The organism is Amycolatopsis sp. NPDC005003, from assembly GCF_053600695.1.
The window spans coordinates 1-41,616 of record NZ_JBSGAI010000049.1 but is presented as its reverse complement, the minus strand read 5'-3'; the positions used below and the strand labels follow the sequence as shown (position 1 = coordinate 41,616).

General features: G+C 72.5%; 31 protein-coding genes. 19 read left to right on the top strand and 12 right to left on the bottom strand.

What is annotated here, in order from left to right:
* Window positions 1-372: 372 nt before the first annotated feature.
* Window positions 373-1,608, bottom strand: coding sequence for an MFS transporter (locus tag ACWED2_RS39710; RefSeq protein WP_449695668.1), 1,236 nt, complete (start codon window positions 1,606-1,608; stop codon window positions 373-375).
* Window positions 1,609-1,670: 62 nt separating this feature from the next.
* On the opposite strand from ACWED2_RS39710, the gene ACWED2_RS39705 reads away from it, so the two are divergent.
* On the top strand, window positions 1,671-2,201 hold the full coding sequence (locus ACWED2_RS39705) for an ArsR/SmtB family transcription factor (RefSeq protein ID WP_449695667.1): 531 nt from the start codon (window positions 1,671-1,673) through the stop codon (window positions 2,199-2,201).
* A gap of 4 nt (window positions 2,202-2,205) precedes the next feature.
* On the opposite strand, the gene ACWED2_RS39700 is transcribed toward ACWED2_RS39705, so the two are convergent.
* Complete coding sequence (locus tag ACWED2_RS39700) at window positions 2,206-3,249, bottom strand: LysR family transcriptional regulator (protein ID WP_449695666.1); 1,044 nt, start codon at window positions 3,247-3,249, stop codon at window positions 2,206-2,208.
* Between the two features lie 20 nt (window positions 3,250-3,269).
* On the opposite strand from ACWED2_RS39700, the gene ACWED2_RS39695 reads away from it, so the two are divergent.
* The 6 genes from ACWED2_RS39695 (at window position 3,270) to ACWED2_RS39670 (ending at window position 9,032) form a co-directional block, all read left to right on the top strand.
* The gene (locus ACWED2_RS39695; RefSeq protein WP_449695665.1) at window positions 3,270-4,070 is read left to right on the top strand and encodes an alpha/beta hydrolase; all 801 of its coding nucleotides are present in this window, start codon (window positions 3,270-3,272) and stop codon (window positions 4,068-4,070) included.
* A 4-nt stretch (window positions 4,071-4,074) separates the two neighbouring features.
* Window positions 4,075-4,869: an SDR family NAD(P)-dependent oxidoreductase gene (locus ACWED2_RS39690; protein ID WP_449695664.1), complete on the top strand. Its 795-nt coding sequence runs from the start codon at window positions 4,075-4,077 to the stop codon at window positions 4,867-4,869.
* A gap of 315 nt (window positions 4,870-5,184) precedes the next feature.
* Entirely contained in the window at window positions 5,185-6,111 is a 927-nt protein-coding gene (locus tag ACWED2_RS39685; protein WP_449695663.1) for a 3-oxoacyl-[acyl-carrier-protein] synthase III C-terminal domain-containing protein, read from the top strand.
* Between the two features lie 11 nt (window positions 6,112-6,122).
* Window positions 6,123-7,418: a diaminopimelate decarboxylase gene (gene lysA / locus ACWED2_RS39680; RefSeq protein WP_449695662.1), complete on the top strand. Its 1,296-nt coding sequence runs from the start codon at window positions 6,123-6,125 to the stop codon at window positions 7,416-7,418.
* Window positions 7,419-7,421: 3 nt separating this feature from the next.
* On the top strand, window positions 7,422-8,234 hold the full coding sequence (locus ACWED2_RS39675) for a hypothetical protein (RefSeq protein WP_449695661.1): 813 nt from the start codon (window positions 7,422-7,424) through the stop codon (window positions 8,232-8,234).
* A 153-nt stretch (window positions 8,235-8,387) separates the two neighbouring features.
* Window positions 8,388-9,032, top strand: coding sequence for a LuxR C-terminal-related transcriptional regulator (locus tag ACWED2_RS39670; RefSeq protein WP_086839021.1), 645 nt, complete (start codon window positions 8,388-8,390; stop codon window positions 9,030-9,032).
* Here the strand turns inward: ACWED2_RS39670 and ACWED2_RS39665 are convergent, their stop codons facing one another.
* Window positions 9,033-10,310: a sensor histidine kinase gene (locus ACWED2_RS39665; RefSeq protein ID WP_449695660.1), complete on the bottom strand. Its 1,278-nt coding sequence runs from the start codon at window positions 10,308-10,310 to the stop codon at window positions 9,033-9,035.
* Between the two features lie 144 nt (window positions 10,311-10,454).
* On the opposite strand from ACWED2_RS39665, the gene ACWED2_RS39660 reads away from it, so the two are divergent.
* From ACWED2_RS39660 to ACWED2_RS39610, 11 genes are all read left to right on the top strand, one after another.
* Window positions 10,455-11,249, top strand: a complete 795-nt coding sequence (locus ACWED2_RS39660) for an ABC transporter ATP-binding protein (RefSeq protein ID WP_449695659.1) — start codon at window positions 10,455-10,457, stop codon at window positions 11,247-11,249.
* The gene (locus ACWED2_RS39655) at window positions 11,249-13,819 is read left to right on the top strand and encodes an FtsX-like permease family protein (RefSeq protein ID WP_449695658.1); all 2,571 of its coding nucleotides are present in this window, start codon (window positions 11,249-11,251) and stop codon (window positions 13,817-13,819) included. The genes ACWED2_RS39660 and ACWED2_RS39655 overlap by 1 nt, the downstream gene beginning before the upstream one ends.
* Before the next feature lie 105 nt (window positions 13,820-13,924).
* The gene (locus ACWED2_RS39650) at window positions 13,925-15,601 is read left to right on the top strand and encodes a phytoene desaturase family protein (protein ID WP_449695657.1); all 1,677 of its coding nucleotides are present in this window, start codon (window positions 13,925-13,927) and stop codon (window positions 15,599-15,601) included.
* A gap of 89 nt (window positions 15,602-15,690) precedes the next feature.
* Window positions 15,691-15,969: an acyl carrier protein gene (locus tag ACWED2_RS39645; protein ID WP_310969870.1), complete on the top strand. Its 279-nt coding sequence runs from the start codon at window positions 15,691-15,693 to the stop codon at window positions 15,967-15,969.
* Between the two features lie 3 nt (window positions 15,970-15,972).
* Window positions 15,973-16,596 (top strand): DUF2786 domain-containing protein, encoded by a 624-nt coding sequence (locus ACWED2_RS39640; protein WP_449695656.1) that lies wholly within the window; start codon window positions 15,973-15,975, stop codon window positions 16,594-16,596.
* A complete protein-coding gene (locus ACWED2_RS39635; protein ID WP_449695655.1) occupies window positions 16,593-17,813 on the top strand; it encodes an acyl-CoA dehydrogenase family protein in 1,221 nt (406 codons plus the stop codon). The genes ACWED2_RS39640 and ACWED2_RS39635 overlap by 4 nt, the downstream gene beginning before the upstream one ends.
* Complete coding sequence (locus ACWED2_RS39630) at window positions 17,804-18,769, top strand: pyridoxal-phosphate dependent enzyme (protein ID WP_449695654.1); 966 nt, start codon at window positions 17,804-17,806, stop codon at window positions 18,767-18,769. Before ACWED2_RS39635 ends, ACWED2_RS39630 begins: the two co-directional genes overlap by 10 nt.
* Complete coding sequence (locus tag ACWED2_RS39625; RefSeq protein WP_449695653.1) at window positions 18,769-28,650, top strand: amino acid adenylation domain-containing protein; 9,882 nt, start codon at window positions 18,769-18,771, stop codon at window positions 28,648-28,650. Before ACWED2_RS39630 ends, ACWED2_RS39625 begins: the two co-directional genes overlap by 1 nt.
* Window positions 28,647-29,459 (top strand): ABC transporter permease, encoded by an 813-nt coding sequence (locus ACWED2_RS39620; protein ID WP_449695652.1) that lies wholly within the window; start codon window positions 28,647-28,649, stop codon window positions 29,457-29,459. Before ACWED2_RS39625 ends, ACWED2_RS39620 begins: the two co-directional genes overlap by 4 nt.
* Before the next feature lie 75 nt (window positions 29,460-29,534).
* The gene (locus ACWED2_RS39615; protein WP_449695651.1) at window positions 29,535-29,738 is read left to right on the top strand and encodes an MbtH family protein; all 204 of its coding nucleotides are present in this window, start codon (window positions 29,535-29,537) and stop codon (window positions 29,736-29,738) included.
* The gene (locus ACWED2_RS39610) at window positions 29,738-30,703 is read left to right on the top strand and encodes an ATP-binding cassette domain-containing protein (RefSeq protein WP_449695650.1); all 966 of its coding nucleotides are present in this window, start codon (window positions 29,738-29,740) and stop codon (window positions 30,701-30,703) included. Before ACWED2_RS39615 ends, ACWED2_RS39610 begins: the two co-directional genes overlap by 1 nt.
* Window positions 30,704-30,971: 268 nt before the next feature.
* On the opposite strand, the gene ACWED2_RS39605 is transcribed toward ACWED2_RS39610, so the two are convergent.
* The 9 genes from ACWED2_RS39605 to ACWED2_RS39565 all read right to left on the bottom strand — a co-directional run bounded on the left by ACWED2_RS39605 (window position 30,972) and on the right by ACWED2_RS39565 (window position 40,208).
* Window positions 30,972-32,291, bottom strand: coding sequence for an MMPL family transporter (locus ACWED2_RS39605; protein ID WP_449695649.1), 1,320 nt, complete (start codon window positions 32,289-32,291; stop codon window positions 30,972-30,974).
* 142 nt (window positions 32,292-32,433) lie between these two features.
* Window positions 32,434-33,399: a 2,3-diaminopropionate biosynthesis protein SbnA gene (gene sbnA / locus ACWED2_RS39600; RefSeq protein ID WP_449695648.1), complete on the bottom strand. Its 966-nt coding sequence runs from the start codon at window positions 33,397-33,399 to the stop codon at window positions 32,434-32,436.
* Window positions 33,400-33,411: 12 nt separating this feature from the next.
* The gene (gene sbnB / locus ACWED2_RS39595; protein WP_449695647.1) at window positions 33,412-34,449 is read right to left on the bottom strand and encodes a 2,3-diaminopropionate biosynthesis protein SbnB; all 1,038 of its coding nucleotides are present in this window, start codon (window positions 34,447-34,449) and stop codon (window positions 33,412-33,414) included.
* Between the two features lie 23 nt (window positions 34,450-34,472).
* Window positions 34,473-35,849, bottom strand: a complete 1,377-nt coding sequence (locus tag ACWED2_RS39590; RefSeq protein ID WP_449695646.1) for a preATP grasp domain-containing protein — start codon at window positions 35,847-35,849, stop codon at window positions 34,473-34,475.
* Window positions 35,850-35,864: 15 nt separating this feature from the next.
* On the bottom strand, window positions 35,865-36,605 hold the full coding sequence (gene fabG / locus ACWED2_RS39585) for a 3-oxoacyl-[acyl-carrier-protein] reductase (protein WP_449695645.1): 741 nt from the start codon (window positions 36,603-36,605) through the stop codon (window positions 35,865-35,867).
* Window positions 36,602-37,708 carry a beta-ketoacyl synthase N-terminal-like domain-containing protein gene (locus ACWED2_RS39580; protein ID WP_449695644.1) on the bottom strand — a complete coding sequence of 369 codons (1,107 nt, stop codon included), beginning with the start codon at window positions 37,706-37,708 and terminating at the stop codon, window positions 36,602-36,604. Before ACWED2_RS39580 ends, fabG begins: the two co-directional genes overlap by 4 nt.
* Window positions 37,705-38,955 (bottom strand): beta-ketoacyl-[acyl-carrier-protein] synthase family protein, encoded by a 1,251-nt coding sequence (locus ACWED2_RS39575; protein ID WP_449695643.1) that lies wholly within the window; start codon window positions 38,953-38,955, stop codon window positions 37,705-37,707. The genes ACWED2_RS39580 and ACWED2_RS39575 overlap by 4 nt, the downstream gene beginning before the upstream one ends.
* 9 nt (window positions 38,956-38,964) lie before the next feature.
* On the bottom strand, window positions 38,965-39,216 hold the full coding sequence (locus tag ACWED2_RS39570; RefSeq protein ID WP_449659794.1) for an acyl carrier protein: 252 nt from the start codon (window positions 39,214-39,216) through the stop codon (window positions 38,965-38,967).
* Window positions 39,217-39,473: 257 nt separating this feature from the next.
* On the bottom strand, window positions 39,474-40,208 hold the full coding sequence (locus ACWED2_RS39565) for an AfsR/SARP family transcriptional regulator (protein ID WP_449695686.1): 735 nt from the start codon (window positions 40,206-40,208) through the stop codon (window positions 39,474-39,476).
* A gap of 1,027 nt (window positions 40,209-41,235) precedes the next feature.
* Here ACWED2_RS39565 and ACWED2_RS39560 point away from each other — a divergent pair.
* Window positions 41,236-41,481 carry an ATP synthase subunit c family protein gene (locus tag ACWED2_RS39560; RefSeq protein ID WP_086849931.1) on the top strand — a complete coding sequence of 82 codons (246 nt, stop codon included), beginning with the start codon at window positions 41,236-41,238 and terminating at the stop codon, window positions 41,479-41,481.
* The last annotated feature ends 135 nt before the right edge of the window (window positions 41,482-41,616 follow it).

Below are 41,616 nucleotides of genomic sequence, written 5' to 3'. Positions count from 1 at the left end.
GGCAACACGCGGACCGGCGGCCGGGAGCGCAAGGCGACCAGCGGCGCAAGCCCACCGGCAACACGCGGACCGGCGGCCGGGAGCGCAAGGCGACCAGCGGCGCAAGCCCACCGGCAACACGCGGACCGGCGGCCGGGAGCGCAAGGCGACCAACGACGTCACCAGACCTCCCCCGCCCCTCATCCCAGCCTTCTCTTCAGTCGGCGGTCGGGTTTGTCAAGGCACGCTTTCCCGCCTTGACGAACCCGGGCGGCGACTGAAACTCCCACCGGAGGGGCGGGGGAGGTCGGACCCGCTCTGCCGCGGGTTCACCCTGCCGCGGCAGAGCAGAGGACACTTCTACCGCGGCTTAGAGGAAAACGCACTACTCGTCTAGGCCGGACTCCGCAAGGCGCTGCGTTCCGCCCCGGCCACCGCGCGTTCGGTCACCTTCACCGCGCCGAAAGCGGTGGACGCGGCCAGCAGGCTCATCACGGCGAACACCGTGGGCAGGCCCGAGAACTGGGCGAGCAGGCCGCCCGCGAGCGCGCCGAGCGGCTTCGTCCCGTACGCCACCAGCCGGTGTGAGCTGTTGATCCGGCCGAGCAGCCGGTCCGGGGTGATCCGCTGGCGCAGGGAGACCGTCGTGACGTTGGAGACGATGAGGCCGACCCCGCCGGCGAAGAAGGCCGCGCCGATGAGCGCCGGGTCGGCCGTCAACGCCGGAACCCCCAGTGCGGCACCGCCGAGGAAGAACGCTACGCCGATGGCGCGGGCCGTGCCCAGCGCGCGCTCCACCCGCTCGGCGACGAACGAACCGGCCAGGCAGCCGGCGGCCAGCAGGCTCAGCAGCCAGCCGTAGGCCTCCTCCGAGAGCCCCATCGCCGAACCCGGGCCCACCGCGTACAGCACGAGAACCGCCTGGATCGCGCTGCTGGCGAAGTTGAAGACGCCCGTCATCACCGTGAACGTGCGCAGGATGCCGGTGCGCCACACGAAGCGCAGTCCCTCGGCGATCTCGGCGCGCAGCACGGGCCGCCGATCGGTGGCCGCCACCTTGAACGAGCCGCGCACGGACAGGAGGACGACGACCGCCGCCGCCCACAGGACGATCGGGGTGGCCAGCGACAGCGCCGCCGCGGTCGCGACGAGCAGCCCGGCCGCCGGGGGACCGGCGAGCTCCAGCGCCGTCGTCTCGGCCGCGTACAGCCGGCTGTTCGCTCTCGGCAGCTGCTCGCGCCCGACCAGCTGTGGCACGATCGCCTGGGACGCCGTGTCGTAGCACGTTTCCGCGATGCCGGTGCCGAGTGCGGCGGCGTACAGGAGCCAGATGGAGCCGGCGTCGAGCAGCACGGCCACGAGGAGCCCGGCGAGCAGGCCGGCGCGGGCGACGTTCGCCAGCAGCATCAGCGAGCGCCGGTCCCGGCGGTCCGCGATCGCGCCGGCCGGCAGGGCGAAGACCAGCCACGGCAGGGTGAACGCCAGCGTGAGCCCCGCGATCAGGGCAGGCGACCGGGTGTAGCCGATCGCCAGCAGCGGCAGCGCGAACTTGAGGATCCCGTCCGCGAGGTTGGACACCGCGGCCGACGTCCACAGCCGCCAGTACCCGCCGCCGAGGGATGTCCGCATCGATGGAGGATTTCACATCGATGGATAAAAGTCCATCGGTGGGGATGCACTAACCTGCGTCCATGGCTGATCACGACTCGTCGATGCCGCGGCGCGAGGCCACGGTCGGTGAGGCCAAGGCGCTGGCGCATCCGCTGCGGCTGCGCATCCTGCGGCTCTGCTGGCAGGGCGAGCTGACGAACAAGCAGCTGGCCGACCGGCTCGGGCGGGATCCCGGCACGATCCTGTACCACGTGCGGCAGCTGCTGGAGGCGGGCCTGCTCGAACCGGCGCCCGTCCGCACCGGGGAAAGCGGCGCGCTGGAGAAGCCCTACCGCGCCAAGGCGCGGTCGTGGTGGCTCGACGACCCGCCGAACACCGAAGCCGACGCGGCCTTCGCGCCCATCGAAGCGGTCCAGGACGAACTCCGCGCGGCCGGCCCCGGCTCGGTGCGCACCTTCCTCCGCTTCGCCGTCCACCTGTCCGCCGAGGACGCGGCGGAGCTGGAGCGCGGCATCCTCGCGCTCGTCGAGCAGTACGTGGCCACGGACGCCGGCCGGACCGCCGAGCCCGCGTACGGCGGGATGATCGTGGTGCACCGCCTGGCCGAGTAGCTCCTCACCCGACGGCGAGGTCCTCCGGGGGCGCCCACAGCGGCACGCCGTCGGCCCGCTCGGGGTGCAGCCAGTGCTGCCGCGCGGCGATCTCCTCGGCCACGGCCAGGAACGCCAGGACGCTCTCCGCCTGTTCGCCCTCGCGCCAGGCCAGCGACCACGGGTACACCGGCTGCAGCTCCTGCGGCCGGTACGCCGGGATGCCGAGTTCGCCGTACCGCCGGGCGTAGCTGTCGAACTCCAGCAGGTAAGCGCTGTCCGGCGCGCGCGTGAGGGCCGCGTGGCACGTGTCGAACGTGCCCGGGTTGCCCAGCCAGCGCAGGTCCAGCCCGGTGTGCTGCTCCAGCGAACTCAGGTAGCGGCCGTGGACGTTGTACAGCGCCGTGCCAGGTGCGTCCGCGAAGACCTCGAGCGGACGCTCGTGCACCGAGACCGACGGCCGCCGGGGGTCGCCCGGGCGGCCGACCAGGCGGAACGGCTCCAGCCGCAGCAGCTTGTGCTGCCAGCCCGCCGGGTTCGCCGCCTTCATCGCCCCCGTGACGCGGATGATCGCGACGTCGAGCTGGTCCTCGAGCAGCGCCGTGAGCTGGCGGGCACTGTCCATCTGGCTCTGGACGAGCCGGATGCCGGGGTGGGCGGTGTGGAAGGCGTCCGCGACCACCCGGCTGGTGTCCAGCTCGAAGATGTGGGCGATCCGCACGTGGTGCGGGGCGGGTTCGCGCAGCATCAGGTCCGCCGTCGCCAGGAGCTGCCGGGCCAGCTGCAGGAACCGTTCGCCGCGGGGTGTGAGGGCCACGTGGCGGCTGTCGCGGACCAGCAGGGCGCCGCCGACGTCGGTTTCGAGCCTGCGGATCTGCTTGGACAGCGCCGGCTGGCTGATGAAGAGCTTGGCCGCCGCCCGGCCGAAGTGCAGTTCGTCGGCGACGGTGACGAAGTACCGCACGAGCCGGAGGTCGAGGTCCACGCCGACGATGCCACCACGGCTATCGATCCGGGCGCAACAGGTCTTGGACGCGGGGTCGCCGATCGGGTTGGCTTCGGGGACCACCGGACGAACTGGAGGATCCGATGACCGAGCCGGGCACCCCCGTCGTGTTCATCCACGGGCTGTGGCTGCACGCCACCTCGTGGGACCCCTGGATCGAGCACTTCCGGGCGGCCGGGTACGCGCCCGTCGCGCCCGGCTGGCCGCACGAGCCCGAGACCGTCGAACTGGCCAGAGCGAACCCCGACGCCGTCGCGGACATCAGCATCGACGAGGCCACCGACCACTACGCGGCGATCATCGACGGCCTCGACCGGCCGCCGGTGCTCATCGGACACTCGTTCGGCGGCCTGATCACCGAGAAGCTGCTGGGACAGGGGATCGGCGCGGCCGGCGTCGCCATCGATCCCGCGCAGATCAAGGGCGTCCTGCCGCTGCCGCTGGCCCAGTTGCGCGCGGGCCTGCCGGCACTGGGGAACCCCGCGAACCTCCACCGCGCGGTGTCGCTGACCGAGAAGGAGTTCCGGTTCGGTTTCGGCAACGCCCTGACCGACGACGAATCGGCGGAGCTGTACCGGCGCTGGACGATCCCGTCCCCGGCCCGGCCGCTGTTCCAGGCCGCGGCCGCGAACTTCGTGCTGCACTCGCAGGCCGCCGTGGACACCGGCCGCGCGGACCGCGGCCCGCTCCTGCTGATCTCCGGGACCGCCGACCACACCGTCCCGGACGTCGTCACCCGCTCGACGTTCAAGCAGTACCGGGATTCCACCGCGGTGACCGAGCTGAAGCAGTTCGAGGGCCGCGGCCACTCGCTCACCATCGACGGCGGCTGGCGCGAAGTCGCCGACGCCGTGCTCGCCTGGCTGCGCGAGCACGGGATCTAGGCTGGTGGACCTGGGACTGGACGGCGCGGTCGCCGTCGTCACCGGAGCCAGCCGCGGCATCGGACTGGCCGTCACCGAAGCGCTCGTCGCGGAAGGCGCCCACGTCGTGGCCGGTGCGCGCGTCCCGGGGCCGGACCTGGAGGCGCTCGTCCAGGCGGGGAAAGCGCACGCGCTGGCCGTCGACCTCGGCACCGCCGACGGCCCGGGCCGGCTCGCCGAGCTGGCACTGGCCCGGTTCGGGCGCATCGACGTCCTGGTCAACAACGTCGGCGCGGTCACCCCGCGGCCGAACGGCTTCCTGCTGGTCACCGACGACGAGTGGACGCGGTCGGTGACGCTGAACCTGCTGAGCGCGGTCCGGGCCACGCGGGCGGTGCTGCCGACGATGGTGACGGCGGGCCGGGGGAGCGTCGTCACGGTCGCCTCGGTCAACGCGGTGCTGCCCGACCCCGGCGTCATCGACTACAGCGCGGCGAAGGCGGCGCTGGTCAACTTCACGAAGTCGCTGTCGAAGGAGTTCGGGCCCCGCGGCATCCGCGCCAACGCGATCAACCCGGGCCCGGTCGCGACCGACCTGTGGCTCGGCGCCGGCGGCGTCGCCGAAACGCTCGCGGCGACGACCGGCGCGAACCCGGACGCGGTCGCCGAGGAGGCGGCCGGGCACGCCGTCACCGGCCGGTTCACCCGGCCCGCGGAGGTGGCGAACCTGGTGGCCTTCCTGGCGAGCGACCGGGTGGCGGGCAACATCACCGGCGCGACGCTGGCCATCGACGGGGGTTATGCCACGGAGATCCACTGATCGTTTCCCTCGGCATGGTCTGCCCTCCTGTCGCGGAGGTGCCGTGCGCAGGACCGACCGGCCCGGTCGCTCCACAATGGATGGTCACGGCGGCCTGCCGCGGCGCCACCACGCGACCGGGCCGCGGAAGCGCCGGCTGCGCAGGAACCCCGGGCCTCGGGCATGGTCCGTCACGCCGAGGGCGAGATCCCGGAGGAGGTGAACTCCCTCGGCCGAGCCGTGGTCAGCCGGCCGTCAGTGCCCCGTCAGCGTGCGCCGCGATCCTTGACCGGTCCGAGAAACCGGTGGCGAACCCCGACGGGAGCTGACTGCGCGATGACTTCGCTCGTGGCGGTGTCCACTTACGTGCCGACGACCGTTCCGATCGACTCGCTGCAGGACGAGCTCGCTCTCTCCGCCGGGCAGCTGCGCCGGTTCCGGCGGATGTACGGGCTCGATCGGGTCTGCCGGTCGGAGGAATCCGAAGCGGACATGGTGCTCGGCGCCGTCAGCAAGCTCGATTCCCTCCGCGGGCGGGAAGACCGTGTCCGGTACGTCGTCCGGGCCAAGACGATGCCCGCCGCGAACCCGTACCCCGTCGATCCGATGGTCGACGTGCGGGAGGCGCTGGGGCTCGGCCACGCGACCCTGTTCACCCTCACCGACCACGCCTGCGCCTCCGGGCTGCTCGCCGTCGACCTGTGCGCCACGCTGCTGGCCGCCGACGGTGATCCCGACGCGCTCGCCCTCGTTCTCACGGGCGAAAAGGCGTTCACCCACTCGGCGCAGGTCATCCCCGACGTCGCGATCATGGGGGAGGCCACCGCCGCGGTGCTCGTCGGGCCGGGGGAGGACACCGACACCCTGCTCGGCTACGCCACCACCACGCTCGGCGGGCCCGGCGGCGAAGTCATCCTCGACGACGACCAGGCCGCCGAGTTCCGGCGGATCTACCCCGGCGCGGTCGCCGACATCGCCCGGGAAGCCGTCGCGGCCGCCGGGCTGACCGTCGACGACATCGACCTCGTCCTGCCGCACAACGTCAACAAGATCTCGTGGGTCCGGGCGAGCGCGGCGCTGGGCATCCCGCGCTCGAAGATCTTCCTGCAGAACGTCGGGGTGACCGGGCACTGCTTCTGCGCCGACCCCTTCCTCAACCACCACGCCGCGGACGGCCTGGGGCTGATCGCGCCCGGCGCCCGCTACCTGATGATTTCCGTCGGCCTGGGGTCGACGTTCTCCGCCATGGTCTTCCGGAAATGAGGAGCGCTGCAATGAGTGTCGAATTCGAGGTCTCCGGCGTCGGCATCGCCGAGCTCGCGGAGCGTTACGGCACCCCGCTCTTCGTCTACGACGGCGACGAACTGGGCGGCCGGCTGCTGGGCCTGCGCGAGCAACTGCACCCGCGGCTGGAGATCTTCTATTCGCTGAAGTCCAATCCGAACATCTCGGTGTGCGCGCTGCTGCACGCCCACGGTGCCCGGGCCGAGGTGTCGTCGATGGCCGAGCTGATCACCGCGCGGCGCGCCGGGGTGGCCGGCGAGGACATCATCTTCCTCGGCCCCGGCAAGAGCACCGCGGAACTGGCCGCCTGCCTGGACGAAGGCGTCTACACGGTCGTCTGCGAATCGTTCGGCGAGCTGGCGGTCCTCGACGACCTGGCGCGGGAACGCGGGATCGAAGCGCGGGTCGCCCTGCGGGTGAACCCGAGCTTCGCGGTCAAGGGCTCGGGCCTGACCATGGGCGGCAAGCCGCGCCAGTTCGGCATCGACGAAGAGCAGCTGCTCGCCGCGACCGACCTGGTGGACCGGCACCCGCACCTGCGGCTGATGGGCGTGCAGGTCTACATGGGCACCCGGATCCTCGACGAGGAGCCGATCGTCGAAAACACCCGGCGCATCTTCGAACTGGCCGAACGCGTTTCGCGTCAGCTGGGCTTCCCGCTCGAGATGGTCGACGTCGGCGGCGGCCTCGGCGTCGCCTACTTCGACGGCGAGAAGGACCTCGACCGCGATCTGCTCGCCGCGATGCTCAACCCGGTGATCGAGGAGTTCGCGCAGCGGCACCCGGCGACGCGGCTGGTCATGGAGCTCGGCCGGTACCTGGCCGCCACGGCCGGCACCTACGTCGTGCGCGTCCGCTACACCAAGACCTCGCTGGGCCAGAACTTCGCCGTCGCCGACGGCGGCACGAACCACCACATGGCCGCGGTCGGGATCGGCTCCTACGTCAAGCGCGACTTCCCCATCCGGCTGCTCAACCGCATCGACGAGCCCGCCACCGAAACCTGGCAGATCACCGGGCCGCTGTGCACGCCGAACGACGTGCTGGCCAAGAAGGCCGCGCTGCCGCCGCTGCGCCCCGGCGACCTGATCGGCGTCACGCGGTCCGGCGCGTACGGCCCGACGGCGTCCCCGGTGCTGTTCCTCAGCCACGGCTACCCGGCCGAGGTGATCGTCCACAACGGACAGCGCTACCTGGTCAGCGAGCGGGACGAGCCGGCGGACCTGCTGCGCCGCCAGCACCTGCACGAGTTCGCCGCGCCGGTCGCGGTGGGGGCGGAGCGCTAGACGATGTACCGCGCGTCCGCGACCACCCTGTCCTCCGCACCTCCGCCGGGCCTGCGGCCGTTGCCGCTGCGCCTGGCGCTGGCGACCCGGCGCGAATTCGGGCCGGGGATGCGCGAAATCGACGTCCCCGAGCTGCACCGGTACTTCGCCGACCTCAGCCGCGGGCACGAGATCGGGTTCCGGCCCGACCGGGTGACGCGGGCGCGCGGCAACCCCTTCCTCGCGATGGCCCGCGAACTGCTCGCCGGGCAGCTGTCCGGCGAGCGGATCGACCTCGCGATCGTCGCCCACGCGGCGCCCGAGTTCGACCCGCGGCTGTCGGCGCCGGTGAACCTCACCGCCGTGCTCCCCGGCAACCCGCTGGTGTTTTCCGTTTCGGGGCAGGGCAGCCTGGCCCCGTTCACCGCCCTGCGGATCGCCGGCTCCTACGTGCGGCGCCACGGCTACCGGCGCGTCCTGGTGCTGCTCATGGACCAGGGCGTCACGCCGTACGACACACCGGACCGGATCGGCGACGCCGCCACCGCCCTGCTGTTCGAAGCCGGCGGCGGCCGGACGGTCCGCGTCGGCTACGACCCCGAAGCCGACCCGGATGCCCTGCCGGAGTTCGAGCCGGCGGAGACGGTCGTCCTCGGCCGCGGGCTCGCCGGGCTGGGCTCCTGGCCGGACGCGATCGTCGCGCCGCCCGAGTTCCCGTGCACCGGGCTCTGGGCACCGCTCGCTGACGGTACGTCCACCGGTTCCGTGCTGCTGGCCGACTACGACCCGCGCCGCGGTGCGCTGGGGATCTGCGTGGTGGCCGGGTCCGATTACTGAGCCGATTGTTACCAATCCGACCACAGTCACGGCCGAATGGCTTCGTAGCAACGGTTGCGTGCCGCTCGGGGGTCGGCCTGCTTTTGGCCGGATTGGTAACGAGCCCTAAGATGGTCGTTGGTCGCAATCGGGCTCGAAGCGGGGGACGGACAAGTGCGCGTGGTCATCGGAGAAGACCAGTTCCTGCTCCGGGACGGCCTGGTGCGGCTGCTGGAAGCGCACGAATTCGAGGTCAGCGCCGCCGTGGACAACGGGCCGGACCTGCTGGAAGCCATGCTGCGCGAACGCCCGGACATCGCGATCGTCGACATCCGGCTGCCGCCGTCGTTCACCGACGAGGGCCTGCGCGCCGCGATCGAAGCGCGGCGCCGCATCCAGGGCTTCCCGGTGCTCGTGCTTTCGCAGTACGTGGAACGGCTGTACGCCGACGAACTCCTCGCCGACGGCGAGGGCTCGGTCGGCTACCTGCTCAAGGACCGCGTGTTCCACGGCGACCAGTTCGTGGACGCCGTCCGCCAGGTCGCCCTCGGGGGCACGGTGATGGACCCGGACGTGGTGACCCGCCTGCTGACGCACAACACCCGCGACGACCGCCTGGAGCGGCTCACCCCTCGGGAGCGCGAGGTGCTGAAGCTGATGGCCGAAGGCCGGTCCAACAGCAACATCGCGGGCGAGCTGGTCGTCTCCGAGAAGGCCGTTTCCAAGCACATCAACAACATCCTCGCGAAGCTGAACCTGCCCCAGTCGGAGGACGCCAACCGGCGGGTGCTGGCGGTGCTGGCGTATCTGAAGCACTGATCAGGCTGCGAGGCTGCAGGGGATCTCGATCGTCACCATGGTCGGGCCGCCGAGCGGGCTGAGGATGGTGATGAAGCCGTCGAGGGGAGCGAGGCGCTTCTCGATGCCGCGCAACCCCGAACCGCCGTCGATGTTCGCGCCGCCGCAGCCGTTGTCGCTGACGTTGATCACCAGCCGGCCGAACTCGTAGTGGACGTTGATCGCGCCGCTGTCCGCGCGCGCGTGCTTCATCGCGTTGTTCAGCAGTTCGGACACCGAGAAGTACGCGGCCGTCTCGACCGCCAGCGAAGGACGGCCGGGCAGGTCGATCGTCGTCTCGATGCGCAGCGGGTTTTCGATGGCCAGGGTGCGGATCGCGTCCGCGATGCCGCGGTCGACCAGCACCGGTGGCTGGATGCCGCGGACGAGGTCACGCAGCTGCTGCAACGCCTTGGCCGAGCTGTTCTTCGCCTCGTCCATCAAGGACCGGGCCGCTTCGGGATGGGAATCGAGCACGCGCATGGCGGCGTCGAGCGTCATCCCCATCGCGACGAGGTGCGTCTGGGCGCCGTCGTGCAGGTCGCGCTCGATGCGGCGCAGCTCGGTCGCCTGCGAACCCACGGCGTCGTCGCGGCTCTCCGCCAGGTGCTGCACGCGGTTGGTCAGCCGGGTCACCTCGGTCGGGGACAGCAGGGTGGCCGCGAGCCGCGCGTGCAGCTTCAGCAGGTGCGGCGCGCTCCACAGGGCGAGCGGGAAGTGCGCGAGGCCGAGGATGGCGGCGAACCAGGCCGTCGGCTGGTCGTCCACCGGGAGCACGACGTACCAGGTGCCGAGCCACTCGGCCGCTTCGGTCCCGACCAGGAACGGCATCGTGAGCCCGCGGATCCCGTGCAGGATCAGCAGCAGCGGGGTGAGGGTGAGCAGGATGCCGAGCGAGCTGTCCACCAGCAGCCACAGTGCGTCGCGCCAGTTCGCGCGGTCGCCGAGCAGGTGGTGGCAGCGGCGCACCGGCGTGCTCCCGGCCGGCTCCGGCAGGTACGGGGACGGGATCCGCACGCCGGACCACGCTTCGGCCGACGCGCGGACCCGGTCGGTCAGCGAGCGCATCAGCAGCACCGCCGGGGGCAGCACGAACAGCCCCACGCCCACGCCGATCAGCGAGCCGGCGGTGACCACGACGACGAACATCACGAGTTCGGTCACCGCCACCACGGCGAGCGCGCCGCCGCGCAAGGTCGCCAGGCCGCCGTCGCGCAGCAGCGACCGCGTCATCGTGGCGACCGGGCTTCCGCTAGTCATGGCGCCCATTATGCGCAGGCGGCGGCCTTCTCCGCGGTAGTGCTAACCCCCGCAAACTTCCGCTCCCTAGCACCCTCGGAAACCGGCCCGCGGCTTCGTAACGTGGTCGCGGTAAGGAACGAAGGACGCGCAGGGGAGCCGCAGATGTACCAGCAAGGCGACACGGCCGAAGTCGTGCGGCTTCTGTCCGTACGCAAGGCGTACGGCAAGAACGGGGCGCAGGTACTGGCCCTCGACAACGTGACGGCCGGCTTCGCCGCCGGCACGTTCACCGCGGTGATGGGACCGTCGGGGTCGGGGAAGAGCACGCTGCTGCACTGCGCGGCCGGCCTGGACAAGCCGACGTCCGGCTCGATCGTGCTGGGCGGCACCGACCTCAGCGTGATGCGCGAGGTCGAGCTGACCCGGTTGCGGCGTGACCGGATCGGGTTCGTGTTCCAGGCCTTCAACCTGCTGCCCGCGCTCGACGTCGAGCAGAACGTGACGCTGCCGCTGCGGCTGGCCGGCCGCCGGGCGGACCCGGCCCTCGTGCGCCGCGTCATCGAGCAGGTCGGCCTCGGCAAGCGGCGCCACCACCGGCCCGCCGAGCTCTCCGGCGGGCAGCAGCAGCGGGTGGCGATCGCGCGTGCCCTCGTCACCCACCCCGAGGTCATCTTCGCCGACGAGCCGACCGGCGCGCTGGACACGCGTTCGGCCCAGGAAGTGCTGAACCTCCTGCGGGAAGCGACGAGCGTGTCCCGGCAGACGATCGTGATGGTGACGCACGACCCGGTGGCCGCCTCCTACGCCGACCGCGTGCTCTTCCTCGCCGACGGCCGGGTCGTCGACGAGCTGCGGCAGCCGAACCCCGAAGAGGTGGCCCGCCGGATGACGAACCTCGTCGCCCGCACCGAGCAGCGGCCGCAGGAAGGCCCCTGGCTGAGCGAGCTGACGCGCTGATGCTGACCCTCGTCGTACGCACCCTGCGCTACCGCACCGGTGGTTTCATCGCCACCCTCGTCTCGGTGTTCGTCGGCACCGCCGTGATGCTCGCCTGCGGCGGCCTCATGGAGACCGGCATCCGGACCGTGATCCCGCCGCAGCGGCTGGCCGCCGCGCCGATCGTGGTGGCCGGCAACCAGTCCTACGACCTGCCCACGGTCGGCCACGGTGAGGACGCCTACCACGAGACCGCGACGCTGTCCGAGCGCGTCCGGCTCGACGAAGGCCTCGCCGGCACGATCAGCGGCGTGCCCGGGGTCGCCCACGTGGTGCCCGACGTCTCCTTCCACGCCGAGGTGCTCGGCGACACCGGCGGCCCGTCGGTGCCCGGCACCCAGGCCGGCCACAGCTGGGTATCCGCGGAGCTGGCGCCCTACCGGCTGACCGAGGGCCAGGCCCCGATCCGCGAGGGCGAGGTCGTGCTCGACTCGGCCACCGCCGGGCGGATCGGCGCGCACGCCGGCGGCAAGGTCGACATCGCCGTCCGCGGTGGGGTGCACTCCTACCAGGTCACCGGCATCGCCGACGCCGGCCGCCGGATGGCTGCCGACGCGGTGTTCTTCTCACCCGCCGAAGCCGGCGGGCTGCGGTCCGCGGCCGGGCAGGTGGACGCGTTCGGCGTCCAGCTCGCCCCCGGTGCCGACGTCGGTACCGTCACCGCGCAGCTCGCCGCCGCCGTGCGCGACCAGCGCGCGGTGACCCTGACCGGCGACGCCCGCGGTTCCGCGGAGTTCGCCAAGGCCGCCGGCGACGGCGAACTGCTGATCATCCTCGCGGCCGTGTTCGGCGGCCTCGCGGCGCAGGTCGCCATGTTCGTCGTCGCGAGCACCCTGACGCTTTCGGTGCAGCAGCGGCGCCGCGAAGTGGCCATGCTGCGGGCGATCGGGGCGACCCCGCGCCAGCTGAGCCGGATGATCACCGGGGAGGCGATGATCATCGGGGCCTTGGGCACCGCGCTGGCGATCTTCCCCGGCGTGCTGCTCGGCGACTGGCTCTTCGGGCGGCTGACCGGGTTCGGCGTGATCCAGCCGGTGCTCAAGTTCGAACAGGGCTTCTACCCGGTGGTCGCCGCGGCGATCGTGGGCCTGGGCTCGGCCTGGGGCGCCGCGTTCGTCGCCGCCCGGTACGCCGGGCGCACGCGGCCCGTGGAAGCCATGCGGGAAACGGCGATCCCCACGCGCTGGCTGACCCCGACGCGGCTGTGGCTCGGTGTGTCGAGCCTGATCGGCGCGGTGGCGCTGGCCTACCTGACGATCACCGTCGTCGACGGCCCCCTGGCGGCTAGCACGGCAGGCCCGGCCGTGACACTGGTGGCGACCGCCGTCGCGCTGTTCGCCCCCGGCCTCACCAAGCTGCTGGTCGCGGTGCTGCGCCGGCCGATCCGCGCGCTGGGCGGCCTGCCCGGCTACCTGGCGTCGCTGAACGCACGGGCCCGCTGGATGCCGATGGCGGGCGCGGTCACGCCGATCATGCTCGCCACCAGTCTCGCGATCTTCATGCTGTACTTCCAGACCACGGAGGTCGCGGTCGCGGAGAAGCAGTACACCGACTCGCTGCTGGCCGACGCCGTCGTGACGTCGGCGACCGGTGACCTGCCGCCCGGCCTCGTCGCCGAGGTGCAGCGGACACCCGGTGTCGCCGGCGCGACGGCGTTCGTGACCAGCAAGGGGTACAACGAAAAGCCGTCGGACGCCACGCAGGACGAAGACGGCGTGGACCTCACCGGCATCACGGCCGACGGCGTGGCGAAGGCGTGGGGGAGCATCGTCGCGAGCGGGCAGCTCGACGCCCTGCGCGGGAACACCATCGCCCTGCCCGCGGACCTCGCGCAGCGGCTCGGTGTCGGCGTCGGCGCGAAGGTCGTCATGCGGCTGGGCGACGGCTCCCGGGCCACCCTGGACGTCGTCGCGACGCTGCGGACCACGGCGGCCTCGGCGTCGGCGCTGATGCCGGCCGACACCCTCGCCCCGCACACGGCCGCGGGCGCGGCCGACCGGATCCTCGTGATGGCGCAATCCGGGACGCCGGAAGGCGATCTGCTCGCTTCGCTGCGCAGCAAGGTCGGGGACGTCGACGGCGTGCAGGTGGCCGGCCGGGAGGCGCTCACCAAGGCGTTCCTGGCGGAGGTCCAGGCCAATGCCTGGGTCAACTACCTGATCGTCGGGCTGCTGCTGGTGTACGCCGCGATCTCGATGGTCAACACGCTGGTGATGGCCACGGCGGACCGGCGGCGGGAGTTCGGGCTGCAGCGGCTCATCGGGTCGACGCGGGGGCAGGTGATGCGCATGATGGCCGTGGAAGCGGGGATCGTGGCCGCCATCGGTGCCTTCCTCGGCACGCTGGTCGCGGCCTCGATGCTGGTGCCCTTCAGCGCGGCGGTCTCGGACAGCCTCGTCCCGTCCGGTCCTTTGTGGATATATCTGGTGATACTCGGGCTGGCCGTCGTGCTGACGGTGGTGGCCACCTGTGCGCCGACGTGGTTCACGTTGCGCACCAGGCCGTCGCCTTCGACGCTCGCCCCTGAATAGGTGACCTCGGGCGGGCCGGGGACCCCCAGCCGCGCTGACGAACTCTCCCCCGGATTGTCAGCGCGCGGTCAGCCCGAGGTCACCGCTCCGGCATAGCGTCGGGGCGTGAACACCGAAGAGAACGCCGCCGGGCGCTGGGACGCCATCGTGGTCGGCTCCGGGATCGGCGGGCTCGTCTGCGCCGGGTACCTGGTGGCGAGCGGGATGCGCGTCCTCGTGCTCGAACAGCACGACGTCGCGGGCGGCAACAGCCACGTGTTCCGCCGCCGGCGCGCCTACCAGTTCGACGTCGGGGTGCACTACCTCGGCGACTGCGGGCCGGACGGCCTGCTGCCGCGGGTGCTCTCCGGCCTCGGCCTGGGGGACCGGGTGCGGTTCCACCCGATGGACCCCGACGGGTTCGACCGGATCGTGCTGCCCAGCGTCACGGTGGACGTGCCGGCCGGCTGGGACCGCTACGCCGACCGGCTGCGGGCCGCGCTGCCCGCCGAAGCGGACGGCATCACCCGCTACATCGACATCTGCGCGGCCGTCGCCCAGGCCTGCCGCCAGTCCGCTTTCGCGCCCGCCCCGGCGGCGAAGGTGCCGGCCGTGATGCTGCGCTGGAGCCGCCGGACGCTGGCGCAGCTGTTCGACCACTGCGGGCTGTCCGCCCGCGCCCGCACGGTCCTGGCCGCCCAGTCCGGCAACTACGGCTCCGCGCCGGCCGGCACGCTCGTCGTCGCGCACACGATGATGCTCGACGACTACCTGCGCGGCGCGTACTACCCGGAGGGCGGCGGGCAGGTGATCGCCGCGTCGTTCGTCGAGCTGCTGGAGTCGCACGGCGGCACGCTGCTCACCCGCACCCGGGTCGAGGAGATCCTGATCGAGCGCGGCAAGGTGGCCGGCGTCCGGCTGACCGACGGCACGGAGCACCGCGCGCCGGTCGTCGTGTCCAATGCGGACTACCGCCGGACGGTCCTGGAACTGTGCGGTGGCCGGGAAAACCTGCCCGAGCCGGTGGTGACCCGCGCGGAGACCGCGACGATGCGGCTCCCGCTGGCCGTCTGCTACGTCGCGCTCGACCGGGAACTGCCGCTGCCCAGCGCGAACATCTGGTACTGGCCCGGCGAAGACGTCGACGCCGCCTACGCGCAGGTGGAGGCCGGCCGGCTCGACGAGCTGCCGTTCGCGTTCCTGTCCTTCGCCTCCCTGAAGGACCCGGTGCCGGGATCGGCGTGCCCGCCGGGGCACATGAACTTCCAGATCATGACCGCCTGCCCGCCCGGGTACGCGCACTGGGGACTCGCGGACGGGCCCGCGCACGGGGCGAGGTACCGGCGCGAGCCTGCCTACCTCGGCGCGAAGAACCGGCTGACCGAACAGATGCTGGACCTGGCCGAGGCCGCGATCGGGCCGTTCCGCAAGCACCTCGTGCACGCCGAAACGTCGACGCCGCTGACCCAGGAGCGCTACACGCTTTCGACCGGGGGCAGCGCGTACGGCCTGCACACCTGGGGCCGCGTCGGGCAACGGCCGGATATCGATTCGGGGATCGGCGGTCTCTACCTGACCGGCCAGAGCATCTTGCACGGTGGCGGGATCGTGGGGGTCGCCACGGGGGGCGCGTTGTGCGCCTCGACGATCCTCGGCCGGCCGGTGCTCGCCGAGGGCGCGCTGGGCAACCCCGAACTGCTCCCGGACCGCGAGCCCGGCTGGGATCCGCTGCGCACCTCACGGGGGCTGCGGCGGCGCGAGGCGCGCGGCCTCGCCCTGCTCGACCGGGTCGTGGCGGGATAAGGACGCCCCCGGAAAGAAAGAACTCGAGGCCCGGCTCGTCCGGGCCAGGGGTAATTGCTGCTGTCTTCACGAAGGGAATGGTGAGCGAAGTGACGGAAACCGTGGCTGGATCGACGGAGGTCCTCGACGACCGGGTCGTCGCGGGGATCTGCGCCGCACTCGAGTCCGTGCTGGAGACGGAGGTCGCCGACCTCGGCCCGGAGACCCGGCTCGCGGACGCCGGCCTCGACTCCACCGGCGTGCTGGAACTGCTGATGCAGCTGGAAGAGGCGCTGGGCATCGAATTCGACGCCGAGAACCTCGAAATGAGCCACTTCGAGTCGGTCGGGTCGCTGGCCCGCTTCGTCTCGGCGGAAATGGCTGCCTGAGCGATGACCACGATCTCGCCGCCGCTCACGGCGACCTGGCTGCGGTGCCACGACACCGCCCGGGCGGAAGGGCCGGCCCCCGCGCTGGCGGTGCTGCACGCGGCCCTGCCCCCCGGTGCGACCGCGTTCGGGGCCGGCGGTGCCGCGGTCCGGCCGGCCGGGCCGGCGGACCGCGACGGCGACGTGCTCGTGGTCCGGACGGCGGAGCTGCCCGGCGGCCCCGTCGTCCTGGTGCGGACCCTCCGGCCCACCGGCCACCCCGACCCGGCCCTGGTGACCGGGGTGGTGTGGCTGCGGCTGGGCCTGTCCGGTGCCCTGCTCGACAGCGGGCTCGCCTACCTGGGCGGGCGGCGCAGCGGCGACACCACCCTGCTGCGCCGTCAGATGGTCCAGGGCGCCGTCGCGGAGGCGCTGACCGGGCAGCTCGAGGTGCGCGCGTTCCTGACCGCGCACGAGGCGGGCCCGCCGCCGGAGGCCCTGGCCTACCTGCACCGGCGGCTCACCGAAACCGACCGCGTCCTGCTGCGCCTGCTCGGCGCGGCGGGGTACGTCCGCGGTGGCGCGGGTGAGGTCGCCGACGTCTCCGAGCTGCTCGCCGGGGCCTACACCCCGGAGGCGGTGGCGTGACCGCGACCGTGCTGGACGACCGGCTGGTGACGCTGCGGGACGAGGCCCGGCTGTGGGGCGCGGAGTTCCGCGCCGCGGGCGCCGGCCTCGACACCGACCCCGACGGTGTCGGCGAGCACCTGGAGCTGGCCGGCGTCCGCTGCCTGGCGGCCATGCTCGTCCCGGAGGAGTTCGGGGGCGCGGGCCTGCGGCTGGGGGAGCACCGCTTCCACGGCATGACGGCGATCGAGCGGGCGGTGGTGCTCGAAGAACTCGCCCGGGGCGACGCCGGCCTGATGCTGGCCAGCCCGGGCGCGTCGATGTCCGGCGTGCTCGTCGACGTGCTGGCCGACCGGGAGCAGAAGGAGTGGTTCTACGGCCGGCTCCTCGAGCGGCCGACCTGGACGTTTTTCGCGCTCACCGAGCCGGACCGCGGTTCCGACGCCACCGCGCTGGAAACGGCGCTCAAGACCTCGCCGGACGGCGGGCCGCACCGGCTCGACGGCCGCAAGAAGTACGTCGGCAACGCCGCGCGAGCCGCGCTGGGAGTCGTCTTCGCCCGTACCGGGCCCGGCCCGCTGGGCGTGACCGCGGTCCTGGTGGACACGGCGGACCCGGGCTTCCACGCCCGGCCGCTCGAGTCGCTGGGCCTGCGTGCCGCGCGGATCTGCGAGCTGACCCTGGACGGCGTGGTGGTGCCCGCCGAGCGCGTGCTCGGCCGGGACCGCTCGCCCGCCCGGCGGGGCATGTGGGCGTGCGTGCAGACGTTCAACCGGCTGCGGCCGGGGGTCGCCGCGATCGCGGTCGGCATCGCCGCGGCCGCCCACGACTACGTGCTGGCCGAGCGCGGCCCGCTCGGTCGTGACGGCCGCGACCGGCTCGAGGAGCTGGGCCGCCGCATCGAGGGCGTGCGGCACCTCGTGCAGCTGTCCGCCATCGAGGTCGACGCGGACGGCTCCCGCGGCCACCTCGCCTCGGCGGCCAAGGCCGAAGCGTGCCGGCTGGCCGAGGACGCCACGCTCGAAGCCTGCGGCTTCTTCGGGCCGCGCGCCCGCTGGGACCACCCGGCGCTGGACAAGCTCGTCCGGGACGCGCGCGGCGTCGAGTTCATGGAAGGCGCCGGCAACATCCAGAAGCTCACCGTCTTCCAGGGCCTGGCCACGGGGAAGCTCGGCCGCACCGCGCCCTTCCCCGCCCACGCCGGGAAACCGTCGACCGGAGGTTCGTCGTGCGGGTGATCACGAGGCCGGAGGAGTTCGACGTCACGGACCTCTACGTCGACCTCGAAAACATCGTGGGCCGGCGGGTCCTGATGAAGTGCGAGGGCTTCAACTTCGCGCGGTCGAGCAAGCTCAAGCCCGCCCTCGAAATGGTGACGCTGGCCGAGCGCGCGGGCGTGCTGCGCCCGGGCTCGACCATCGTCGAGACGTCGTCGGGCAACCTCGGCGTGGCGCTGAGCCTGGTCGCCGCCAGCCGCGGCTACCGGTTCGTCTGCGTCACCGACCCGCGCAGCACGCTGCTCACCCGGCAGCTGATGCAGAACCTCGGCACCGAGGTGCTGGTCGCCCCCGACCCGGCCGCGGGCCTGCGGCTCGTGCGCCGCCTGTGCGCGGAGAACGACGGCTACACCTGGCTGGACCAGTACGTCAACGCGGGCAACTGGATGGCCCACTTCCGCTCGACCGGCCCGGACATCCTGCGCACCGTGCCGGACCTCGACGTGCTCTTCGTCGGGGTCGGTTCGGCGGGCACCCTCACCGGCTGCGCCCGCTACCTGCGCCAGGTCCGGCCGCAGGTGCGGATCGTGGCCGTCGAGTGCGTCGGCCCCGGGCCGCGGGCCGCCCGGCGCAGCACGGCGGTGCGCACCAGCGTGCGGTTCCCGGTCATCGACATGTCCCTTGTGGACGATCTGGTGCGGGTCGACGAGGCGGCCGCGATCCGCGCCTGCCGCCGGCTCGCGCTGAGCGGCTTCCTGCTCGGCGGCGGCTCCGGCATGGTGCTGGCGGGCGCGCTCGGCTGGCTCGAGGACCACGACGCGGCCACGGCGGTGGTGCTCTCGCCCGACCTCGGCGACCGCTACCTCGACACGATCTACCAGGACCAGTGGGTCAAGGACAACTACGGCCCCGAAGCGCTGCCCGCCGGTGCCGAACACGAAACCCCGTACGCCAAAACACTCTTCGAGGTGCCCTGATGACCGCGGTCGACGCGTTCCTGCCCCTGTCCACCGCACAGACCGACGTCTGGTACGACGAGCAGCTGTCCGGTGGTGGCCTCGCCTACGCGATGGCGGACTACCTGGACATCACCGGCCCGCTGGACGTCGGGGTGTTCGGCGCGGCCCTGCGCGCGCTGGCCGACGAAGCCGAGTGCTTCCGGGCCCGGTTCGTCGAGGTCGAGGGCGAACCGCGGCAGCTCATCGAGCCGCTGGACGAGCTCCCGATCCGGTACCCGGACGTGACCGGGGAAGCCGACCCGGAGGGCGCCGCGCTCGACTGGATGCACGAGGACATGCGGCACCCGTTCTCCCTGGAAGACTTCCCGCTCTTCCGCGGCGCCCTGATCAAGGTGGGGGAGCAGCGGCACTTCTGGTACCTGACCACGCACCACCTCATCGGCGACGGCTTCAGCGCGGCGATCTGCCACCGCCGTCTGGGCGAGCTCTACAACGCGCTGCTGGCCGGGGAAGACCCCGGGCCCACCGCGCTGCCGCCGTTCCGGCTGCTGCTGGACGCCGACCTCGCCTACCAGGACTCCCCGCACCGGTTGCGGGACAAGGAGTTCTGGGGACGGCACTTCGACACCACGCCCGACCTGGTCAGCCTCTCCGGCAAGGAACCGGCCCCGGCCCGCGGCTTCCTGCGGCGCACCATGGTGCTGCCCCCGGAGACGGCCAAGGCCGTGCGGGAGGCGGCCGCGGGCGCGAAGGTGACGCTGCCGACTTTCTTCATCGCCGCGATGGCGGCCTACACGCAACGGCTTTCCGGCATCAAGGACCTGCTGCTGACCGTCCCGGTCGCGGCGCGCGCGGGCGTCCGCTCGCGGGCGACCCCGGGCATGGTCGCGAACTACCTGCCGCTGCGGATGATCGTGGAGCCGCAGACGACGATCGCCGAGCTGCTGGCCCAAGCCTCGGGCGAGCTCGCCGCGACCCTCAAGCACCAGCGCTACCACGTCAACCAGATCCGCCGGGACATCGGCGTGCGCAGCGACGAGCGCCGCCCGTTCGGCGGCCCGTTCGTCAACGTGCTCCCGCCCGAGCCCGGCCTGCGGCTCGGCGAGTGCCACACGCGCGTGATGAACCTGTCGACCGGGATCACCAACGACCTGTCGCTGACCGTCCTCGACGTCACCGAAGACGTCATCGAGATCCACCTCAACGGCAACCCCGACCTCTACGACGCCGACGGCGTCACCACGCACCTCGAGCGGCTCGCCGGGTTCGTCGGCCGGCTCGCCGAGGCCGATCCTTCGGCGGTGCTGGGCGCGGTCGACGTCGTGTCGGCGGACGAGCTCGGTGAGCTGCTGGCGGCCGGGGTCGGTGCGGCCGGGCCGGTGGGCGCCGATGTGGTGGCGCGGGTGTGCGAGTTCGCGCTGGCCTCGCCGGACGCGCCCGCGGTGGCCGACGGCGGCGACTGGGTGTCCTACGCCTCGCTGGCGGGCCGGGCGAGCGCGCTGTCCCGCCGGCTGACCGGCGGTGGCCTGGTCGGGGTGCTGGCCGAGCCCGGGGTCGGGTTCGTGTCGGCGGTGCTCGGCGTGCTGTGGTCGGGCGCGGCCTACGTGCCGCTGGACACCGGGATGCCAGTGGCCCGCCTGGCCGGGCTGCTCGCCGACGCGGGCGCGAACGCCGTGGTGGTGGGGGCCGGGTTCGAGGAGCTGGCGGCCGAGATCGCCGGTGGTGACACCGAGATCGTGGTTCTGGACGATGCCGAGGACGAGGAGTGGGCGCCGGTTCCCGGTGGCGATGCGGGTCTGGACCTGGGGTACGTGATTTTCACGTCGGGTTCGACGGGTCGTCCGAAGGGGGCGATGGTCCACCGCCGCGGGATGGTCAACCACCTGCTGGCCAAGGTCGAGGATCTGGGGCTGGCGTCCTCGGACGTGGTGGTGCAGAACGCCCCGGTGACCTTCGACGTCTCCGTGTGGCAAATGCTCGCGCCCCTGCTCGTCGGCGGCCGGGTGCGGGTGGTGTCCCGCGCGGTCGCCGCCGACCCGGACGCGTTGTTCGGGCTGGTCCGCGCCGAAGGCGTTTCGGTGCTGGAAGTCGTGCCGTCGCTGCTGCGCGCGGCGCTGGATTCCTGGGACCTGGCCGCGCAGCAGCCGGACGTGTCGGGGCTGCGGTGGCTGGTGGTGACGGGTGAGGCGCTGCCGCCGGACCTGTGCGCCCGGTGGTCCGCGCGGTTCCCCGAGGTGCCGCTGGTGAACGCGTACGGTCCGACGGAGTGCTCGGACGACGTGACGCACGCGGTGATCCGGTCGGGTGTCGACGTGGTGCCGATCGGCCACGCGGTGCGGAATTCCCGGTTGTACGTGCTGGGTGACGAGCTGCGCCCGGTGCCGGCGGGTGCGGTCGGCGAGCTGTTCGTCGGCGGCCTGGTGGTGGGCCGCGGTTACGTCGGCGATCCGGCCAGGACGGCCGCGGTGTTCGTCGCGGATCCGTTCGGGGCCGCCGGAAAGCGGATGTACCGCACGGGTGACCGGGTCCGGATGCGCCCGGACGGTCAGCTGGAGTTCGTGGAGCGTAGGGACTTCCAGGTGAAGATCCGCGGCCACCGGATCGAGCTCGGCGAGATCGAGAGCGTCCTGCGGTCCGTGCCCGGCGTCCTGGACGCGGTCGTGCGGGTGCTCACCGACGCCGACGGCGGCAAGCGCCTCGCCGGCTACCTGATCGGCGTCGACGCCGAGGAGCCGATCGACGCCGGTGCCGTGCGCAGCACCGCCCAGCAGCTGCTCCCGGACTACATGGTGCCCTCGGCGCTGGTCGTGCTCGACGAGCTGCCGCTCACCGAACACGGGAAGGTCGACCGCGAGGCACTGCCCGCCCCGGACTTCCGGGCCGAGGTCGTCGGACGCCGTCCGCGCAACACCGTCGAGACGGTCGTCTGCGACATCCTCGCCGAAGTCCTTTCGGTGCCGCGCGTGTACATCGACGACAACTTCTTCGCCCTCGGCGGCGACAGCATCAGCGCGATCCAGGTGGCCGGCCGGGCCCGCACCGCCGGCATCGAGCTCACCCCGCGTGACATCCTCGAGCGCCGCACACCGGCCGCCATCGCCGAGCAGGTCGCCGTCGGCGAACCGGGCTCCGACGTCGTCGTCCCGGACGGCCCGCTGGTCGAGCTGACCGCCGAAGAGTGGCGGGAGCTGGCGCCGGAGGGTGGCCGGATCGAGGACGCCCTGCCGCTGTCCGCGCTGCAGCAGGGCCTGCTGTTCCACTCCGAGTTCGACCCGGACGGCGTCGACGTCTACACCGTGCAGGCCACCGCGGACCTCGCCGGCCCGCTCGACGTCGAAGCGCTGCGCGAGGCGTGTGCCGCCCTGCTGCGCCGGTACGCGACCCTGCGCGCGTACTTCCGGCACCGCCGCGGCGGTGAAGCCGTGCAGCTGATCGCCGCCGAGGTCGCCCTGCCGTGGACCGAGCTCGACCTGTCCGCGCTGCCCGCGGCCGACCGCGAGGAGCGGCTGGCCCGGCTGGCGGCCGAGGACCGGGAACGCCGCTTCGACCTCGCGCACCCGCCGCTGGTCCGGTTCACCCTGATCAAGATCGCGGCCGGCCGCTACCGGTTCCTCTGGACCGCACACCACATCGCCACCGACGGCTGGTCGGTGCCGATCCTCATCCGCGAGCTGGCCACGCTCTACACGCACGGCCCGGCGGCCGCGCTGCCCGAAGTGGCGCCGTTCCGCAACTACCTGGCCTGGCTCGGCCGCCAGGACGAGCGGGAAGCCCGGCGGGCGTGGCGCGAAGTCCTCGACGGGCTCACCGAGCCCACGAAGGTCGCGCCGGAAGTCGACGGCCACCTGAAGGCCGTCCCGGAGTCGGCCGAAGTGGTGCTGTCCCGTGACGAAACCGCCGGGCTCGTGGCGTGGGCCCGGCGGCACGAGCTCACCCTGAACACGGTCGTGCAGGCCTGCTGGGCGATCCTGGTCGGCCGGCTCACCGGCCGCCGTGACGTCGTGTTCGGCTCGGTCACCTCCGGGCGCCCGGCGGAGCTGCCGGGCGTGGAGACCATGGTCGGGATGTTCATCAACACGGTGCCGGTCCGGGCCGGGCTCGACCCGGCGGGCACCCTCGGCGAGCTCATGGTCTTCCTCCGCGACCAGCAGGCCCGGATGTCGGCCTACCAGCACGTCGGGCTCGCCGAGGTGCAGAACGACGTGCCCGGCCTGGCCGGCACCGGCGAACTGTTCGACACCGCGATCGTCTTCGAGAACGTGCCCGCCGACGGCGAGCAGACCGACGTGGTCCTGGGCGACGACGTCCGCGTGCTCGACGCCGTCACCGAAGACTCCCGGCACTACCCGCTCAGCCTGGTCGTGAACCCCGGCCCCGAACTGGCTTTCCGCTTCGACTACGCCCCCGAGGCGTTCGACGCCGAGCGCGCCGGCCGGATCACCGGCATGTTCCGGCACCTGCTCGACACCGCCGTCGCCGATCCTTCGGTGACGCTGGGCGCGATCGACGTGGTGCCGGCGGCGGAGCTGGAGCGCGGCGCCGGTGCCACCGGGCCGGTGGGCGCCGATGTGGTGGCGCGGGTGTGCGAGTTCGCGCTGGCCTCGCCGGACGCACCCGCGGTGGCCGACGGTGGCGCATGGGTGTCCTACGCCTCGCTGGCGGGCCGGGCGAGCGCGCTGTCCCGCCGGCTGGGCGGTGGCGTGGCCGGCATCCTGGCCGACCCCGGGGTCGGCTTCGTGACGGCCGTGCTGGGCGTGTTGTGGTCCGGGTCGGCGTACGTGCCCCTGGACCCGACGCTGCCCGTGACCCGGCTGGCCGGGCTGCTGGCGGATTCCGGCGCCGCGTCGGTCGTGGTGGGTCCGGGCTTCGAGGACCTGGCGGCCGAGATCGCCGGCGGCGAAATCGAGATCGTCGTTCTGGATGACGCGGAAGACGGGCAGTGGGCGCCGGTCGCGCCCGGTGACGCGGGTCTGGACCTGGGGTACGTGATTTTCACGTCGGGTTCGACGGGTCGTCCGAAGGGGGCGATGGTCCACCGCCGGGGGATGGTGAACCACCTGCTGGCGAAGGTCGAGGATCTGGGGCTGGCGTCGTCGGATGTGGTGGTGCAGAACGCGCCGGTGACCTTCGACGTTTCGGTGTGGCAGATGCTGGCGCCGCTGCTGGTCGGCGGCCGGGTCCGGGTGGTGTCGCGGGTCGTCGCGGCGGATCCGGACGCGTTGTTCGGCTTGATCGGGGCCGAGGGTGTGTCGGTGCTGGAGGTCGTGCCGTCGCTGCTGCGGGCGGCCTTGGATTCCTGGGACCTGGCCGAGCAGCCGGACGTCTCCGGCCTCCGCTGGCTGGTCGTCACGGGTGAGGCGCTGCCGCCGGACCTGTGCGCCCGGTGGTTCGCGCGCTTCCCGGACGTGCCGCTGGTGAACGCCTACGGTCCGACGGAGTGCTCGGACGACGTGACGCACGCGGTGATCCGGTCGAGCGTCGACGTCGTGCCGATCGGCCACGCGGTGCGGAATTCGCGGCTGTACGTGCTGGGTGACGAGCTGCGCCCGGCGCCCGCGGGTGCCATCGGCGAGCTGTTCGTCGGCGGCCTGGTCGTCGGCCGGGGCTACGTCGGCGATCCGGCACGGACGTCGGCGGTGTTCGTGGCCGACCCCTTCGGCGAGCTGGGCACGCGGATGTACCGCACGGGTGACCGGGTCCGGATGCGTCCGGACGGTCAGCTGGAGTTCGTGGAGCGCCGCGACTTCCAGGTCAAGATCCGTGGCCACCGCATCGAACTCGGCGAAATCGAAGCCTGCCTGGCCGCACACGCGGGCGTCGGGGAAGCGGTCGTCACCGTGCACGGCACCGGCAACGACCGGCGGCTCGTCGCGTACGTCACCGGCACCGCCACCGCCGAGGACCTTCGCGAGCACGTGACCGCGCAGCTGCCGGCGTACATGGTCCCGGGTGCGTACGTCGTCCTCGACCGCTTCCCGCTGACCGCGCACGGCAAGATCGACCGCAAGGCGCTGCCGGCGCCGGACCAGCAGACCGGCGCCACCGCCCGCGGCCCGCGCACCCCGGTCGAGGCGACGCTGTGCGAAATCTGGGCCGACGTCCTCGGCGTCCCGGAGATCGGCATCGACGACGACTTCTTCGTCATCGGCGGGCATTCCCTGCTGGCCAACTCGGTCGTGAGCCGGGTCCGGTCCGCGTTGGCCGCCGAGCTGTCCATCCGGGACCTGTTCGAGGCGCGGACCGTCAGCCGGCTGGCCGGGCGGCTCGTCTCGGCGGGCCAGGCGGGCGCCGGGTTCCGGAAGCTCCCGCGGCCGGAGAAGATCCCGCTCTCCCACGCGCAGACCCGGATGTGGTTCCTGAACCGCCTCGAAGGCGCCGGGTACAACATCCCACTGGCCGTCCGGCTCGGCGGCGCCCTCGACCCGGCCGCGCTGGCGGCCGCGCTCGCCGACGTCGTCGAGCGGCACGAGATCCTGCGCACGGTCTTCCCGGACGTCGACGGCGTCCCGTACCAGCGGGTCCTGCCGCACACCCCGGACGCGCCGCTCGACACCGCGACGGTCGCCGAGGACGAGCTCACGGCCGTGCTGGCGGCCGAGGCGGCCCGCGGGTTCGACCTGGCCACCGACCGCCCGCTGCGGGCCACCCTGTACCGCGCCGGCGACGAGCACGTGCTGCTGCTCGTCCTCCACCACATCGCGGGCGACGGCTGGTCGGTGGACGTCCTGGCGCGCGACCTGGCGACCGCGTACGACGCCCGGGTGCGGGGCGCCCGGCCCGGCTGGGCGCCGCTGCCCGCGCAGTACGCCGACTACGCGGTCTGGCAGCGCGAGCTGCTCGACGACCGCCAGGCGGCGGACCGGCAGTGGGAATACTGGCGCGACGCACTCGACGGGCTCCCCGACGAACTGCGGCTGCCCGCGGACTTCCCGCGCCGGGCCGCGAGCGCCTTCCGCGGCGGCTCGGTCGGCTTCGAGGTGCCCCCGACCGTCCACAAGGCACTGACCGCGCTGGCCCGCCGGTCCGGCGCGAGCGTCTTCATGGTGCTGCAGGCGGCGGTGGCCGCCCTGCTCACCAAGCACGGCGCGGGCACCGACATCCCGCTGGGCAGCCTGGTCGCCGGCCGGTCGGACGAGGTGACGAACGACCTGGTCGGGTTCTTCGTGAACACGCTGGTGCTGCGCACCGACACCGGCCGCAACCCGACGTTCGCCGAGCTGGTCGGCCGGGTGCGGGACACCGACCTCGAGGCGTACGCCCACCAGGACCTGCCGTTCGAGCTGCTGCTCGAGAAGGCCCGCCCGGCGCGGTCGCTGTCGCGCCAGCCGCTGTTCCAGGTGATGCTGTCGTACTACGAGGTCCCGGACCCCCGCTTCACGATCGGCGGTCTTTCGGTGCGGCCGGAACTCCTCCCGGCGACCGGGGCGAAGTTCAAGTTCGACCTGACGTTCCAGCTGGGCGAGCGGCCGGGCGACGGGGGACTGGAAGGCAGCATCGAGTACTGCGCCGACCTGTTCACCCCGGAGACGGCGGAGTTGCTCGCCGCCCGCCTGAACCGGCTGCTGTCGGCGGTCGCGCAGGACCCGGAGCTGCCGCTGAGCGGGATCGAGCTGACCGCGGGGGAACCGGACCCGGACCCGGCCGGCCCCGCGGAACCGGCGGAGCTGCCGTCGCTGCGCGCCAGCCGGGGCCCGGCGCTGATCTGGGCGGGTGGCCGGCTCAGCCACGCCCAGCTGCGCCGGAGGGTGACCGCGGAGGTCCGGAAGCTGGCGGCCCGCGGCGTGGGTCCGGAGTGGACGGTGACGATCGCCGCCGGGCCGGCGGAGCGCGTGGTCCAGGTACTGGCCGCACTCGAAGCGGGCGCGGCGTACCGGCTGGCCGACCCCGCCACGCGAGCCGGGGTGACCGTGACCGAAGGCGGCGCCACCGTCGCCGCGGTCGCTCCCGGACACGCGGCCGCCCACCTGCCGGACGGCACCGTCCTCACCCGCCGCGCCCTCGCCGAGTCCGTGGCCGCCCTGCGGGAGTCCGTTCCCGACGGCAGCCGCGTCATCGTCCCCGACCTGGCCGACGCCGTTCCCGCCGTGCTCGCCGCGCTGGCCGCGGGGGCCTCGGTGCACCTCGTCGAGGCCGAAACCCGCGACGTCCCGGCACTCGCGCGGCTGCTCGAAGGCGAACTGCCCGCCGTCCTCGTCGCCACCGCGCACCAGGTCCGGGCGCTCGCCGCGCACCACGAACCGGCGTTGGCGGGCGTCCGGCTGCTCGTCACCGGCGAGCCGCTCGCCACGCCGCTCACCGAACGGCTCCACCGCGCCGGCGCCGAGGTCCACATCCACGGCGGCCTGCCCCACCCGGCCCGCGTCCACGTCCTCGACGAGACGCTCCGGCCGGTCCCGCCCGGCGCCCACGGCGAACTCTGGCTCGCCGGCCCGGCCCTCGCCCGCGGCTACGCGGGACAGCCCGGCCGCACCGCCGCGCGGTTCGTCGCGGACCCGTTCGAACCGGGGCGACGGATGTTCCGCACCGGTGCCGTGGTCCGGCGCCGGCTCGACGGCAGCCTGGAGCCGGCGGCCGGAGCCGTGCGGGCCCGCGGGTTCGCCGTCCGGCCGGTCGAGGTCGAGGCCGCGCTGCTGCGCCACTCCGCGGTCGCGGCCGCCGAGGTCGTCGTCCGCGACGACCGGCTCGTCGCCTACGTCGTGCCCCGCGGCGACACCGGAGACCTGCGTGAGCACCTGGCCCGGGAGCTGCCGGACTTCGCGGTGCCGTCGGCGATCGTCGAACTCGCCGCCCTCCCGCTCACCGCGGCCGGGGAGCTCGACCACGCGCAGCTGCCCGCACCGACGGAGAAGGCGGCCGGAACCACTCCGGCCGCGGAGGTCCTGCGGCTGGCGTTCGCCGAGACACTCGGCCTGCCCGAGGTCGACGTCGACGCCGACTTCTTCGCACTGGGCGGCAACAGCCTGCTGTCCGTCCGGCTGGTCGCGCTGGCCCGCAACGCCGGCCTGCGGTTCACCGTCGCCGACGTCCTGACCCACGGCACCGTCGAGCGGCTGGCCGCGCTGGCCGGCACCGGCGGCGGTGGTGGCGGCGACGTGCTCGACCCGTTCGCCCCGGTGCTGCCGATCCGGCCGGACGGCGACCGGGAACCGCTGTTCTGCGTGCACGCGGGACTCGGCCTGAGCCTGCCCTACCTCGGGCTCGTCCAGCACCTCGACCCCGGCCGCCCGATGTACGGGCTGCAGTCGCCGAACATCGGCTCCGGCGGGGAACTGCCGGTCAGCGTCGAGGACGTCGCCGAGGAGTACGCCGCCCGGATCCGCGCGATCCAGCCGTCGGGCCCGTACCACCTGCTCGGCTGGTCGTTCGGCGGGCTGCTGGCGCACGAAATCGCCGTGCAGCTGCAGGAAGCGGGCGAGCGGGTGGAAACCCTGTGCGTGCTGGACAGCTTCCCGGTCGAGGCGGCGGGCCAGGCCCCGCCGACCCGGCAGGAGCTGCTGGTCAGCTTCCTCGAGCACCTCGGTCACGACGCGGACGGGGACGCCGAACTGTCCCCGGCGGCCGTCATCGACGTCCTGCGCCGCGGCGGGTCACGCCTGGCCGGGATCGGCGAGGAGCGGATGGCCCGCGTGCTCGACGTGATGGGCAACAACGGCGAGCTCGCCGTCCGGTACGAGCCCACCCGCTTCTCGGGCCGCCTGCTGCTGTTCCTGGCGGCCGACGGGCTCACCGAGGAGGACCTCGCCGAGCGGCCCGGCCGCTGGGCACCGTACGTCGACGGGGCGATCGAGACGCACCGCATCGGCTGCGGGCACGAATTCATGATGCACCCGCAAGCCCAGGCCGCCATCGGCCGGATCGTCGCCGCCGAACTGGACGGCTCTTCCGAGGAGGACGAATGACTGTGCTCACCCCGGCGCGGACCGGGCGGGTTTCCGACGCCGTGGTGGAGGTGCTGGCGCTCGCCGGGCGCCGCCTCACCCACCTGCGCAACGTCCCCGGCCGCCTGCTCGCGGTCACGCTGAACCCGCTGATCACCATGCTGGCGATCGGGTACGTGTTCAAGGACGCGGTGATCGTGCCGGGCAGCGGCAGCTACCCGGAGTTCCTGTTCCCCGCCGCGCTGATGCAGGTCGGCCTGGCCGGCATCGCCCCCACCGCCATCGCCGTGGCCACCGATCTCAACGGCGGCCTGACCGACCGGTTCCGCTCGCTGCCGATCGTCCGGCCCGCCGTGCTGATCGGGCACTCCCTCGGCGACCTCGTGGTCGGCCTGATCGCCCTCGCCGTCACCGTGGCGTCCGGGCTGCTGGTCGGCGGCCGGGTGCACACCGGGTTCCTGCCGCTCGTCGGCGGGCTCGCCCTGCTCGTCGTGTTCCTCTACGCGATGATCTGGGTCGGCATCCTGCTCGGCCTCTCACTGCGCAACCCCGAGGCGATCGACGGCATCGGCGCGGTGGCGACGCTCGGGCTTTCCTTCCTCTCCAACGCTTTCATGTCGACCGACCGGCTGCCGGCGTGGCTGCGGCCGGTCGCGGAGTGGAACCCGGTCAGCTCGGTGACCACCGCGGTCCGCCGCATGTGGGGCACCCCGGTCGACGAGACCGGGTTCCCGGCCCAGCACCCCGGCGTGGTCGTGGCGATCACCCTCGTCGTCACGCTGGTGCTGGCCTGCGGCCTGAGTTTCCGCAAGTACCGCACCATCGCCTAGTCAGGTGGCGGTCAGCGCACCGTCAGCCGAGCCGAACACCATGACAGCAAGCCGCCCGAGACAACGGAGACTGAAGTGACGAGTCCATTCGACGACGAGAACGGCCGGTTCCTCGTCCTGGTCAACGCCGAGGAAGAACGCAGCATCTGGCCGGTGTTCGCCGCGGTGCCGCCGGGGTGGGACGTCGCACTGGGGGAGAGCTCCCGCGCGGAGGCGATCGCCCACGTCGAGGCCACCTGGACGGACCTGCGCCCGAAGAGCCTGCGGGACGCCGGCTGATGGCGAGCGACGCGCTCGACCGCGAAGCGGCCATCGAAGTCACCGGCCTGCGCAAGGGATTCGGCGACCACCAAGCCCTGTCCGGCATCGACCTGCGGGTGCCCGCGGGCTCGGTGCTGGGCCTGCTCGGCCCCAACGGCGCCGGCAAGACCACGACGGTCCGGATCCTCGCCACGCTGCTGCGCCCGGACGGCGGCACCGCCCGGGTCGCCGGGTTCGACGTGGCCACGCAGGCGAAGGAGGTGCAGCGCCGGATCGGCCTCGTCGGCCAGTACGCCGCGGTCGACGAGCTGCTCACCGGACGCCAGAACCTCCAGCTGCTCGGCACGCTGCTGCACCTCGGCCGGCGCGGGGCCCGCGACCGGGCCACCGAGCTGCTCGAGCGGTTCGACCTGACCGCGGCCGCCGACCGCGCGGTCGGCACGTACTCCGGCGGCATGCGGCGGCGGCTGGACCTGGCGACCTGCCTCATCGGCCGCCCGTCGGTGCTGTTCCTCGACGAGCCGACCACCGGCCTCGACCCGGCCAGCCGCAGCACGCTGTGGGGGATCGTCCGTGGCCTGGTCGACGAAGGGGTCACGGTCCTGCTCACCACGCAGTACCTCGAGGAAGCGGACTACCTCGCCGACCACATCGTCGTGATCGACCACGGCCGGGTGATCGCCGAGGGCACCGCCGACGAGCTGAAGCGCAAGATCGGCGCGGAGCGGCTCGAGGTCGCCGTGGCCGAGCAGAAGTGGCTCCAGCCCGCGGTTTCGGCGCTGTCCGGTGTCTCGGCCTCGGCGGTGACCGTCGACGAACGCAAGCGGAGCATCGCGGTCGAGCTGGCCGACACCCCCGGGGGTGTCGCGGCCGCGGCCGCCGCCCTGCGCGACGCGGGCGTCGAGTACACGGACTTCGCCCTGCGGCGCCCGACGCTCGACGAAGTGTTCCTCGACCTCACCGGGCGCCCTTCGGGCCCCTGACCCGCCACCGGTTCGTCCGGCCTCCGAGCACCGCGAGCCGCGGCAGCAGGAGGAACCGGACGATCGGAAGTGGTGCCGTCGTCCGGCGTTCCGGCGGCGGCATCCCGCGAGGCCGAGGCCGGATCCGGCGTGATCGAGGCCGGAACTCGCGTGCTCGGGCCCGGGACTGGCGTGATCGGAGCCGGAACTCGCGTGGCCAGGTTCGAGTCGTGAGCCTGAAGTCGGAACACGCGTGATCGGGGGCGGAACCGGCGGGATCGAGGCTGCGTCACCGGGTGCTCTTCGGGCCCCTGACCCGCCACCAGTTCGTCCGGCCTCCCAGCACCGCCAGCCGCGGCAGCAGGCAGAACCGGACGATCACGGTGTCGGCCACCAGGACCACCGCCGTCGCCAGGGCGAACTCGCGGACGTCGCCGCTTTCGGTCAGTCCCCAGACCAGCCACATCGCCACCGTCACCAGCAGCGCGCCGCCGGATGCCGACCAGGCCCGGCGACACGCGTGTGCCACCGTGTTGCGGCGGGACATCCCCGCCAGTGTCTCGCTGCGCAGCCGGTGCAGCAGGTAGACCTGCAGGTGGTTGGCCGGCACGAGCAGCACGACCACCAGGACCATCGGTGCCCAGCCGGGCAGCGGGTCGACGAGCAGGGCCAGCAGCCCCAGCCCGGCGAGCACGGCGACGCCGTTCAGCAGGAACGTCGCCAGCGCCACCACCGGCCGCCGGTAGGCGACGAGTGTGGCCAGCCCGAGGACGACCAGCATCGTCGTGACGCCGCCGCCGTCGAGGTCCGCGGCCAGGGGCCGGCAGCCCGGGCAGCCGGGGGAGAACACGCGCAGCGACCCGTAGACCGCGGTGGCGCCGAGGGAGAGCACCCCGGCCGCGATCGCCGTGGGCCGGACGAACCGCGGCAGGTCGCTCACCTTCAGCCGCGCGGGCGGCTGCGGCGGGAGCTCTCTCGGCGAGGTGAGCACGCGGTCGTTGAGGGCGGGCAGCAGGCTCAGCGCGGCGATCGTCGCCACCAGCACCGCGACGAGCACCGCGGTGGCCAGCGGCACCAGCTCCGCCGAGCCGGCCAGCGCCACCGCGGCCAGCGCCGCGGCCACCCCGCTGCCGGCGACGAGGGCGGCGTTGCCCGCCGTGCTCGCGACGATCCGCGCGGCCCGCGTCGCGTCGTTGCCGCCGGCGAGTGCTTCCCGTCGCCGGCAGAAGGCGAACAGCATGTGCTGCACCGAAACCGTGATGACGACCAGCAGTGCGGCGTCGCCGGTGCGCGGGGACATCGTGACGGACTCGGAAACCGTGTCGAGCATCGCCGCCGACGCCGCCGTGACCACGCTGATGAACAGCGCGGACACGAGCAGCAGCAGCCGGGAGAACGGCACGCTCAGGAGCACCGCGACGGGCGCGGCGATCAGCGGCCACCAGTTCGCCGCCACGTCCGGGTCGGAGAGCGAGCCGTCGCCCAGCCGGTGCCCGCCGGTGAGACCCGGCAGCTCGGCCAGCGCCACGAAAACCAGCCAGAGGGCGATCACCGCACCGGCGTGGCCGGCGGACCAGCAGGAGGTGCGGACGGCCAGTGAAGGCTTCACGATCGTCCCCCTCGACCCGATGGGCATGGCAGGTTCGCGGTCGTGTCCCCCCGCGCATGTGTTCGAGTCTAGTGAACCGTGACCGTTCGTTCACGGGGTGTGAGTCCCGGATCCGCGGTGGTGCTAGGCCGTGTGTGGTGGATCACAGGACGCGGACCGGGTCCTCGAGCAGGTCTTCCCCGTAGAGGTCGGCCACCCACTGGTCGTGGTAGACGGTGTCGAGGTAGCGGTCGCCGAGATCGGGCGCGATCGCCACCGCCGTGCCGGCGTCTTCGTGTTCGGAAAGCCAGCTCAGCGCGCCGCTCACGACGGTCCCCGTCGAGCCGCCGAAGCAGAACCCTTCCCGGGTGAGGGCCCGGCAGGTGCGCACGGTGTCCGCTTCTTCGACGTGCAGGACGTCGTCGACGTACGAAGTGTCGAGCAGCGGCGGCCGGATCCCGGTGCCCAGCCCGGGAATCATCCGGCGGGCCGGTGGCGTGCCGAAGGTGACCGAGCCGACCGTGTCGATCGCGACCACCCGGGTGCCGGGCCGGTGCTCGCGCAGGTACCGGGCGCACCCCATGAGCGTCCCGGTGGTGCCGGCCCCGATGAAGACGACGTCCGCGTCGGGGAAGGCTTCGGCGATCTGCGGGCCGGTCGTTTCGTAGTGGGCGCGCCAGTTCCCGGCGTTCTCGTACTGGTTGAGCCAGACGTGGCCGTGCTCGGCGCACAGCCGCCGCACCAGCTCGATGCGCGCGCCCAGCAGGCCGTGCTCCGGGTGCGGCTCGGTGACGATGCGGACCTGGGCGCCGAGCGTCTCCATCAGCTGCCGGGCCCCGAGCGTGCACCGCGAGTCGGTGACGCAGACGAACCGGTAGCCCGAGCTGGCGGCGACGAGGCTCAGCGCCACGCCGAGGTTGCCGGACGAGCTTTCCACGAGCGTCGAGCCGGGCCGCAGGTCGCCGCGGCGCTCGGCCGCGGCGACCATCGACCGGGCCGCCTTGATCTTGATCGAGCCGGCGAAGTTGAAGCCTTCGCACTTGAGGTACAGCGGGCGGCCGGCGAACCGGCGGAGGTCGACGAACAGGTCGTCGGTGTTGAAGTCCTGCGGGGCGGTGATGATCGGCACGCGAGGCTCCCGTTACTTCTTCCCGTACCGGTCGAGTTCGAAGAAGAACTCGGGCACGGTCCGCAGCTCGCCGGAGGCGTGCAGCCGGTCGTAGACATGCTTGCCGACGGCGAGGTCGAGCACCCCGAGCCCGAAGGGCGAGAAGACCAGCGGCCGGTCCTTCGGCAGGGCAGCCTTGCCGGTCATCACGTCGTGCAGGGTGCCGGAGAGGAAGCCGCGGCCACCGGTCCGCTGCTCGGCCAGGTGCACCGAGGTGTTCGCCTTCAGGCAGTGCTCGACGTCGTCGACGACGTTGGTCGACGCGAGGATCACCTCCGGCGAGAGGTCGCGCAGCGAGACGTGCAGGACCAGCGGGTTGTGGTCGAACCACGCGGGGTCGTGGACGTGCGGCTCCCCGGCGACCGTCGCGAACACGACGAGGTCGCTCCCGCGGATCAGGTCTTCCGCGGACTCGTGCACCGTCACCGACGCCTGCCCGGCCGCGTTCAGGTAGCCGCGGAACCCTTCGGCGTGCGCGGTGCTCAGGTCGAAGACGCCGACGTCGTCGAAGGTCCAGCCCCCGGCGGCCAGGTACGTGTGGATGTACCGGGCGATCAGGCCGGTGCCGACGATGCCGAGGCGCGCGGGGCGGGCCCGGTCGCGGGTCAGCCAGTCGGCGGCGAGCGCGGCCGACGCGGCGGTGCGGGTGGCGCTGATGATGGAACTTTCCAGGCAGGCCAGCGGATAGCCGGTCCGCCGGTCGTTGAGGACGAGGATCGCCGACGCCCGCGGCAGCCCGCTCGCGACGTTCTCCGGGAAGCTCGAAATCCACTTCAGCCCGTCGACCGCGATGTCCCCGCCGACCGACGCCGGCAGCGCGATGATCCGCGACGACGGCCGGTCGGGGAAGCGCAGGAAGTACGACGGCGGGTTGACCGTGTCGCCGTCGCCGTGCAGGCGGTAGGCCGACTCGATCAGGTCGATGACGAGCTTCTCCTGTCCACCGAGGACGTCGTGGACCTGCGCCCCGGAGATCACGGCGAACTCCGGGACGGACGTGCTGGTGCTCATGCTGGCTGCCTCCTGAGGCATGGTTATTCGGCGGCGAGGGTGGCGAGGCGGTCGGTGATCCGGCGGTCCAGCTCGTCGAGCGTGTCCGCCGACGGGCCGATGAGCACGCCGTAGAGGCGGCCGGCGAAGGCTTCGCCCGCGGCGGCGACCCCGGCGCCCGCGTTGACCGTGGCGAAGTTGTTGACCAGCAGCCCGCTCCCGGAACCGGCGAACAGCAGGTCGCCGAGCGTCTCGCGCAGCCGCGCGAAGGGCAGGGGAGCGGCCAGGCGCACCGGGTAGTGCCGCGCCATCGCGACGGTGCCCTCGGGCACGAACCGCTCCTGCAGCGGCACCTGGTAGGTCGACATGTTGTTGCGGGCGTTGATCTCCAGCACCGGGAAGATGCCGCCGTCCGGCTCGACCAGCGCGTCGACACCGACGACGCCGTAGTAGCCGTCCTGGGCCAGGCGAGCCCCGAGGACGTCCGCCGCGTGCCGGATCACCGCGTGCTGGGCCTCGTCGAGGCGCGGGGGCATCCGGTGTCCCTTGTGGACACCGTTTTCGGTGATGGCCTCCTTGACGAAGTCGAACCGCACCGAGCCGTCCCGGCCCACGGTGAACTGGTAGTTCAGGTCGGCGACCTTGTCGACCCAGGTCTCGGTGACCAGCGCGATCCGGTCGCGGCCCGCCTTGCGCGCGGACCGTTCGATCATCCGCTGCAGGCGCAGCAGCCGCTGCTCGCTGGTGACGACGGCGATGCCCTTCCCCGACACGCCGAACGCCTCCTTCACCACCACCGTGCCGCCGTCCGCGAGCACCTTGGCGGCCTCCGGCACGGCTTCGGCCAGCTGCTCGGGCGTGTCGCAGAGCCAGCCCGCCGGTTGCCGCAGGCCGAGCTCGTCGGCCAGCTGCCTGCTGTAGACCTTGCTGTTGACGGCCTTGCAGAGCGCGGCGGGCGGGGTGGCCAGCGGCACGCCCGTGCGGGCCGCCAGTTCCTCCTCGACGGCCGACGCGCCGTGCGGCAGCAGGTGCGCGCCGTCGGTGGCCAGCTCGGCGAGCGCCGCGACGAGCGCGGGATCGGCGAGCGCGTCCTGGCTGACGTTGCGCGCCGGGTCCGGTGCCGCGACGACGTGCACCTCCGGCAGCTCGAAGCCCAGGTCGAGCAGGTAGCGGTGGTAGTCCGGGTCGGGGGCGTGCTTCAGCACGACGTGGTCGCCCTTGCCGCCCAGCAGCAGCGCGAACTCGTCCATGCTGTTGACCACCGCCGTGCTGCCGGCCGCGGACACCCGCGGCAGGCCGAGCTCGTCGGCCGCCCACAGCTCCTCGACCTCGAAGTTGCCGAGGAAGACCAGCGGGTGCTCGGCCGAGCCGAGCGCGGCGGTCTTCAGCCGCGCGATGAAATCCGGGTTGTCGGTGTCCACTGTGGACCTTTCCGCTCAGACGACCAGGCCGCCGTCGATCTCGAATACGCTTCCGGTGATGTAGGCGGCGCGGTCGGAGGCCAGGTAGGCCACCAGGTCGGCGACCTCCGCGGCGGTGCCGAACCGGCCCAGCGGGATGGCCGCGCGCAGCTTCTCGCGGGCCTTGTCCGTCAGCTGGGCGGTCATGTCGGTCTCGATCATGCCGGGCGCGACGGTGTTGACCCGGATGCCGAACCGGCCGACCTCCTTGGCCAGCGCCTTGGCGAAGCCGATCACACCGCTCTTGGACGCCGAGTAGTTGACCTGCTTCGGGTTGCCGTACACCCCGGACACCGAGGACAGCGTGACGACGCTGCCGCGGCGCTGTTTGAGCATGAGGAACACGGCGGGCTGGCACACGTTGTAGACGCCGTCGAGGTTGGTCCGCAGCACGTCCGTCCAGCGGTCCTCGGTCATCGTCACGAACGCGCCGTCGCGGGTGATGCCCGCCGACGTCACCACGGTGTCCGGGACGCCGAGGCCGGCGGCCGTGCGGGCCACCCACTCGCCGGCCGCTTCCCGGTCGGTGACGTCGACCCGCGTCGCGACCGCCCGCCGCCCGAGGTCGTGCACCTCCTTGGCGAGCACGTCGGCGGACTGTTCGTCCGAGCGGTAGCAGAAGGCGATGTCGTGGCCGCTTTCGGCGAGGCTCAGCACGACCGCGCGGCCGATGCCGCGCGAACCGCCGGTCACCAGCGCGACCTTGGGGGCGCTCATGCCGGCTCGCCGAGCCGCAGCAGCGTGCACGCCACCGCGCCGTCGTCGTCGCAGGTGGTGACGACCGTGTGGTCGGCACCGGCCCGCCCGGCGGATTCGGCGACGCTGAGGACGGCGGCGAGCTGGAACATCGCGCTCGCCGACGCGGTGTCACCGAGGAGGTCCGCGGACGGCACCCGGTCGACGGCCGTGTCGCCGAACAGTGCCCGCAGCGCCACCGTCTCGACGGGGGCACCGCGGGAGTCCGTGAAGCCGCTGCCGGTCGCCGCCCACACCTGATCGGGGGCGACCCCGGCGGAGGCGAGCAGCGCCCGCACCGCGACGGTGACCGTCCCGGCGAGGTCGCCGTCCAGGCACACCCGGGATTCGAACCCCTCCAGGGTGCCCAGCACCCGGCGGCCGGGCGGCCGCAGCTCCGCGGGTTCGAGCAGGAACATCGCGCAGCCTTCGCCGATGACCACCGGGTCGCCCCCGCCGCGGCGGTGGTGCTCGACCCAGGCGCGGGCGGGGGAGTACTCCTCGGCGGCGCCGCAGAGCACCCGGGTCGCCCGGCCGGTCCGCAGCAGCCGCCGCGCGTAGTTCAGCGCGTGCGGGCCGGTGGTCCGGCCCGCGGCGATGGTCGCGTTCGGCCCCTTGAGCCCGTGCCAGATCGCGGCCTGCCCGGCGGCGCAGTTCATCACGCAGCCGGGCACCGCGGCCGGTTCGACGTGGTCGGGCTTGCCGCCGGTCAGCGAGGCGCGGGTCAGGTCCATCATGCTCTGCACGCTGCCGGTCGTGGTGCCCAGCACGAACCCGATGTCGTCGCGCTCGTCACCCGGCTCGACGCCGATGTCGGCGAGCAGGTGCTTCGCCGCGGCGACGGCCAGCCCGCTCACGCGGTTCATCGCCCGGGTGCCCTTCGTGCCGAGGAACTCCCGCGGCTCGAAGCCGGGGACGGTGGCCGCGGTCTCCGCCGGCCCCCGCGCCCAGCGCTGCGCGTCTATTGTGGACACCGGCGACGTGCGGGTGCGGACGCCGTCGGCGAAGGAGCCGCGGTCGTGGCCGAACGGCGAGATCGCGGTCCAGGCCGAGATGACCGGGGCGGCTGGGGTCGCGGTGCTCATGCCACCGCCTCCCGCGGGCCGTCGTAGCGGCCGATCAGCACGACCGAGTTGTTGCCGCCGAAGGCCCAGCCGTTGTTCTGCACGATCCGCAGGTCCGCCTCCACCGCCACGTTGGGCACGCAGTCGACGGCGCACTCGGGGTCGGTTTCCACGTGGTTGATCGTCGGCGGGATGAACCCCTCGGTGATGGCGACCGAGCAGCCGATGGCGGCCAGCGCGCTCGCCGCGCCCATCGAGTGGCCGAGCATCGACTTCATCGACACCACGCGCGGGGTGTCGTCGCCGAACAGCTCGCGGATCGCCGCGGCCTCGGTCTTGTCGTTGGCGTGGGTGCCGGTGCCGTGCGCGGAGATCAGGTCGACCTCGGCGGGCTTGACCCCGGCGTTCGCCAGCGCCAGCTCCATGCACCGGGCGATGCCGCCCTGGTGCGGGGCCACCGGGTGGTGGGCGTCGCAGGACAGGCCGTAGCCGAGCACCTCGCCGTAGATCCGGGCGCCGCGCGCGGTGGCCGACTCCAGGCTCTCCAGCATCAGGATGCCGGCGCCCTCGCCGGTCAGGATGCCCAGCCGGTTCTTGTCGAACGGGCGGCAGTAGTCCGGTGCGATGCTGCGCAGCCGGTAGAAGGAGGTGAACGTCTTGCGGCAAACGGCGTCCGCGCCGCCGCACAGCGCGAAGTCGGCTTCGCCGAGCCGGATCGCGTCGAACGAGTGACCGATCGCGTAGTTGCCCGCCGAACAGGCCGTCGCGATGCTGCCGACCTCCACATTGGACAGCCGCAGCTCGTGCGCGATCGAGGTGGCGAGCCGGCCGGCCGACGTGCGCCGGGCCAGCCGCGGGCTCATCGCCTCCGGGCCGTCCGCGATCTCCAGCGAGACCATGCTGTCGAGCTCGTGCGACTCGCCGTCGGTCGTGCCGACCGACAGCAGGCAGCGCGCCTCGCGGAGCACGTCGAGGTCGATGCCGGAGTCCGCCACCGCCAGCCGGGCGGCGGCGGTGGAGAACCGGCTGGCCCGGCCGAGCGAGTCGACGTCGACGTTGCGGATCCAGCGTTCGGGCTCGAACCCGATGACCTCGCAGCCGTTGTTGTGCTCGAACCCGGTCGTGTCGAAGACGCTGATCGGCCGGACGTTGCTGCGCCCGGCGCGCAACGCGGCGGTGAACTCTTCGATGCCCGTGCCCAGGCTGGAAACCACCCCGCAGCCGGTGATCACCACCCGTCGCCCGGGTGCGGTGGAGTGTTCGCTCATCGCCGGCCCTTACCAGCCCGCGGATTCCGCGACGACGTCGTAGGCGCTGTTCAGGTCGGTCATCCGGCGGAACTGCGCCTGGTCGATCGTGACGCCGAACTGCTTCTCCAGCGCCGCGAGGACATCCATCAGCGTCAGCGAGTCGGCTTCGTGGTCCTCGATGAAGTTGCTCGTCTCGGAGAGCTCGCTGTCCTCGAGTTCGAGGTGCTCGCGGACGATCGCGCGGATCTGTTCCCTGCGCTCGGACACTGCCGCTGTCATGACGACTCCTGTAGGCGTTTTCGGACGAACTTCGGCCTCGCCGAAAACTAGGCGGCGCAGATGACCGCGCGGTGACCGAACGCTGACGAGGGTCGGCGTCGGTGTTCTGTCAGCCGTTCGTCATCCGGGTGCGCCACGATCATGGTCGTCGATCACGGAAGGAGAGTGAATGAGCCCGGACCGTGTCCGTGACAGCGAAAAGACAGCAGGGACGGCGATGATCGCGCCGTCCCTGCCGCGGAGTGGGGCTGTGCTGTTCAGTCGAGCATGCAGTCCTGCACCAGGATGGCCTGGTACAGCTGCCGCAGCGCGCGGCCGGGTGAAAGGCCGAGCTCACTGCCGAGCCACTTGCTGGTGTGGTGGAACACCGACAGTGCCTCGCTTTGCTGGCCGGTGCGGTAGAGGGCGAGCATCAGCAGTTCGCTGAGCCGTTCCCGGCCCGGGTTCTCGGTGGCCAGCTGCCTCAGTTCGTGCACGATGTCGTGCTGCTGGCCCACCGCCAGCCGCGCGGCGATCAGGTCTTCCTGGACGGCCAGCCGCCGTTCGTTCAGGTGCGTGGCCGCGGCCCGGCAGCGCACCCCCTCCTGCACGTCCATCAGTGCCGGCCCCCGCCACTGCACGAGTGCCTCCCGCAGGATGGCGGTGGCCTCCTGAGGTGCGGAGGCGACCAGGGACGTGCCGCGCCGCGCGAGTTCGAGGAACCGGTGCGAGTCGATCGCTTCGGCGGGCACCTCCAGCTGGTAGCCGCTGTAGGTGGTCCGGACGATCTCCTCGCCGCTCGCGTCGGTGATCGGCTTGAAAAGCCGCCGCAGCCGTGCGATATTTGCTTGCAGTGCGTTGCGGGAGTTGGCAAGTGACCGCGGGCCCCAGAGCTCGTCCGCCAGCTGCTCGTAGGACACCGGGCGGCCGGGCGACAGTGCCAACATCGCCAGCAGGGTCCGCACTTTCTTCGCTCGTATCGAGTAAATTCTCCCGTTCGATCTTATTTCCATGGCGCCTAGTAGTTCGATTTCCACTTTGATCGACCCCCAGATTCGGGCAGCCCGCTGCTCATGGTCGGACCATCCGAAGATGTATTTTGCGCAAGGATAGTGGCAGAGGGCTGGTGGCTTAGGTACCTCCGTTCGGACCAGTGAATGCCCCAACTCGTCAGTAGTATCACTTCGTGGACAGTTTGACTCGCGATGTATTCGGACATCCCGAGAGGTGGTGGTGTTAGCACCACCATTAATGGTGGTGTCAGCACTCCGGCCGCTCCGGGTGATCTTCGCTGGTAGGGTCCCCGCGGGCGGTGCCGCGGGCCCGCTGCTTGCACGAACGGCAGCGGGGTCATTACACCGGAAACCCGCGCTGACCGGGTGGTCGTCGGCGTCGGGGCGGGTGGTCCGGGGCGTCGCGGCGCCGGCCGAGGGGACGTGCCGCGGTGTCCGGCCGGAGGCCCTCCGCAATGGGAACGCAAACATCTTTCAGGTATCGCTCCGGCTAATAAAATTTGCCGTTGCGGGCTCGTCCGGGTTTGTCCGGGATCTTTCGCTGCTTGGTGAACGGCGTACACGGAGTTTCGAAACAAGTCACGCCGCGGTCGTCTCTGTGGTAAGCGGGTTAGTGGCCCTGTTCTCGGTCGCGCGCGCCTTCTCGCCGGGCCGGGTGTCCGGCCCCCGGGATTCGAACGGACTGACTCCGCCGAGCGGGTGATGTCGTGATCACGCTGCGTGCGCACGGCTCCGGCTCCCTCGGGTCGTCCCGGTTGGCCCCGGTTGGCCGCGGTGGACGTTTCCGGTCCGGCGCCGAGCGGCCCGGCGGTATTCCCGGCGGCGGCGTCCGATTAGTCGTGATATCCTGTCGGTGATCGGACCACTCGATTACCGATAATCTCGCCCGGCCGCCGAGATCTGCTCGATCCGACGAACTCCTCCGGTTTTCCGCGCCTTCCCTCAGCTCTGTTCCATGTCCGGTGTGACGCACGAGCCCGCTGTTCCACGCGAGCGTGCGCGTGGACCGATGTGAAGGGGAATGTCCATGAGTGACACAGTTCTGGCCCAGGCCGTCAACATCAACCCCGGCCTCGCCGCCATCGGGTACGGGTTGGGGGCGATCGGCCCCGGAATCGGCGTCGGCCTGATCTTCGCGGCCGTCATCAATGGCACCGCCCGGCAGCCGGAAGCGCGCGGAAAACTGCAGACGTTGGGGTACTCGACGTTCGTGCTGAGCGAAGTCCTCGCGTTGATCGGCGTCGTGGTGTATTTCATCGCATCCAACCGGTGAATCCCGCCGCCCGCGCCCGGCCGGACCAGCCGGCCGCGGGCACGAACCGGACCCCCGCCTGCCCGAGATCGTCCGGCGGCCAGCCGTCGACGGACACACCGACCCGCTCGACCAGCTCACGCAGAGCCGAACCGT

Coding starts and splice junctions, on each gene's coding strand:
- ACWED2_RS39710 (WP_449695668.1), bottom strand. CDS start 1,608: ATGCGGACATCCCTCGGCGGCGGGTACTGGCGGCTGTGGACGTCGGCC.
- ACWED2_RS39565 (WP_449695686.1), bottom strand. CDS start 40,208: ATGGAAATAAGATCGAACGGGAGAATTTACTCGATACGAGCGAAGAAA.
- ACWED2_RS39640 (WP_449695656.1), top strand. CDS start 15,973: ATGACCACGATCTCGCCGCCGCTCACGGCGACCTGGCTGCGGTGCCAC.
- ACWED2_RS39660 (WP_449695659.1), top strand. CDS start 10,455: ATGTACCAGCAAGGCGACACGGCCGAAGTCGTGCGGCTTCTGTCCGTA.
- ACWED2_RS39570 (WP_449659794.1), bottom strand. CDS start 39,216: ATGACAGCGGCAGTGTCCGAGCGCAGGGAACAGATCCGCGCGATCGTC.
- ACWED2_RS39685 (WP_449695663.1), top strand. CDS start 5,185: ATGACTTCGCTCGTGGCGGTGTCCACTTACGTGCCGACGACCGTTCCG.
- ACWED2_RS39560 (WP_086849931.1), top strand. CDS start 41,236: ATGAGTGACACAGTTCTGGCCCAGGCCGTCAACATCAACCCCGGCCTC.
- sbnB (WP_449695647.1), bottom strand. CDS start 34,449: ATGAGCACCAGCACGTCCGTCCCGGAGTTCGCCGTGATCTCCGGGGCG.
- ACWED2_RS39610 (WP_449695650.1), top strand. CDS start 29,738: ATGGCGAGCGACGCGCTCGACCGCGAAGCGGCCATCGAAGTCACCGGC.
- ACWED2_RS39695 (WP_449695665.1), top strand. CDS start 3,270: ATGACCGAGCCGGGCACCCCCGTCGTGTTCATCCACGGGCTGTGGCTG.
- ACWED2_RS39675 (WP_449695661.1), top strand. CDS start 7,422: ATGTACCGCGCGTCCGCGACCACCCTGTCCTCCGCACCTCCGCCGGGC.
- ACWED2_RS39620 (WP_449695652.1), top strand. CDS start 28,647: ATGACTGTGCTCACCCCGGCGCGGACCGGGCGGGTTTCCGACGCCGTG.
- lysA (WP_449695662.1), top strand. CDS start 6,123: ATGAGTGTCGAATTCGAGGTCTCCGGCGTCGGCATCGCCGAGCTCGCG.
- ACWED2_RS39575 (WP_449695643.1), bottom strand. CDS start 38,955: ATGAGCGAACACTCCACCGCACCCGGGCGACGGGTGGTGATCACCGGC.
- ACWED2_RS39655 (WP_449695658.1), top strand. CDS start 11,249: ATGCTGACCCTCGTCGTACGCACCCTGCGCTACCGCACCGGTGGTTTC.
- ACWED2_RS39705 (WP_449695667.1), top strand. CDS start 1,671: ATGGCTGATCACGACTCGTCGATGCCGCGGCGCGAGGCCACGGTCGGT.
- ACWED2_RS39625 (WP_449695653.1), top strand. CDS start 18,769: ATGACCGCGGTCGACGCGTTCCTGCCCCTGTCCACCGCACAGACCGAC.
- ACWED2_RS39580 (WP_449695644.1), bottom strand. CDS start 37,708: ATGAGCACCGCGACCCCAGCCGCCCCGGTCATCTCGGCCTGGACCGCG.
- fabG (WP_449695645.1), bottom strand. CDS start 36,605: ATGAGCGCCCCCAAGGTCGCGCTGGTGACCGGCGGTTCGCGCGGCATC.
- ACWED2_RS39665 (WP_449695660.1), bottom strand. CDS start 10,310: ATGACTAGCGGAAGCCCGGTCGCCACGATGACGCGGTCGCTGCTGCGC.